The 56,420-nt window shown below is 69.7% G+C and carries 50 protein-coding genes and 2 pseudogenes; 31 read left to right on the plus strand and 21 right to left on the minus strand.

Annotation, left to right across the window (positions count from 1 at the left end; translation table 11 throughout):
• Positions 1 to 6: 6 nt before the first annotated feature.
• From BMZ92_RS20395 to BMZ92_RS20420, 6 genes are all read left to right on the plus strand, one after another.
• Entirely contained in the window at positions 7 to 789 is a 783-nt protein-coding gene (locus BMZ92_RS20395) for a DUF742 domain-containing protein (protein WP_091510026.1), read from the plus strand.
• Complete coding sequence (locus BMZ92_RS20400; RefSeq protein ID WP_177228788.1) at positions 770 to 1,381, plus strand: GTP-binding protein; 612 nt, start codon at positions 770 to 772, stop codon at positions 1,379 to 1,381. Before BMZ92_RS20395 ends, BMZ92_RS20400 begins: the two co-directional genes overlap by 20 nt.
• 122 nt (positions 1,382 to 1,503) lie before the next feature.
• Positions 1,504 to 4,737: a fused isobutyryl-CoA mutase/GTPase IcmF gene (gene icmF / locus BMZ92_RS20405; RefSeq protein WP_091510028.1), complete on the plus strand. Its 3,234-nt coding sequence runs from the start codon at positions 1,504 to 1,506 to the stop codon at positions 4,735 to 4,737.
• Between the two features lie 244 nt (positions 4,738 to 4,981).
• On the plus strand, positions 4,982 to 5,800 hold the full coding sequence (locus tag BMZ92_RS20410; RefSeq protein WP_091510030.1) for an LLM class F420-dependent oxidoreductase: 819 nt from the start codon (positions 4,982 to 4,984) through the stop codon (positions 5,798 to 5,800).
• Entirely contained in the window at positions 5,797 to 6,600 is an 804-nt protein-coding gene (locus tag BMZ92_RS20415; protein ID WP_091510033.1) for an LLM class F420-dependent oxidoreductase, read from the plus strand. Before BMZ92_RS20410 ends, BMZ92_RS20415 begins: the two co-directional genes overlap by 4 nt.
• Before the next feature lie 47 nt (positions 6,601 to 6,647).
• Complete coding sequence (locus BMZ92_RS20420; RefSeq protein WP_091510035.1) at positions 6,648 to 7,637, plus strand: TIGR03557 family F420-dependent LLM class oxidoreductase; 990 nt, start codon at positions 6,648 to 6,650, stop codon at positions 7,635 to 7,637.
• On the opposite strand, the gene BMZ92_RS20425 is transcribed toward BMZ92_RS20420, so the two are convergent.
• Both BMZ92_RS20425 and kstR read right to left on the minus strand, forming a co-directional pair.
• The gene (locus BMZ92_RS20425; protein ID WP_245783161.1) at positions 7,627 to 8,574 is read right to left on the minus strand and encodes a serine hydrolase; all 948 of its coding nucleotides are present in this window, start codon (positions 8,572 to 8,574) and stop codon (positions 7,627 to 7,629) included. The genes BMZ92_RS20420 and BMZ92_RS20425 overlap by 11 nt on opposite strands.
• A gap of 118 nt (positions 8,575 to 8,692) precedes the next feature.
• The gene (gene kstR, locus BMZ92_RS20430; RefSeq protein ID WP_091510037.1) at positions 8,693 to 9,322 is read right to left on the minus strand and encodes a cholesterol catabolism transcriptional regulator KstR; all 630 of its coding nucleotides are present in this window, start codon (positions 9,320 to 9,322) and stop codon (positions 8,693 to 8,695) included.
• Between the two features lie 93 nt (positions 9,323 to 9,415).
• Here kstR and BMZ92_RS20435 point away from each other — a divergent pair, with 93 nt between their 5' ends.
• From BMZ92_RS20435 to BMZ92_RS20445, 3 genes are read left to right on the plus strand one after another with little or no spacing between them, the layout of a single operon-like run.
• On the plus strand, positions 9,416 to 11,416 hold the full coding sequence (locus BMZ92_RS20435; protein WP_091510040.1) for an acyl-CoA dehydrogenase family protein: 2,001 nt from the start codon (positions 9,416 to 9,418) through the stop codon (positions 11,414 to 11,416).
• A gap of 30 nt (positions 11,417 to 11,446) precedes the next feature.
• Positions 11,447 to 14,185 carry a DEAD/DEAH box helicase gene (locus tag BMZ92_RS20440; protein WP_091510042.1) on the plus strand — a complete coding sequence of 913 codons (2,739 nt, stop codon included), beginning with the start codon at positions 11,447 to 11,449 and terminating at the stop codon, positions 14,183 to 14,185.
• Positions 14,182 to 15,336 (plus strand): SWIM zinc finger family protein, encoded by a 1,155-nt coding sequence (locus BMZ92_RS20445; RefSeq protein WP_091510045.1) that lies wholly within the window; start codon positions 14,182 to 14,184, stop codon positions 15,334 to 15,336. Before BMZ92_RS20440 ends, BMZ92_RS20445 begins: the two co-directional genes overlap by 4 nt.
• On the opposite strand, the gene BMZ92_RS20450 is transcribed toward BMZ92_RS20445, so the two are convergent.
• The gene (locus BMZ92_RS20450; RefSeq protein WP_091510048.1) at positions 15,312 to 16,547 is read right to left on the minus strand and encodes an alpha/beta hydrolase; all 1,236 of its coding nucleotides are present in this window, start codon (positions 16,545 to 16,547) and stop codon (positions 15,312 to 15,314) included. The two genes, BMZ92_RS20445 and BMZ92_RS20450, sit on opposite strands and share 25 nt — an antisense overlap.
• Positions 16,548 to 16,584: 37 nt before the next feature.
• On the opposite strand from BMZ92_RS20450, the gene BMZ92_RS20455 reads away from it, so the two are divergent.
• From BMZ92_RS20455 to BMZ92_RS20485, 7 genes are all read left to right on the plus strand, one after another.
• Positions 16,585 to 17,979: a WS/DGAT/MGAT family O-acyltransferase gene (locus tag BMZ92_RS20455; protein ID WP_091510050.1), complete on the plus strand. Its 1,395-nt coding sequence runs from the start codon at positions 16,585 to 16,587 to the stop codon at positions 17,977 to 17,979.
• Positions 17,980 to 18,035: 56 nt separating this feature from the next.
• Positions 18,036 to 19,040 carry an acyl-CoA dehydrogenase family protein gene (locus BMZ92_RS20460; protein WP_091510053.1) on the plus strand — a complete coding sequence of 335 codons (1,005 nt, stop codon included), beginning with the start codon at positions 18,036 to 18,038 and terminating at the stop codon, positions 19,038 to 19,040.
• Positions 19,025 to 20,179, plus strand: coding sequence for an acyl-CoA dehydrogenase family protein (locus tag BMZ92_RS20465; RefSeq protein ID WP_091510055.1), 1,155 nt, complete (start codon positions 19,025 to 19,027; stop codon positions 20,177 to 20,179). The genes BMZ92_RS20460 and BMZ92_RS20465 overlap by 16 nt, the downstream gene beginning before the upstream one ends.
• Positions 20,176 to 21,039 carry a bifunctional MaoC family dehydratase N-terminal/OB-fold nucleic acid binding domain-containing protein gene (locus BMZ92_RS20470; protein ID WP_091510058.1) on the plus strand — a complete coding sequence of 288 codons (864 nt, stop codon included), beginning with the start codon at positions 20,176 to 20,178 and terminating at the stop codon, positions 21,037 to 21,039. The genes BMZ92_RS20465 and BMZ92_RS20470 overlap by 4 nt, the downstream gene beginning before the upstream one ends.
• Complete coding sequence (locus BMZ92_RS20475) at positions 21,036 to 21,416, plus strand: MaoC family dehydratase (RefSeq protein ID WP_091510059.1); 381 nt, start codon at positions 21,036 to 21,038, stop codon at positions 21,414 to 21,416. The genes BMZ92_RS20470 and BMZ92_RS20475 overlap by 4 nt, the downstream gene beginning before the upstream one ends.
• Positions 21,413 to 22,588, plus strand: coding sequence for a lipid-transfer protein (locus BMZ92_RS20480; protein WP_091510062.1), 1,176 nt, complete (start codon positions 21,413 to 21,415; stop codon positions 22,586 to 22,588). Before BMZ92_RS20475 ends, BMZ92_RS20480 begins: the two co-directional genes overlap by 4 nt.
• Before the next feature lie 767 nt (positions 22,589 to 23,355).
• The gene (locus tag BMZ92_RS20485; RefSeq protein WP_091510349.1) at positions 23,356 to 23,925 is read left to right on the plus strand and encodes a DUF5134 domain-containing protein; all 570 of its coding nucleotides are present in this window, start codon (positions 23,356 to 23,358) and stop codon (positions 23,923 to 23,925) included.
• A gap of 3 nt (positions 23,926 to 23,928) precedes the next feature.
• Here BMZ92_RS20485 and BMZ92_RS20490 read toward each other — a convergent pair whose 3' ends face one another.
• The 6 genes and pseudogenes from BMZ92_RS20490 to kstD form a co-directional block, all read right to left on the minus strand.
• A complete protein-coding gene (locus BMZ92_RS20490; RefSeq protein WP_091510065.1) occupies positions 23,929 to 24,786 on the minus strand; it encodes a MaoC/PaaZ C-terminal domain-containing protein in 858 nt (285 codons plus the stop codon).
• Positions 24,787 to 24,795: 9 nt separating this feature from the next.
• Positions 24,796 to 25,071 (minus strand): annotated as a pseudogene (locus tag BMZ92_RS20495) (2Fe-2S iron-sulfur cluster-binding protein); the annotation flags it as partial.
• A gap of 570 nt (positions 25,072 to 25,641) precedes the next feature.
• Positions 25,642 to 26,385, minus strand: a pseudogene (locus BMZ92_RS20500) (FAD-binding oxidoreductase); the annotation flags it as partial.
• Complete coding sequence (locus tag BMZ92_RS20505; protein ID WP_091510067.1) at positions 26,378 to 26,644, minus strand: hypothetical protein; 267 nt, start codon at positions 26,642 to 26,644, stop codon at positions 26,378 to 26,380. The gene BMZ92_RS20505 and the pseudogene BMZ92_RS20500, both read right to left, overlap by 8 nt.
• A gap of 1 nt (position 26,645) precedes the next feature.
• The gene (locus BMZ92_RS20510) at positions 26,646 to 27,770 is read right to left on the minus strand and encodes a 3-ketosteroid-9-alpha-monooxygenase, oxygenase component (protein ID WP_091510070.1); all 1,125 of its coding nucleotides are present in this window, start codon (positions 27,768 to 27,770) and stop codon (positions 26,646 to 26,648) included.
• Positions 27,767 to 29,542, minus strand: coding sequence for a 3-oxosteroid 1-dehydrogenase (kstD, locus tag BMZ92_RS20515; RefSeq protein WP_091510072.1), 1,776 nt, complete (start codon positions 29,540 to 29,542; stop codon positions 27,767 to 27,769). Before kstD ends, BMZ92_RS20510 begins: the two co-directional genes overlap by 4 nt.
• 112 nt (positions 29,543 to 29,654) lie before the next feature.
• On the opposite strand from kstD, the gene BMZ92_RS20520 reads away from it, so the two are divergent.
• The 5 genes from BMZ92_RS20520 to hsaB are packed head-to-tail and all read left to right on the plus strand — an operon-like array spanning position 29,655 to position 34,755.
• A complete protein-coding gene (locus tag BMZ92_RS20520) occupies positions 29,655 to 31,247 on the plus strand; it encodes an FAD-binding protein (protein ID WP_425425836.1) in 1,593 nt (530 codons plus the stop codon).
• Between the two features lie 46 nt (positions 31,248 to 31,293).
• Positions 31,294 to 32,469: a 3-hydroxy-9,10-secoandrosta-1,3,5(10)-triene-9,17-dione monooxygenase oxygenase subunit gene (hsaA, locus tag BMZ92_RS20525; RefSeq protein ID WP_091510077.1), complete on the plus strand. Its 1,176-nt coding sequence runs from the start codon at positions 31,294 to 31,296 to the stop codon at positions 32,467 to 32,469.
• Between the two features lie 2 nt (positions 32,470 to 32,471).
• Complete coding sequence (gene hsaD, locus BMZ92_RS20530) at positions 32,472 to 33,320, plus strand: 4,5:9,10-diseco-3-hydroxy-5,9,17-trioxoandrosta-1(10),2-diene-4-oate hydrolase (RefSeq protein ID WP_091510350.1); 849 nt, start codon at positions 32,472 to 32,474, stop codon at positions 33,318 to 33,320.
• Positions 33,320 to 34,219, plus strand: a complete 900-nt coding sequence (gene hsaC / locus BMZ92_RS20535) for an iron-dependent extradiol dioxygenase HsaC (protein WP_091510079.1) — start codon at positions 33,320 to 33,322, stop codon at positions 34,217 to 34,219. Before hsaD ends, hsaC begins: the two co-directional genes overlap by 1 nt.
• On the plus strand, positions 34,216 to 34,755 hold the full coding sequence (gene hsaB, locus BMZ92_RS20540; protein ID WP_091510082.1) for a 3-hydroxy-9,10-secoandrosta-1,3,5(10)-triene-9,17-dione monooxygenase reductase subunit: 540 nt from the start codon (positions 34,216 to 34,218) through the stop codon (positions 34,753 to 34,755). The genes hsaC and hsaB overlap by 4 nt, the downstream gene beginning before the upstream one ends.
• A 507-nt stretch (positions 34,756 to 35,262) precedes the next feature.
• On the opposite strand, the gene BMZ92_RS20545 is transcribed toward hsaB, so the two are convergent.
• Genes BMZ92_RS20545 through BMZ92_RS20565 form a run of 5 tightly spaced genes read right to left on the minus strand, consistent with a single transcriptional unit; the run spans position 35,263 to position 40,865 of the window.
• Entirely contained in the window at positions 35,263 to 36,294 is a 1,032-nt protein-coding gene (locus BMZ92_RS20545; RefSeq protein ID WP_091510084.1) for an acyl-CoA dehydrogenase family protein, read from the minus strand.
• Complete coding sequence (locus BMZ92_RS20550) at positions 36,291 to 37,241, minus strand: acyl-CoA dehydrogenase family protein (RefSeq protein WP_091510086.1); 951 nt, start codon at positions 37,239 to 37,241, stop codon at positions 36,291 to 36,293. The genes BMZ92_RS20545 and BMZ92_RS20550 overlap by 4 nt, the downstream gene beginning before the upstream one ends.
• Positions 37,238 to 38,470: an acyl-CoA dehydrogenase family protein gene (locus BMZ92_RS20555; RefSeq protein WP_091510088.1), complete on the minus strand. Its 1,233-nt coding sequence runs from the start codon at positions 38,468 to 38,470 to the stop codon at positions 37,238 to 37,240. Before BMZ92_RS20555 ends, BMZ92_RS20550 begins: the two co-directional genes overlap by 4 nt.
• 59 nt (positions 38,471 to 38,529) lie before the next feature.
• Complete coding sequence (locus tag BMZ92_RS20560) at positions 38,530 to 39,381, minus strand: enoyl-CoA hydratase (RefSeq protein ID WP_091510090.1); 852 nt, start codon at positions 39,379 to 39,381, stop codon at positions 38,530 to 38,532.
• A complete protein-coding gene (locus tag BMZ92_RS20565) occupies positions 39,378 to 40,865 on the minus strand; it encodes a FadD3 family acyl-CoA ligase (protein WP_091510092.1) in 1,488 nt (495 codons plus the stop codon). The genes BMZ92_RS20560 and BMZ92_RS20565 overlap by 4 nt, the downstream gene beginning before the upstream one ends.
• A 188-nt stretch (positions 40,866 to 41,053) precedes the next feature.
• On the opposite strand from BMZ92_RS20565, the gene BMZ92_RS20570 reads away from it, so the two are divergent.
• The 7 genes from BMZ92_RS20570 to BMZ92_RS20600 all read left to right on the plus strand — a co-directional run bounded on the left by BMZ92_RS20570 (position 41,054) and on the right by BMZ92_RS20600 (position 48,280).
• Positions 41,054 to 42,181, plus strand: a complete 1,128-nt coding sequence (locus BMZ92_RS20570; protein WP_218153511.1) for an acyl-CoA dehydrogenase family protein — start codon at positions 41,054 to 41,056, stop codon at positions 42,179 to 42,181.
• On the plus strand, positions 42,178 to 42,945 hold the full coding sequence (locus BMZ92_RS20575; protein WP_091510097.1) for an SDR family oxidoreductase: 768 nt from the start codon (positions 42,178 to 42,180) through the stop codon (positions 42,943 to 42,945). Before BMZ92_RS20570 ends, BMZ92_RS20575 begins: the two co-directional genes overlap by 4 nt.
• On the plus strand, positions 42,938 to 43,555 hold the full coding sequence (locus BMZ92_RS20580) for a TetR/AcrR family transcriptional regulator (protein ID WP_091510100.1): 618 nt from the start codon (positions 42,938 to 42,940) through the stop codon (positions 43,553 to 43,555). Before BMZ92_RS20575 ends, BMZ92_RS20580 begins: the two co-directional genes overlap by 8 nt.
• On the plus strand, positions 43,548 to 44,699 hold the full coding sequence (locus tag BMZ92_RS20585; protein WP_091510102.1) for an acetyl-CoA C-acetyltransferase: 1,152 nt from the start codon (positions 43,548 to 43,550) through the stop codon (positions 44,697 to 44,699). The genes BMZ92_RS20580 and BMZ92_RS20585 overlap by 8 nt, the downstream gene beginning before the upstream one ends.
• Positions 44,700 to 45,079: 380 nt before the next feature.
• Entirely contained in the window at positions 45,080 to 46,273 is a 1,194-nt protein-coding gene (locus BMZ92_RS20590) for a M20 metallopeptidase family protein (RefSeq protein WP_091510105.1), read from the plus strand.
• Between the two features lie 31 nt (positions 46,274 to 46,304).
• Positions 46,305 to 47,519, plus strand: coding sequence for a metal-dependent hydrolase family protein (locus tag BMZ92_RS20595; RefSeq protein ID WP_091510108.1), 1,215 nt, complete (start codon positions 46,305 to 46,307; stop codon positions 47,517 to 47,519).
• Between the two features lie 212 nt (positions 47,520 to 47,731).
• A complete protein-coding gene (locus BMZ92_RS20600) occupies positions 47,732 to 48,280 on the plus strand; it encodes a sugar O-acetyltransferase (protein ID WP_091510110.1) in 549 nt (182 codons plus the stop codon).
• A gap of 4 nt (positions 48,281 to 48,284) precedes the next feature.
• On the opposite strand, the gene BMZ92_RS20605 is transcribed toward BMZ92_RS20600, so the two are convergent.
• From BMZ92_RS20605 to BMZ92_RS20625, 5 genes are read right to left on the minus strand one after another with little or no spacing between them, the layout of a single operon-like run.
• Entirely contained in the window at positions 48,285 to 49,088 is an 804-nt protein-coding gene (locus tag BMZ92_RS20605; RefSeq protein WP_091510352.1) for an alpha/beta fold hydrolase, read from the minus strand.
• Positions 49,089 to 49,119: 31 nt separating this feature from the next.
• The gene (locus tag BMZ92_RS20610) at positions 49,120 to 50,160 is read right to left on the minus strand and encodes an NAD(P)H-dependent flavin oxidoreductase (RefSeq protein ID WP_091510113.1); all 1,041 of its coding nucleotides are present in this window, start codon (positions 50,158 to 50,160) and stop codon (positions 49,120 to 49,122) included.
• Complete coding sequence (locus BMZ92_RS20615) at positions 50,157 to 50,873, minus strand: CoA-transferase subunit beta (RefSeq protein WP_091510116.1); 717 nt, start codon at positions 50,871 to 50,873, stop codon at positions 50,157 to 50,159. Before BMZ92_RS20615 ends, BMZ92_RS20610 begins: the two co-directional genes overlap by 4 nt.
• Positions 50,870 to 51,691 (minus strand): CoA transferase subunit A, encoded by an 822-nt coding sequence (locus BMZ92_RS20620; protein ID WP_177228789.1) that lies wholly within the window; start codon positions 51,689 to 51,691, stop codon positions 50,870 to 50,872. Before BMZ92_RS20620 ends, BMZ92_RS20615 begins: the two co-directional genes overlap by 4 nt.
• Entirely contained in the window at positions 51,688 to 52,449 is a 762-nt protein-coding gene (locus BMZ92_RS20625) for an enoyl-CoA hydratase family protein (protein WP_091510121.1), read from the minus strand. The genes BMZ92_RS20620 and BMZ92_RS20625 overlap by 4 nt, the downstream gene beginning before the upstream one ends.
• Positions 52,450 to 52,531: 82 nt before the next feature.
• Between BMZ92_RS20625 and BMZ92_RS20630 the strand changes: the two genes are divergently transcribed.
• A complete protein-coding gene (locus BMZ92_RS20630) occupies positions 52,532 to 53,254 on the plus strand; it encodes an SDR family oxidoreductase (protein ID WP_091510124.1) in 723 nt (240 codons plus the stop codon).
• Positions 53,251 to 54,147, plus strand: a complete 897-nt coding sequence (locus tag BMZ92_RS20635) for an SDR family oxidoreductase (RefSeq protein WP_091510126.1) — start codon at positions 53,251 to 53,253, stop codon at positions 54,145 to 54,147. Before BMZ92_RS20630 ends, BMZ92_RS20635 begins: the two co-directional genes overlap by 4 nt.
• Positions 54,148 to 54,613: 466 nt before the next feature.
• Here the strand turns inward: BMZ92_RS20635 and BMZ92_RS20640 are convergent, their stop codons facing one another.
• Positions 54,614 to 55,462, minus strand: a complete 849-nt coding sequence (locus BMZ92_RS20640) for an SDR family oxidoreductase (RefSeq protein WP_091510130.1) — start codon at positions 55,460 to 55,462, stop codon at positions 54,614 to 54,616.
• Between the two features lie 117 nt (positions 55,463 to 55,579).
• On the opposite strand from BMZ92_RS20640, the gene BMZ92_RS20645 reads away from it, so the two are divergent.
• Entirely contained in the window at positions 55,580 to 55,987 is a 408-nt protein-coding gene (locus tag BMZ92_RS20645; protein ID WP_091510354.1) for a winged helix-turn-helix transcriptional regulator, read from the plus strand.
• A gap of 20 nt (positions 55,988 to 56,007) precedes the next feature.
• Here the strand turns inward: BMZ92_RS20645 and BMZ92_RS20650 are convergent, their stop codons facing one another.
• On the minus strand, positions 56,008 to 56,379 hold the full coding sequence (locus BMZ92_RS20650) for a MerR family transcriptional regulator (RefSeq protein WP_091510132.1): 372 nt from the start codon (positions 56,377 to 56,379) through the stop codon (positions 56,008 to 56,010).
• Positions 56,380 to 56,420 lie beyond the last annotated feature (41 nt).

The raw sequence follows: 56,420 nt of genomic DNA on the forward strand, positions 1-56,420 counted from the left end.
GCCGCGATGACCCCTCCCGCGGAGGACGAAGACGCGACGTTCGCGGACGTCCTCAACGGCTTCACCTTGGATTCCGGCCGTGCCCGCCGGAAGCGGAAGAAGGCCAAGGAGACCGAGGAGGCCGAGGCGCCGGCCGCGTCGCAGGACGAGCCGGCGCCCGGTCCGGCTCCGGTGCCGTCGCCCGCGCCGGCACCGCCCGGCAGGCCACCGGGGTACGAACCCCCGGTGCTGCAGCCCCCGGCGGCGCCGCCCGCCCAGCAGGGCTCGGGCTACTTCGAGGCGCCGCAACAGGGGTCGGGGTACTTCGAACCGAACCAGGGGTCGGGGTACTTCGAACCGGCGCGGGGCACGAACTTCGGCACCGGCTTCTTCGAGCCCGCAGTGGCCAACAGCGGCCCGGCGCTGCCCGAGCGGCCCGAGCCGGCGCCCCTCGACGAGGAGACCGCGGCGGTGCGCCCGTACGCTCTCACCGGCGGACGGACGAAGGCCAGCTACGCGCTGGAACTGGAGACGCTGGTCTCGGTGAAGGACGGTGTCGCCGCCCGCCTCGACGCGGGGCTGGTGATGCAGTACGAGCACCGCCAGATAGTGGAAGAATGCCGGAAGCCACGTTCGGTCGCGGAAATCGCGGCACTGCTGCGGGTTCCGGTCGGCGTGGCCAGGGTGCTCATCAGCGACACGGCCGACGCCGGTCTGATCACCGTGCACAAGACCGTGTCCGGCAGTGACAACGCCGAGGCGCATCTCATGTTGATGGAAAGGGTGTTGAGTGGACTCCGTCGGCTTTAAAGCACCGCGGCCGGCCGCGCCGCAGACCATGACCTCGGCCAAGATCGTGGTGGCCGGTGGCTTCGGCGCCGGCAAGACCACCTTCGTCGGGTCGGTGTCGGAGATCGTGCCTCTCACCACCGAGGCGATGATGACCGACGCCAGCCGCGGCATCGACAACCTCGACAACACCCCGAACAAGGCCACCACCACCGTGGCGATGGACTTCGGCAGGGTGTCGCTGGACGAGGACCTGATCCTGTACCTGTTCGGTACCCCGGGTCAGCAGCGGTTCTGGTTCATGTGGGACGACCTCGTGCGCGGGGCGATCGGTGCCGTCGTGCTCGCGGACACGCGCCGGCTCGCGGACTCCTTCGCGCCGGTCGACTTCTTCGAGGACCGCAGGCTGCCGTACATCATCGGCGTCAACACGTTCGACGGCGTGCTGCACCACGACCTGAACGACGTGCGTGAGGCGCTGGCCATCGACCCGGGCATCCCGATCGTCCGCTGCGACGCGCGGGACCGGGAGTCGACCAAGCAGACGCTGATCACGCTGGTCGAGTACGCGATGCGGCAGTGGATCTCGCTGCGGGCGGCCAACGCCCGCTGACGCGGCAACGGGCACCGGGTGCGGAGCGCGCCCGGCCTGTCGCCTGCCCGGAAAATCCCAGTGGCCCACGTCACGCTGAAGCTCGGGTGTAAAACAGTAGGAAGTCCGAGTATTTTGGGGGCATGAGCGCGTCCCTGTACGAAGCTGTGCACCCGGTTCGGTTCGTGACGGCGTCGAGCCTGTTCGACGGGCACGACGCCTCGATCAACATCATGCGCCGCATCCTGCAGGCGCAGGGCGCCGAGGTCGTGCACCTCGGGCACAACCGGTCGGTCGACGAGGTCGTGACGGCCGCGATCGACGAGGACGCCCAGGGCGTGGCGATCAGCGCCTACCAGGGCGGTCACGTCGAGTACTTCTCCTACCTCGTGGAGCTGCTGCGTGAGCGCGGCGCCGGCCACGTCCGCGTGTACGGCGGCGGGGGCGGCGTGATCGTGCACGACGAGATCGAGCTGCTGCACTCGCGCGGGGTGGCCCGGATCTTCTCCCCGGACGACGGCCTGCAGCTGGGGCTGCCCGGGATGATCAACCTGATGATCCGCGAGTGCGACTTCGACCTCGCGGCACGGCAGGCCGGTTCGCCGGAGGACCTCCTCGCCGGTGACGTGCCCACGCTCGCGCGCGTGATCACGCGGCTGCAGGCGGGGGTGCTGGACGAGGACTGGCGGGCCCGGATCGCCGAGGCGGCCACGAACAGGAGCGTGCCGGTGCTGGGCATCACCGGCACCGGTGGCTCGGGCAAGTCCTCGCTGACCGACGAGCTGGTGCGGCGGTTCCGGCTGGACCAGCAGGACAAGCTGCGCATCGCGGTGCTGGCGATCGACCCGACGCGCCGCCGCGGTGGCGGGGCGCTGCTGGGCGACCGGATCCGGATGAACTCGCTCGGGTCGTCGGTGTACTTCCGGTCCCTGGCCACGCGCACCACGAGCGGTGAGATCCCGGAGGGTCTCGACGACGCGATCCTGGCGTGCAAGGCCGCCGGGTACGACCTGGTGATCGTGGAGACGCCGGGTATCGGCCAGGGCGACGCGGGGATCGTCGACCACGTCGACCACTCGCTGTACGTGATGACGCCGGAGTTCGGCGCGGCCTCGCAGCTGGAGAAGATCGACATGCTCGACTTCGCCGACGCGGTGGCGATCAACAAGTTCGAGCGCCGCGGTGCGGAGGACGCGCGGCGGGACGTGGCGCGCCAGCTGGTGCGCAACCGCGAGGAGTTCGGTGCCTCGCCCGAGGACATGCCGGTTTTCGGGACCAGTGCGGCGAAGTTCAACGACGACGGCGTGACATCGCTGTACCAGTTCCTGCGGGACCTGCTGGCGGACAAGGGGCTTCCGGTCGCCGCGGGCACGCTGCCGCGCGTCGAGGGCAAGGTGTCCACGGGTGCCAGCACGATCATCCCGACGTCGCGCACGCGGTACCTCGCGGAGATCGCGGACACCGTCCGGAGCTACCACCGGCACACGCAGGAGCAGGTCGAGGCGGTCCGCGAGCGCGACCAGCTGGCGGCGGCGAAGGCCGCGCTGGAGAAGGTGGACGCGGACACCACCGCGATCTCCGAGCTGCTCGCCGAGGCGGAGTCGCGTGTGGACGGTGAGACGCGGCGGCTGCTGGAGCACTGGCGGGAGCTGGCGGAGTCCTACCGCGGCGAGGAGCTGGTGTTCAAGGTGCGCGACAAGGAACTGCGCACCCAGCTGTGGCGGGAAACCTTGTCCGGCAACAAGATCCCGCGTGTCGCGTTGCCGCGCTACACCGAGAACGGCGAGCTGCTGTCGTTCCTGCGCCGTGAGCACCTGCCCGGCTACTTCCCCTACACGGCGGGCGTTTTCCCGTTCAAGCGCGAGGGCGAGGACCCGGCGCGCATGTTCGCGGGGGAGGGTGACGCGTTCCGCACCAACCGGCGGTTCAAGTACCTGTCCGCGGAGTCGCCCGCCAAGCGCCTGTCCACCGCCTTCGACTCGGTGACGCTGTACGGGCACGACCCGGACACCCGGCCGGACATCTACGGCAAGGTCGGCACTTCCGGCGTGTCGATCGCGTCGCTGGAGGACATGAAGGCCCTCTACGACGGGTTCGACCTGACCGCGCCGAACACGTCGGTGTCGATGACCATCAACGGTCCCGCGCCGACGATCCTCGCGTTCTTCCTCAACACCGCGATCGACCAGCGGGTGGACGCCTTCCGCGCCGAGCACGGCCGTGAGCCGACGCCGGAGGAGTTCGACGAGCTGCGGGAGTGGACGCTGCGGCAGGTACGCGGCACGGTGCAGGCCGACATCCTCAAGGAGGACCAGGGGCAGAACACCTGCATCTTCTCCACCGAGTTCTCGCTGCGGATGATGGCCGACATCCAGGAGTGGTTCATCGAGCACGGGGTGCGCAACTTCTACTCGGTGTCGATCTCCGGGTACCACATCGCGGAGGCCGGGGCGAACCCCATCTCGCAGCTGGCCTTCACGCTCGCCAACGGGTTCACCTACGTCGAGTCCTACCTCGCGCGCGGGATGCACATCGACGACTTCGCGCCGAACTTGTCGTTCTTCTTCTCCAACGGCATGGACGCGGAGTACTCGGTCCTGGGCCGCGTCGCGCGGCGGATCTGGGCGACGGCGATGAAGGAGCGCTACGGCGCGAACGAGCGCTCGCAGAAGCTGAAGTACCACGTGCAGACGTCCGGCCGCTCGCTGCACGCGCAGGAGATGAGCTTCAACGACATCCGCACGACGCTGCAGGCGCTGTGCGCGCTGTACGACAACGCGAACTCCTTGCACACCAACGCTTATGACGAGGCGATCACCACTCCGACGGAGAACTCGGTGCGCCGCGCGATGGCCATCCAGATGATCATCAACAAGGAGTGGGGCCTGTCGAAGAACGAGAACCCGCTGCAGGGCTCGTTCATCATCGACGAGCTGACCGACCTGGTCGAGGAGGCCGTGCTCACCGAGTTCGACCGGATCTCCGAGCGCGGCGGCGTGCTCGGGGCGATGGAGACGGGCTACCAGCGGGGCCGCATCCAGGACGAGTCGATGCTGTACGAGCGGCTCAAGCACGACGGCTCGCTGCCGATCGTCGGGGTGAACACGTTCCGCAACCCGCACCCCGAGGACGACGAGGTCGAGGTCGAGCTGGCGCGCGCGACGGAGGAGGAGAAGCAGTCCCAGCTGCGGCGCGTGCGGGACTTCCAGCAGCGGCACCGCGCGGAGGCCGAGCAGGCGCTGAAGGCGCTGCGTGAGGCGGCCACGAGCGGGGAGAACGTGTTCGCGGTCCTGATGGACGCGGCGCGGGTGTGCACGCTGGGCCAGATCACGGACGCGTTCTTCGAGGTCGGCGGTCAGTACCGCCGGAACGTGTAGCGGGTCGCACCGGCCCGCAAGCTGCTGAACCAGTTCCTGACGGCAGTGGTACAGCGCGCTGTCGACCACGGTGTCGAACCGGTCGTCGAAGCCGTCCAGCCCGGGTGAGGTCACCGACCTCGAACGTGACCCGCAGCCCCCGCGCTTCCGCGGCGGCCCTGGCCTGCTCGACGGCCGTCGGCCCATGGAGCGAGAGCAGTCCCCTCGGGGAATAGCCGGCGGCGGTGCCGGGTTGCGCGGACGTATGAAGTACGGAATCGCCACCTTCGTGACCGACGAGACGATCCAGCCCGCACCGCTCGCCCGCGCCCTGGAGGAACGTGGTTTCGACTCCGTGTTCCTGGCGGAGCACTCGCACATCCCGGCGAGCCGGGAGACCCCGTACGAGGGCGGTGGCGAGCTGCCGGACTACTACCGCCGCACGCTCGACCCGTTCGTGGCGCTGTCGGCGATGGCGGCGGTGACCGAGGACCTGCTGCTGGCGACCGGCGTCGCGCTGGTGATCCAGCGGGACGTGATCCACACGGCGAAAGAGGTCGCCAGCCTGGACCTGATCTCCGGCGGCCGCGTGCTCTTCGGCGTCGGCGTGGGCTGGAACCGCGAGGAGATGCGGAACCACGGCACCGAGCCGCGCACCCGCGGCGCCCTGCTGAACGAGCAGATCGAGGCGCTCAAGGCGATCTGGACGCAGGAGCAGGCCGAGTACCACGGGAAGTTCGTCGACTTCGACCCGATCTTCGCGTGGCCCAAGCCGGTGCAGGCGCCGCACCCGCCCGTCTACGTCGGCGGGGAGAGCCCGAAGGCGCTGGACCGCCTGCTCAAGCACGGCGACGCCTGGCTGCCGCGCCCGCACACCGAGATCGCGGAGATCAAGCGGGTGCGCTCGTGGCTGGCCGACAACGGCCGTCCGGACGTGCCGTTCACCGTGTTCGGCGCCCCGGCCGACAAGGGCAAGCTGGAGCAGTACGCCGAAGCCGGCGTCGAGCGCGTCACGTTCTTCCTGACGCCGGGGCCCGAGGCCGAGGCGCTGAAGAAGCTCGACGAGTTCGCGGCGCTGCGGTGAAGGTCGGCATCAGCACCTTCGTCACCGACGAGAGCATGCCGCCCGCCGCGCTGGCCAAGGCGGTGGAGGAGCGCGGTTTCGACGCGTTGTTCCTCGCGGAGCACTCGCACATCCCGGTCTCCCGCGAGACGCCGTACCCGGCGGGCGGGGAGCTGCCGCGGCCGTACTTCCGCGCGCTCGACCCGTTCGTGGCACTGGCCGCGGCCGCGGCGGTGACGACGTCGCTGCGCCTGGGCACCGGGGTCAGCCTGCTGGTCCAGCGTGACGTGATCCACACCGCGAAATCCGTCGCCAGCCTGCACCTGGTGTCGGGTGGGCGTGTGCTCTTCGGCGTCGGCGTGGGCTGGAACCGCGAGGAGATGCGCAACCACGGCACCGACCCGCGCACGCGGGGCAGGCTGCTCGACGAGCGGATCCAGGCCCTGCGGGTCCTCTGGAAGGACGACGAGGCGAGCTACTCCGGTGAGCACGTCCGGTTCGACCGGGTCTTGCAGTGGCCGAAGCCCGCGCAGCCACCGATGATCTACATCGGGGGCAACAGCGAGGCCGCCGCCGACCGGGCTCGGCGGCTCGGGGACGGCTGGTTGCCCAACGCGGTGCGCGATCCCGCGCAGGTACCGGCGCAGCTCGCCATGGTGCGGGACACCGGCCTGCCGGTGACGGCCACGTCGGCCCCGCCCGACGAGCGGCTGTTCGCCGCGTACGCCGAGGCCGGCGCGGAACGCGTCACGCTGTCGCTGCCACCCGGGCCGGAGGCGGACACGCTCCGCAGGCTCGACGAGTTCGCCGCGCTGCGCTGAAGCTCGGTACGGTTGCCCTATCGCACGTCAGAAAGGTTGATGAGGTCGTGAGTGACGTTCAGATCGGCATCGCCGCGGCGCTGGAGCAGTTCTCGCCGCGCGAATCCATCGAGCTTGCCGCGCTGTCCGAGCAGCACGGGTTCTCCGGGCAGATGGCCGCGGACCACTTCCAGCCGTGGGTGCCGCAGCAGGGGCAGGCGTCCTTCGTGTGGAGCGTGCTGGCCTCGCTCGCCGAGAACACGACCGGTGACCTCGGTCCCGGCGTGACGTGCCCGTCGTTCCGGCTGCACCCGGCGATGGTGGCGCAGGCCGCCGCGACGCTGGAGGCCACGTACCCGGGCCGCACCTGGCTCGGCATCGGTTCCGGTGAGGCGCTCAACGAGCACATCATCGGCGGCTACTGGCCCGAGGCCCCCGAGCGCGTGCGCCGCATGTTCGAGGCGCTGGAGATCATCCGCAAGCTGTTCAGCGGCAAGGACGTCAAGCACTCCGGCGAGTTCTTCAAGCTGCACACCACGCGCCTGTGGACGCTGCCGGACACCCCGCCGCCGGTCTACATCGCCTCCGCGGGCCCGTACACCTCGCGCAAGACCGGTGAGCTGGCCGACGGGCTGATCACGCCCGGTGCCTCGCTGGACAAGCTGGCCGGCATCCTCGACAACTTCGCGCAGGGCGCCCGCAAGGCCGGCAAGGACCCCGACACGATGCCGAAGCTGCTGCAGGTGCACCTGTCCTGGGCGGAGACCGACGAGCAGGCGCTGGCCAACGCGATGGACCAGTGGCCCAACGGCGGGATGAAGTTCCCGAAGGCCGACGTCCGCTCGCCGTTCGACTTCGCGCAGATGGCGAAGCTGGTGCGCGAGGAGGACTTCGAGGGCCGCATGGTCATCTCGTCCGATCCCGACGTGCACCGCCAGTCGCTCCAGCGCTACATCGACGCCGGGTTCAACCGGATCTACGTGCACAACGTGGGCCGGAACCAGAAGGAGTGGATCGAGGTCTTCGGCCGCGAGGTGCTGCCCAAGCTCAAGGCTTGAGCAGCGCGGCGAGCTGGCCGGTGCCGTCCGTGAGCGCCTTGGCCATCGAGCGGTAGTAGGCCAGCGGCGCCGAGGTCAGCACGATCACGACGTACCGGGAGTCCTGCCCGAGCAGGCCCGTGGTGTGGAAGTAGGCGGTGTTGCCGGTGCTGCCCCAGCCCTGCTTGATCGCCCAGGTCGTGCCGGGCAGGCCGTCCGGGATGCCGAAGAACTGGTCCGTGCCGTCCGCGGCCGTTCGCGACGCGTGGTACATGGCGTCGTAGATCAGGTCGCGGGCGGTGCCGGGCACGTTGTCCTCGAGGTACCGGTACACCGCGACCAGGTCCTCGGGGGTGACCTTGGTGGCTCCCCACTGGCCTGCCGCGCTGGGCGGCTCGGTGCTGGTCAGGCCCATCAGCTTCACGTCCCGGGTGATGATGGACGTGCCGCCTTCGCTCACCCAGAACGCGCTGGCGACGCTGTCGTCGCTGGTCGAGAGCATCTTGGTGAGGCGGTTCTGAATGGCGGGGCCGGGCACGTGCCAGTCGTTGCGCGCGAGCACGTCGATGGCGATGAGCAGCTTCACCACCGACATGCTGGAGAACCTCGTGTCGGCGTTGAGGCTGGTGACCGCCCGGCCCGCGGTGCGGTCGTAGACCTCCAGCCCGACCTTCGCGTCGGGCACGGTCCGGCGCACGGAATCCTGCACGCGGTTGGCGAGCTGCCGGGCGTCCGCCGCGGACAGCGCCGGTGGCGGCGCCGGCGCGGAGTCCGTGGCCAGCGCCGGAGTGGTGGTCTCCGTCGGCTGGGGCTGCGACTGGGGTTGCGGTGCGGCGGAGACCCTCGTGCTGGCGGCCGAGATCGAGGCCTCGTCGTGCGTCACCGAGACCACGATCATGACTGCGGCGCCCGTCGCGACCGCTGCGAGCACGGCCCGTGCGACCGTTCCACGTTTCACATGCCAAGAAACGCGGTCACCCGATCGGGTTGTTGCGTCTCACCGCGAACTCAAACGTGACGCTCAGCGGATTGACAGCCCGCGCACAGCCAAGATCACCGATCGCGCCGGCGCGTGTTCAGTCCGCAGCGGGCCGGTCCAGCAGCAGGTGCACCGACAGCTCCAGCCGGTTCGCGACGTCGGCGGCCGAAGCGCGCCGGGTGACCCACGCGACCAGGTTCGCCATCCACACGTCGGCGATGAGGTGGAAGACCGCGCGGTCGTGCTCGGTCGGCTCCTCGATGCGCATGGCCTTGGCGAACATGTCCTCCATCAGCCGTCCGACCTGCTCGACCTCGGCGGCCGCGGTCGTGTCGGCGAACATGAACGCCCGCACCATGGCCTCGGTCAGGTGCGGGTCGCGCTGCATCATCCGCGTGTTGCGGTTGAGCACGAAGATCAGCCGCTCGCCGGGCGTGTCACCCGGGATGGCGCTGCGCTCCAGCTTGTCCTTGGCGCGCTCGAACTCCCTGGCCAGGCCCGACACCAGCAGGTGGATCTTGGACGGGAAGTAGCGGTACAGGGTGCCCAGCGCGACGTCGGCCTTGTCGGCGACCGCGCGCATCTGGACCGCGTCGTAGCCGCCCTTGGACGCCAGCGCCAGCGTGGCGTCGATGATGCGCCGGCGGCGGTCCCGCTGCGCGGCGGAACCGAGCTCGTCGCCCAGCCCGTTCCTGGTCTGGGCGGTTGCCCTCGTCTTACCGGCCATCGACCTCTGCTCCGAAACTTGTTCCACTGTCGGTGCACAGCTTACCTAACGGTCTTCCTTCGGAAAAACTGAAACACGTTCTATAGTTGATCCATGGTCATCGGGGTGACGGCGGAGCAGCGGGCCTGGGCGGAGTCGGTCCGGCGCGGAGCGGTGGCGGAGCTGCGTTCGGTCGCGCTGCCGGAGGAGCTGGGCGGCGTGGGCGGCACGGTGACCGACCTCGCGGTCGGTCTCGCGGAGGCGGCCGCCGCACTGACGCCGGGGCCGCTGTTCGGCACCGCGCTGGCGGGTCTCGTGCTGGCCCGCCGTCCTGATTCGGCGCCGGCGAAGGAACTGGTCCCCCGGCTGGCCGACGGCAGCGCGCGGGCGGCGGTCGCGTTCGGACCCGGCGGCCTGGTGATGACCCCTGAACTGCGGGTGCGCGGCCGGACGGAGCCGGTGCTCGACGCGGATCCCAGGGCGTATTCGCTGCTGGCGGCCGATCGCGCCGGGGAGACGGTGTGGTTCGTGCTGCCGCCGCGTCCGGTCGAGCACGCCGATGGTCTGGACCTGTCCCGTGAAGTCGGGTTCCTCGTGCTGGACGAGGAGATCCCGCAGAGCGCCTTGCTGGACGAACCGGTCGCCGAACTCGCCGCGACGCTGGCCGCCGCCGAGGCGGCCGGTGTGGCCGACTGGTGCGTGCGCACCGCGAGCGAGTACGCGAAGGTCCGCGAGCAGTTCGGCAGGCCCATCGGTTCGTTCCAGGCCGTCAAGCACCTGTGTGCGGAGATGCTGTGCCGCGCCGAGGTCGCCGCCGCTCTGGCCTGGGACGCGGCGGAAGCGGGCGGGGCGCACCCGCTGGCGTCGGCGGTCGCGGCGGCGGGTGCGCTGGACGCGGCCGTGGACAACGCGAAGGACTGCATCCAGGTGCTGGGTGGCATCGGGTTCACGTGGGAGCACGACGCGCACCGCTACCTGCGGCGGGCGGTGACCCTGCGGCAGCTGCTCGGCGGTTCCGGGCGGTGGCGGCGGCGCGCGGCGGAGCTCGCGTTGTCCGGGCAGCGGCGGCAGCTCGGGGTGGCGGTCGGGGAGGATCCCGTGGTGCGCAAGGAAATCGCCGCGATCGCCGCGTTGCCCGAGGGTCAGCGGCGGGTACGGCTGGCCGAGACGGGGTACCTCGTGCCGCACTGGCCACGACCCTACGGGCTCGACGCCGGTCCCGAGCAGCAGCTGGTGATCGACGCGGAGCTGCGCCGGGCGGGAGTCCGGCGGCCGGACCTGGTGATCGGCGCGTGGGCGGTGCCGACGATCCTCGAACACGGCACGGCCGAACAGCAGGAGCGGTTCGCCGGTCCCACGCTGCGGGGCGAAATCACGTGGTGCCAGCTGTTCTCCGAGCCGGAAGCGGGTTCGGACCTCGCCTCGCTCCGGACGAAAGCGACCAAAGTGGACGGTGGCTGGCGGCTGTCGGGCCAGAAGATCTGGACCTCGCTTGCGCGCGAGGCGGACTGGGCGATCTGCCTGGCCCGCACCGATCCCGACGCCCCCAAGCACCGCGGTATCACGTACTTCCTCGTCGACATGACGTCTCCCGGCATCGACATCCGGCCGCTGCGGGAGATCACCGGGGACGCCGTGTTCAACGAGGTGTTCCTCGACGACGTGTTCGTGCCCGACCGCGACGTCGTCGGCGAGGTGCACGGCGGCTGGCGCCTGGCGCGCACGACGCTGGCGAACGAGCGGGTCGCGATGGGCGGCGGGTCGTCGGTCGGCGAGGCCGTCGAGGAGCTGCTGGCGGCCGCGGCCGGCCCCAGCGAGCGGCTGGGAGCGCTGGTGACCGAGGGGACGGCGTGCTCGCTGCTCGACCTCAGGGCGACCTTGCGGCGGCTGGCGGGCCAGGACCCCGGCGCGGAGTCGAGCGTGCGGAAGCTGATCGGCGTGCGGCACCGGCAGGCGGTGGCCGAAGCGGCGCTGGACCTGCGGGGGCCCGCCGGGGTGGTGGACGGGGCCGCCCAGCACGAGTTCCTGCTCACCCGGTGCCTCAGCATCGCGGGCGGGACGGAGCAGGTGCTGCTGACGCTGGCGGCGGAACGGCTGCTCGGTCTGCCGCGCTGAGCTGTCGGTGGTCCCGCCTATCGTGGGACCGTGGAGCTCACCCCGGACACGCACGCGATCTTCGTGCCCTCGGACCCGCCGCGTGACGGCGTGCTCGCGCTGTGGGGCGACGGCGCGGGTCCCACGCCGGTGGAGCTCGTGCTGCCGCAGGGCAAGGCGTTCCGGCGGACCACAGTGGACGCGCACGTGCTGCCGCTCGCCGAAGCGCTGCCGCTGCTGCTGTCCGTGCGCGAGCCCGCCTCCCCGGCGGTGGCCGCCTGGTCGGCCGCCGTGCACGCCGCGCTCACCCTCGTCGCGCGCGGTCGGCTGCTGCCCGCGGTCACGTCCGGCGGCGTCGACACGTGGCGCGTCGGGCCGCTCGACGGCGCCGACGAGGCGTTGCTACGTGACCTCGCGGCGGCGTTGCCGCCCGAGGCGCACGCGTTGCCGTTGTCGGGGCTCAAGCGCGTCCGCCTGCACTCGCCCGAGACGCTGGTGCGCGCGCTGTGGGACGCGACGGCCGACGTGCTGGTCCGGTCACCCGCCGCGAGCGTCGTCGCGGGCGGCCCGGCCTTCGCCTCGCCGCAGCCGACGTTGCTCGACGCGGCGGACGCGGAGTGGCTCGCCGCGCAGCAGCCCACCGGCGCCCAGCTCCAGCTGCGCGTCGAGATCCGGGAGGAGGAGCCCGGGCAGTACACCTTCGCGGCGGTGCTCGCGTTGCGCAGCGCACTCGACCCGAGTCTGGTGGTCGACGCCGCCACGCTGTGGGACGCGCCGGACGCGGTGCTCGCCCGCCTCGGCGACCAGGTCGAGGCCCAGCTGCTCCTGGCGTTGCGGCGCGGGGCGCGGGTGTGGCCCCCGCTGGGGCGTGCGCTTGAAGCCGCCACGCCTGCCGAGGTCCTGCTCACCGACGACGAGCTGGTGGAGCTGCTCGACACGGGCAGTTCCGCGCTCGGCGCGGCGGGTGTGGAAGTGCTGTGGCCACGCGGGATGTTCAGTGAGGGCGTGCGGGTGCAGGCGAGCGCCACTCCCGCCCCGGGGAGCGAGGCGAACGCCGCGTTCCGCATGACCGACCTGCTGAAGTTCCGGTGGCAGCTCAGCCTCGGCGGCGAGACGCTGACCGAGGCCGAGATCACCGCGCTCGCCGAGGCGAAGCGGCCGATGATCCGGCTGCGTGGCCAGTGGGTGCGGGTCGACAGGGGCATGCTCGCGAAGTTGCGCCGCGGGGGCCGCGAGCTGACCGCCGCCGAGGCACTGGCCGCAGCGCTGACCGGGGCGCTGGAGGTCGACGGCGAGGAGCTGGATTTCGCGCCGCCACCCGCGTTGTCCGGCCTGCTCGACCGCATCCGCGAGGTGCCGTCCGCGCAGGTGGAAGTGCCGTCCGACCTTCAGGCGACGTTGCGGCCCTACCAGCGCGCCGGGCTCGCGTGGCTCGCGCGCATGACGGAGCTGGGGCTGGGCGGCGTGCTCGCCGACGACATGGGGCTCGGCAAGACGATCCAGCTCATCGCGCTGCACCTGCACCGGCGTGCGCTCGGCGCGGGGCCGACGCTCGTGCTGTGCCCGACGTCGTTGCTGGGCAACTGGGAGCGCGAGTTCGCGAAGTTCGCGCCTTCGGTGCCGGTGCGGCGGTTCCACGGCGGCAGACGACACCTCGACGAGGTCGCGCCCGACGAGGTGGTGCTCGCGACGTACGGGGTGCTGCGCCGCGACCGCGAGGCGCTGGCGGAGGTGGGCTGGGGGCTGCTGGCCGCCGACGAGGCGCAGCACGTGAAGAACCCGTTGTCCCGCACGGCCAAGGAGCTGCGCCGCGTGCCCGCCGCCGCGCGCGTCGCGCTCACCGGCACCCCGATGGAGAACCGGCTCACCGAGCTGTGGTCCATTTTGGACTGGACGACACCGGGGCTGCTCGGCTCGCTGGACCACTTCCGCCGCACCGTCGCACGGCCGGTGGAGCGCGACCGGGACCGCGAGCGCACCGAGCGGCTGGCGGCCACCGTGCGCCCGTTCCTGTTGCGGCGCCGCAAGAGCGACCCCGAGATCGCCCCGGAGCTGCCGCGCAAGACGGAGACCGACCGGTTCGTGCCGCTGACCACCGAGCAGGCCACGCTGTACGAGGCGGTCGTGCGGGAGAACCTGGCGATCATCCGGGAGTCGCAGGGAGTGCAGCGGCGCGGGCAGGTGCTCAAGCTGCTCACCGAGCTGAAGCAGATCTGCAACCACCCCGCGCAGTACCTCAAGCAGAGCGGGCCGCTCGCGGGCCGGTCGGGCAAGCTGACGGCGTTCGAGGAACTGCTCGACGTGATACTCGACGAGGGCGAGAGCGTGCTGGTGTTCAGCCAGTACGTGCAGCTGGGCAAGCTGCTCGTGGCGCGGCTGGCCGAACGCGGGCTGCCCGCGGAGATGCTGTCGGGCGCGACGTCGGCGAACCGGCGTGAGGAGCTGGTGGCGCGGTTCCAGGGCGGTGACATCCCGGTGTTCGTGTTGTCGCTCAAGGCGGGCGGCGTCGGGCTCAACCTGACCCGCGCGACCCACGTGATCCACTACGACCGCTGGTGGAACCCGGCGGTCGAGGACCAGGCGACCGACCGCGCGTACCGCATCGGGCAGGACCGGCCCGTGCAGGTGCACCGGCTGATCGCGGAGGGCACGCTGGAGGACCGCATCGCGGCGGTGCTGGAGTCCAAGCGCGGGCTGACCGAGGCCGTCGTCGGCGCGGGGGAGGACTGGCTCACGGAGCTGTCGGACGAGCAGCTGGCGGAGCTCGTGCGGCTGGGTGAGCAGCCGTGACCCCGCGCCGCACCTTCGGCGGCACCTGGTGGGGCCGGGCGTGGGTGGAGGCGCTGGAGGGGCGCGCGGAGCTGGACCCGAACCGGCTGCCGCGCGGGCGCACGTACGCGAGGAAGGGCCGGGTCAGCGCGCTGGACGTGACGTCGGGCGAGGTGCGGGCGTTCGTGCAGGGCAGCCGTTCCGTGCCGTACCGCGTGAAGATCCGCACGGCGGTCTTCGGTGACGAGCAGTGGTCCGCGCTGCTGGACATCATCGGGCGCCGCGCTGGCCATGCCGCCGCGCTGCTCGACGGCGAACTTCCGCCGGAGCTGGCCGAGGACGCGCGGGAGGCCGGGGTGGACCTGCTGCCGGGGCCGGGCGATCTGAAGCCGCGGTGCTCGTGCCCTGACACCGCCGATCCGTGCAAGCACTCGGCGGCGGTGTGTTACCTGGTGGCCGACGAGGTCGACGCGGATCCGTTCGTGTTGTTCCTGTTGCGGGGCAGGGGTCGTGAGGCGGTGCTCTCGGAGCTGCGGGCCCGGCGGGCGCGCACCACGGTGGTCGAGGAACGGGTCGAGCCGGGGTTGTCGCCCGAGGACGCCTTCGCGCGTGCGGTCGCGCCGTTGCCCCGGCTCCCGGCGCCGCCGGCGGAGCCCGGCCAGCCGGTGACGCTGGACCTCCCGCCGCCCGGCGTCTCGCTGCGGCCTGACGTCCTGGCCGGGCTGGCGGCGGATGCGGCGGCGCGGGCGGGCGACCTGCTGCGGGGTGGGCCGCTGGAGCTGACGGCGGAGGAGGACCTGGCCCGCCGGGCCGTGCACGGCGACGTGACCCGCCTGGCCAAGGTCGCGGGGCTGCCGGTCGGCGAACTCCGCCGCTGGGCGGCCGCTTGGCAGGCGGCGGGCCGGGGCGGGCTGGCCGTCCTGCGCGAATCCTGGCAGCCGCCACGCGGTGCGCTGCTGGCGGCCAAGGCCGAACTCGACGACGCCGACCTCCCGGGTGAGACCAAGGTCTGGCGCAACCGCCTCACCCGCGCCGAGGTCCAGCTCCGGCTGGGCCAGGACGGTCTGTGGTACCTGTTCCGCCGCGGTCCTCAGGGCTGGCTGCCCGTCGCCCCCGGCACCCGTGACCCGCTGGACGCGATGACGGACTACCCGGCGAGCGAGCGCAGGTAGGCCCACTCCAGGAAGCGCTCCACCCCGCGGACGACGTGCGCGCTGCGGATGGACGGGAAGATGTCGAAAGCGTGCTGTGCGCCCGAAATCTCGGCGTACGCCACCGGGTTCGGCGAAACAGCCCGCAACCGCCGCACGAACTCGCGGGCTTCGGCCACCGGGACCATCGTGTCGCGCTCGCCGTGGATGACGAAGAACGGCGGCGCCTTGTCGTTGATCCGGTCCAGCGGAGAGGCGGCGACGTAGTCCTCGTGGAACCGGACCGGGTCCTTGCCGACGACGAACCGGGCCAGCAGCGTCTTGAGCCGGTACTCGCTGGCCTTCGCACCGCTCGTCGCGGCGAAGTCGTAGACGCCGTAGTGCGGGACGCACGCCTGGATCGTCGTGTCCTCGTCCTCGAACCCCGGCTGCAGCTTCGGGTCGTTCGGGGTCAGCGCCAGCAACGCCGCGAGGTGGCCGCCCGCGGACCCGCCGGTGGCGGCGAGGAACGCCGGGTCGCCGCCGTAGCCGTCGATGTGCTCGTGGATCCACGCCACCGCCCGCTTGATCGCGACGATGTGGTCCGGCCAGTGCGCCTTGGGCGAGAGCGGGTAGTTGACCGCGACGCCGATCCAGCCGCGCTGGGCCATGTGCTGCATCAGCGGGATGCCCTGGTGGTCCTTGCTGTCGACCATCCACGCGCCGCCGTGGATCTGCAGCAGCACCGGCCTGCCCTCGACGGTCTCGCGCGGCCGGTAGATGTCGAGCAGGAACCGCTTGCCGCCGGGCGCGTACGCCACGTCCCGATCTCGCCGGACTTCCGGGTTGCGCATCCGGAACGGCATCACGAGCTGCCCCCACGGCGTCGCCAGGTCCTTCGGGTCCGGCGGGCGGCGCAGGTCCTCCAGGTACTGCTCGCCCAGCGCCTCGGCGAGCGCGTGCTCCACCTCGCCACGGGCTCGCTGAGCGTCGGCGATCAACGCACCGAGCCCGGCCATCGACGCCATCGACAGCGCCAGCCCGGCGCGGTCGGAACGCGAGCGCAGCCCGTGCCGCGCGAGGTGGGCCGCGGTGTCGGCGGCGGTGAGCGCGAGCAGGTGCGGGGCCAGTTCGTTCGTGAGCCAGCCGGCGAAGAACGCGGGGATCGCGGCCCGTTCACCCGGCAGGGGGCGCAGTGCGTTCGCGGTGAGGGCGAGCTGTATCGCCCGCCGGGTGAGGAAACGCGGTCGCATAAAGCTGATCTTAGGCTTTCCGCCTAGGATGAGCAGGGTGCAACCGCTCAGTGGCCTGGACGCCAGTTTTCTGTACCTGGAAACACCTTCGCAGGTCCTGCACATCTGCGGCCTGCTCACGCTCGACGGTTCGACGATGCCCGGCGGATATCGCTTCTCCGCGTTCCGCGAGAAGCTGGCCGAACGGGTCGCCGCCATTCCGGAATTCCGCCGGAAACTGCACAATTCGCCGCTGAACTTCCTGCACCCGGTGTGGGTGGAGGACGAGGGGTTCGACGTCGACTCCCACCTCCACCGGGTCGCCGTGCCCTCCCCGGGCGACCGGGAGACGCTGGCGGAACTGTGCGCGCACTTCGCCTCGCAGCCGCTGGACCGCGATCGCCCGCTGTGGGAGATGTACGTCATCGAGGGGCTCCCCGGCGACGGCGTCGCGGTGCTGCTGAAGATGCACCACGCCACCGTCGACGGCGTCAGCGGGGCGAACCTGATCGCGTACCTGTGCGGGCTGGAGCCCGATTCGCTGCTGCCGCTGCCCGAGCGGGAGGACAACCCGGAGCCGCCGGGCCACCTCGACCTGCTGCGCTCGAGCCTGGTGTCGCTGGCCCGCCGTCCCGTCGAGGTCGCGAAACTGCTGCCCGACCTGCTGGAGATGGCGCCGCGCTGGATCGGCCGCGCGCTCAAGCGCACCGGGATGCCGGTGCCGTTCACCGCGCCCCGCACGTCCTTCAACCGCACGATCACGGGCCTGCGCACGGTCGCGTACACGAGCCTGGAGCTCGACGAGATCAAGTCCGTGAAGAACGCCTTCGGGGTGACGGTGAACGACGTCGTGCTGGCGCTGTGCGCCGGGGCGCTGCGCCGGTACCTGGAGGTGCGTGGCGAGCTGCCGGACGAGCCGCTGGTCGCGACGGTGCCGGTGTCGGTGCAGGACCGCGTGGAGGAGAGCACGGGCAGCAACCAGGTCTCGGCGTTCTTCGCGCAGCTGCCCACGCAGCTGGCCGACCCCGCCGCGCGGATCTACGCGATCGCGGAGAGCAACCGGGTCGCGAAGGAGCACCACTTCAGCATCAAGCCGGAGATGCTGCAGGACTGGGCGCAGTTCGCCGCGCCGCGGTTGTTCGGGGTGGCGGTGCGGGCCTATTCGGCGCTGCGGCTCGCGGAGAAGCACCCCGTGGTGCACAACCTGGTCGTCTCGAACGTGCCGGGCCCGCCCACCCCGCTGTACCTGCTCGGCGCCAAGATCACCGGTTTCTACCCGCTGGGGCCGGTGTTCCACGGCGCCGGGCTGAACGTCACCGTGTTGTCCAACGCGGGCAGGGTGGACGTGGGCCTGCTGGGCGCACGAGAACTCGTTCCAGAGTTGTGGTCGCTGGCCGACGCGCTGCCGGAGGAGATGAAAGATCTGCTGGAGGCCGCTCGCGGTCTTGCCTGAGCCGCACTCCTCGGCTAAGACTAGAACAGGTTTCAGTCTCAGCCTGAGGAGCCGGCGTGGACTTCACCCTCGACGAGGCCCAGCGGGAGATCGCCGGCCTGGCCGCCGACGTCCTCGCGCGTGAGATCGACTTCGGCCGCCCGCCGGGGCCCGGTGGCTACGACGAGCAGGTGTGGCGCGCGCTGGCCAAGGCCGGGCTGCTGAACCTCGCCGTGCCCGCCGAACTCGGCGGGGACGGACTGGGCCTGGCCGAGGTCGCGGTACTGCTCACCGAGCTCGGCCGCGCCGCCGCGCCGGTGCCGTCGCTGACACTGGCGTTCGGCCTGCTGCCGCTGGCGGCGCTCGGCACCCCTGAACAGCGGGCGTGGCTGCTGCCGGAGATCGCGAGCGGGGATGCGCTGGTCACGGCGGCCCCACACGAGCCGTCCGCCCCGCTGGCGACCCGGCCGGAGACTCGCGCTGTTGCCGAGAGCGGCCGGTGGCGGCTCACCGGGGTCAAGACGAACGTGCCGTTCGCGGCCGCTGCCACGCGGGTTCTCGTGCCCGCCGGGACCGGGGTGTTCCTCGTCGACCCGCGCGCCGAAGGCGTCACGGTCGCCGGGACGACCCTGCGGCTGGACGGCGTCGTGGTGGACGAGGCCGACCAGCTCGGCGGCGCCGACGCGCTCGAAGTCCTCCGCCGGTACGCGATGGCGGGCATGCTCGCGCTCGGCGACGGCGCGCTCGCCGGGGCACTCGACCTCACCACGCGGCACGTCGCGCAGCGGCACCAGTTCGGCCGTCCGCTGGCCACCTTCCAGGCGGTCGCCCAGCAGATCGCCGACGTCTACGTCGCCTCGCGCACCGTGCACCTCGCCGCGCTGTCCGCCGTGTGGCGATTGCACACGGGCCGGGACCCGCAGCCCGATCTCGACGTCGCCGCGTACTGGCTCGCCGAGGAGGCGCCACCGGCACTGGCGACGTGTCATCACCTGCATGGCGGACTCGGCGTCGACATCAGCTACCCGCTGCACCGGTACTACGCGCAGATCAAGGAGCTGAGCGCATGTTTGTCGAGCTGACACCCGCTCAGCGACGGCTCCGGGCCGAGCTGCGCACGTACTTCGCCGGGCTCGTCACCCCCGGGGAACGCCGCGCGCTGCTGCGTGAGCGGCACGGCGAGACGTACCGGCGCATCGTGCGGCGGATGGGGCAGGACGGCTGGCTCGGCGTCGGCTGGCCGGAGGAGTACGGCGGGCGCGGTTTCGGTGACCTCGAGCAGCACCTGTTCGCCGACGAGGCCGCCCGCGCCGACGTGCAACTGCCCTCGGTGACGTTGCAGACCGTCGGGCCGACCCTCCAGCGTTACGGCACGGAGGCGCAGAAGAAGGCGTTCCTGCCGCGCATCCTCGCCGGGGAGGTCCACTTCGCCATCGGGTACACCGAGCCGGACGCGGGCACGGACCTGGCGTCGCTGCGCACGAGCGCGGTCCGCGACGGGGATTCCTACGTCGTCAACGGGCAGAAGATCTTCACCACCGGCGGGCACGACGCGGACTACATCTGGCTCGCCGTCCGCACGGATCCCGCCGCTCCCAAGCACAAGGGCATCTCGATCCTCATCGTCGACACCCGCGACCCCGGCTACTCGTGGACGCCGATCATCACGTGCGACGGCGCGCACCACGTCAACGCCACGTACTACAGCGACGTGCGCGTGCCCGACGACATGCTGGTGGGGGAGGAGAACCAGGGCTGGCGCCTGATCACCACCCAGCTCAACCACGAACGCGTCATGCTCGGCCCCGCCGGCCGCATCGGCGCGCTGTACGACCGGGTGCACGCTTGGGCTGACGCGCGTGGCCTCCTCGACCTCCCCGACGTGCGCCGCGCGCTGCGCGAAACCGCGGCCACCACGAGGATCAACGAGCTGCTGAACTGGCAGGTCGCCGCGTCCCCACCGGAAACACCGGTCGACGTGGCCGACGCGTCGGCCACGAAGGTCTTCGGGTCCGAGCGCCTCCAGCGGATCGGGCGGCTGCTGGAGGGGCTCGTCGCGCGGCACGGCGACCTCGGCGACCCGGAGACGGCCGAGCTCGCGGAGTGGCTCGACGTGCAGGCGCGCCGCAACCTCGTGCTGACGTTCGGCGGAGGGGTCAACGAAATCCAGCGGGAGCTGATCGCGACCGCCGGGCTGGGACTGCCGAGGGTGCCGCGATGACGATCGAAGAGGCAGCGGCACGCATTGCCGCACAAGGAGAATCCCGTCCCCGGCTCGCGCGGGACCCGGTCAACCCGGCCATGGTGAACAACTGGCTGGAGGCGCTGGGCGACACCAACCCGCGCTACGCCGCCGAAGGCATCGCCCCGCCGGCGATGGCGCAGGTGTGGACGATGAACGGGCTGCACGGACAGCGCGCCGCCGACGATCCCCTGGGTGCGATGATGGCCGTACTCGACGACGCCGGGTACACCTCCGTCGTCGCGACGAACTCGGAGCAGAACTACCGGCGGCACCTGCGGCACGGCGAGCACGTCGCGGCGACCACCCGCCTGGACGGCGTTGTCGGTCCTAAAAGGACAGCACTCGGCGAGGGCTACTTCGTGACCACCACGACCACCTGGTACGTGGGCGACGAGGTGGTCGCGGACATGATGTTCCGGGTGCTCAAGTTCAAGCCGAAGCCCGCGCAGCCCGGCGTGCTGCGGCCGGTGATCTCCCGGGACACGGAGTTCTTCTGGGAGGGTACGAAGGCGGGGGAGCTGCGGATCCAGCGTTGGGGAGACGTGCTGCGCCACCCGCCCGGGCCGATGCCGCCGGACGGCAACCTCGACGCGAAGCCGGACTGGGTCGTCGCGAGCGGGCGCGGCACGGTGTACAGCTACGTCGTGCACCACCGTCCCGCTGTGCCGGGAAAGCGCTTGCCGTTCGTGATCGCGCTGGTGGAGCTGGAGGAGGGCGTGCGGATGGTGGGCGAGGTGCTCGACGTGGAAACGGTCTACATCGGACAACGGGTGGTGGCCGAGTTCGTGCGCGTCGACGACGAGCTGACGCTGCCGGCCTGGCGGGTGGTCCCGTGATCGGCACGCAGCTGCCCCCGCTGAGGATCGAGGTCACGCCGACGTTCGTGATCTCCACCGCGCTGGCCACCCGCGACTTCCAGGACGTGCACCACGACCGGGACGCCGCGATCGCCCGTGGCTCGAAGGACATCTTCGTCAACATCCTCACCGACACCGGCCTGGTGCACCGGTTCGTGACGGACTGGGCGGGGCCGAGCTCGTTCGTGCGCTCGATCAAGATCCGGCTGGGTGTGCCCTGTTACGCCTACGACACGCTGACGCTGTCGGGCGAGGTCGTCGAGCAGGACGGCGACGAAGTGACGATCCGGGTGTCCGGTCGGGGCGATCTCGGGGAGCACTTGGCCGGCACCGTGACGGTGGGAGGTGTGTCGTGACGCTGTCCGGAGCGGCCGCGATCGTCGGTGTGGGGGCGACGGAGTTTTCCAAGGACTCCGGCCGCAGCGAGCTGCGCCTGGCCGCGGAGGCGGTGCAGGCGGCACTGGCCGACGCGGGTCTTCGTCCGTCCGATGTGGACGGTCTGGTGTCGTTCACGATGGACTCCAACGCGGAGGTCGCTGTCGCTCGCGAGCTGGGGATCCCGGAGCTGACGTTCTTCAGCCGCATCCACTACGGCGGCGGTGCGGCGGCTGCGACGGTGCAGCAGGCGGCGATGGCGGTGGCGACCGGGGTGGCGGACGTGGTGGTGGCGTACCGGGCGTTCAACGAGCGCTCCGGGATGCGCTTCGGGCAGGTGTCGGCCGCGGCGGCGGGGCAGGTGAACTCCTCGGGCGTGGACAACAGCTTCCATTACCCGATGGGGTTGGGCACGCCGGCCGCCACGGTGGCGATGGTGGCGCAGCGTTACCTGCACGAGTACGGCGCGACGAGCGAGGACTTCGGCCGGGTGGCGGTGGTGGACCGCAAGCACGCGGCGACGAACCCGCGGGCGTGGTTCCACGGCAAGCCCATCACGCTGGCGGAGCACCAGGCGTCGCGGTGGATCGTGGAACCGTTGCACCTGCTGGACTGTTGCCAGGAGACCGACGGGGCGGTGGCCCTGGTGGTGACGAGCGCCGCCCGGGCGAGGGACCTGCCGCACCCGCCCGCGGTCGTGACGGCGGCGGCGCAGGGCAGCGGGCCGGACCAGTACACGATGACCAGCTACTACCGGGACGAGCTGGCGGCGCTGCCGGAGATGGGCGTGGTGGGGCGGCAGCTGTGGGCGCAGTCGGGCCTGCGGCCGGAGGACGTCGACGTGGCGGTGCTGTACGACCACTTCACCCCGTATGTGTTGCTGCAGCTGGAGGAGCTGGGTTTCTGCGGCCGCGGGGAGGCGAAGGACTTCATCGGGGGCGGGACGCTAGAACTGGACGGTGCGCTACCGCTGAACCCCCACGGCGGCCAGCTGGGGGAGGCGTACGTGCACGGCATGAACGGCATCGCGGAGGCGGTGCGGCAGGTGCGGGGCACGGCGGTGAACCAGGTGGCCGGTGTGGAGCACGTGCTGGTGACAGCAGGCACAGGCGTACCGACAAGCGGCCTGGTGTTAGCCCGCGACGCGGGTTGACGCCAGGCGGCGTTCCGGCGCCGCGAGGTCGGTCGGCGGCGGGTGGGTGGGTTTGCCGACTGGCGGGGGATCACGCCGCCCCCGAGCCGTCAGCCGCCACCGCCGAGTCACCACTCGCCACCCGCGAGCCGTCCCCCGCCAGCCGCGAGCCGTCGGCCGCCACCCCCGAGCCGCGAGCCGTCCCCGCCAGCCGCCACCGCCGAGCCGCCAGCCGTCGGCCACCAGCCGGCGGTCGCCAAGCCGCCAGCCGTCGGTCGCCACCCCCCGAGCCGCCACCCGCCAGCCGTCAACCGCGAGCCGTCACCCGCGCCCCCCAGCCGCCGCCAACCGGGCATCCAGAGCCAGGGCGCGCGGTCGCAGCCAACCGGCATTGCAGGCTATGGCGCGCGCGGTCGCCAACCGGCATCACAAGCTGGCGGCCTGACGTGAGCTCGCGACCCGATTGACCACCGCCGACGGGTGCGCCCTGCCCCGCGACGCCACTTGGCGACCGGCGGCCAGGCTCCACCCCGCGGCGCCGCTTGACGACCGGCCAGGGCCGCCCACTCCCCGCTGATCCACGAGGCGCGCCCCGCCTCTCCGGCCATTGACGGGCGCGGTCACCCGGCCGAAGGAGACCGCTCACTCGCATGGCGCAACTACCGTCACCAACCGAGAAGGCGCGGTATCCCACAAGGGATCCCGCCACGCCACGACGGCGGGTGATGGTGCATTTCACCTGCTTGACGGCTAGCTCGGGGACTACCGCGTCGGCGACGGTGGGAGGTATGCACATCCCGGACTTCCTCGCGTGGAGCCTCACGGTGCTTTTCGCGTTGCTGGCTGTGCCTAGTGTGTACCGGTTGACGCGGCTGCACGGCGGGGTCGATGCCGATGTGCGGCAGCGTGATCTGGCCGAGCTCCTGATGGTCGTGGTGATGATCGCGATGGTGTCCCCGCTGGGCGGGCCCATCCCGGCGGCGGGCTGGCAGGCTGTGCTGGCCTTGACGGCGGGCTGGTTCGCGGTCGCGGCGTTCCGGGGGCGGCAGTGTTCCCCGGTGCACCACACGGTTTGTGCCGCGGCGATGTTGTACATGATCACGGCGATGCCCCGGCACGGCATGGAACACGGCCCGTGGCTCACGATGTCGGAGATGCCGGGCCGGCTGGCGTGGCCCGTGCTCGCGGTGCTGGCCGTCGCGTACTTCGCCGTGGACACAACGAGATCCGGCTTGGCGGCATGGCGCGAGGTGCGCGGTGCCCCGGTCCGGGAGGTGCTGCTGACCCGCCCGGTCCACCGTGCGGCGATGGGCGCGGGCATGGCGTACATGCTGATCGCCGGCGTGGTCCCGGCCTGAACGTCACGTCGTGATCAGCACCGCGTCCGCGAGCGCGGGGGCATCCCGCTCGACGGTGTTGGTGGCGAGCAGTAGTCGTTTCCCGTCCTGCCACACCCGTGTCCGCAAGGTTTCGCCCGGGAACACGACGCCCGCGAAGCGCGCCGAGAACGACTGCGCACGCGTGACGTCGCCGTCCAGCACCGCGTCGGTCACGGCCTTCGCGACCATCCCGTAGGTGCACAGGCCGTGCAGGATCGGCGCGTCGAACCCGGCGCCGCGGGCGAACTCCGGGTCGGCGTGCAAGGGATTCCGGTCACCGCACAACCGGTACAGCAGCGCCTGCTGTGGCAACGTCGGCGTGTCGATCGTGGCGTCCGGCTCCCGATCGGGCCGCTCCACCTTTTCGGAGTCACCCCGTCGTCCCCCGAAGCCGCCCTCACCTCGCGCAAAAATTCTCGACTGCGCGGTCCACAGTGGAGTACCATCGGAACCGGCAACGCTCGTCTCGCTCACCACGACCGCGGCCTTGCCCTTGTCCAGCACATCGACAACCCGAGTGTGCCCGACGGCTTTCCCCTCGACCGGGATCGGCCTGTGCACGGTGACGGCCTGCGCGCCGTGCACGACTTTCGCCAGGTCTATCTCGATGCCCGGCATCCGTACGGCGGGCGCGTCGACGCTGCGCAGGTTCGCCGCGACCGTCGCGAAAGTGGGCAGCACATGGAGGTCGCGCTCGTAGGCGTAGCGCAATTCCGCCGGGTTCGTGGGATCCGAGCCGGCGCCGAGTGCGAGGTGGTACAGCAAAACATCGGACGCCGTCCAGGAAAAGCTGACCTCACCGAGGTCGGCACCGATGGCGAGCGCGGGGTCGATGGGCACGCGGCACTCCTACTCGTAGGTGACCGACACCTCGTCGGTCAGCGGCACCGACTGGCAGGCGAGGACGATGCCGTCGGCGATGTCGTCGGAGTCGAGGACCTCGTTGTTGAGCATCTTGACCTCCCCGGCGACGAGGCGGCAGGCGCAGGCACTGCACTGCCCCTCGCGGCACGAGTAGGGCGCGTCGAGCCCTTGGTCCAGCAGGAAGTCGAGCAACTTTCGCTGCCGCGGCCAGGCGTACTCGTGCCGCACCCCGTCGAGGTCCACCCGCAGCCTGGTCGCCCCGTCGCTGGGAGACGCCGGTTCGGCGCCGCTCTGTCCGGCAACGGGCGCACCCGCCCCGGCCGGCGGCGCTTCGCCGGCGAGAGCGGCCGTGTCGGGTTGCTCCCCGTCCTTCGCCGGGATCGCCGCGGGCCGCTGCGTGTCCTTGGCCAGGGTGGTTTGGAATTGCTCGGTCTGGCCAGCCCCAGTGGTCGCTCCGGGCCGCCTGGTTTGGTTGGCTTCGCTGATTACTCCGAGCTGCTCAGCGGTCTCGGCTACGGTCGTCGTCCCGGACTCCGTGCTCTCGGCTACGGCGGCCGTCCCGGGCTGCTCAGTGCCGGCGGCTGCGCTGGCTGCTCCGGGCTGCTCGGTGCTCTCGGCTACGGCCGCCGTCCCGAACTGCTCCGTGCCCTCGGCTATGGTGGCCGCTTCGGGCTGCTTCGTGCTCCCGGCTACGGGGGCAGCCCCGGGCTGTTCGGTGTTGTCGGCTGTGGTGGCCGCTCGGAGCTGTTCCGTGTTTTCGGCCGCGGTTGCCGCACCCAGCTGCTCCCTGTCTTCGGCCGCGGTAGCTGCTCCGGCCTCTCTCGCCGTACCGGGCTCCTTTGCCCGGCCGGCGGGAGCACCTCGCTCAACCGCGAACGGATTGCCACCCAGCGACACGAACCTTTCCAGGTGAATGCGCTTCCTGGGCACGCCGAGATCCGTCAACGCCTGTTTGGCCGCGGCCATGAACGGCGCCGGGCCACACAGGAACGCTTCGAACTCGGCGAACGGCCTCGCCAGAGCGCGCAGCTGCTCGACGTTCGGCAAGCCCTGCACCGACTCGAGCCAGTGCAGCACCACGAACCGGTCCGGAAACTCCCGTGCCAGTGCGGCGAGCTCCCCGGCGAAGATCACCGACTGCTCGTCACGATTGGCGTAGACCAGGGTGACGCGGCCCGTGCCCTGCCGCAACGCCGTCTTCAGGATCGACATCACCGGCGTGATCCCGCTGCCACCGGCGAACAGCAGCAGGTTCTCGTCGAAATCCTTCGGCGTGAACACACCCGCAGGGGCGAGCACGTCGACAGCCGCGCCAGGCCGCACGTTGGCGCAGATCCAGTTGGAGCCGTAGCCGCCCTCGGTGCGCTTCACCGTGACCTTGAGCCGCGTCCCCTCGTGCGGCGCGCTCGACAGCGAGTAGCACCGCGCCGCCTCGCCCACGCGCAACGTGAGGAACTGGCCGGGCCGATACCGGAAAGCCTCAGCTTGTTCAGGCGTCAGCTCGAAGACCACCGACCGCGCGTCCGGGGTTTCGACGATCACCTCGGCCACAGTGAGCGTGTGGACCTCAGGCATCCAGAACCCCGAATTCCCCCTGGCGCACCGATTCCGCGACGCTCACGGTGAGCTTCTCGCACGTGTCCAGCAGAGCCGTGCTCTCGCCCGCCGCCACGTGCTCGGCGAACACGGGGCAACTTCCGGCCGCGTCGGTCGTCCACTGGATGCTCGTGTGCTTCCAGCTGTTCTTCTTCACCAGCACGCAGGTGCCGCAGTGTGAGCAGGTGTGCGGCCGCAGTCCGGCGGTGAGGAACTCGGTGCGCTCGGCGGTGGTCACGTCAGACTCCCGCCTGCTGCCGGGCCAGGTTCTCGGCGACCTCCCGTGCCCAGACCTCGTTCGCTTTCGTCGTGTCCACTTCGAACTCGAAGCGGCGCGTCATGTCCTCGGTGACCTCCTCGATGTCCACATAGAACTGTTCGTACCAGCGGCGCAACTGGTACACGGGCCCGTCCTCCTCGCAGAGCAACGGGTTGTCGATCCGTGTCTTATTCTTCCATATCTCGACGTCCTGCAGGAAGCCCACGCCTATGCTCTTGGCGAACTTCCCGGCGATTTTGTCCGCCTGTTCGTCTGAAACGCCGGGCAGCTTCTTCACGCTGACACCCCATTGGAGGACAAAGGAGTTCGGCGTCACCGGATAGTGGCAATTGATGAGCACGTTCTCGATCTCGAACCCCTTGAACGTGTTGACCAGTTTGTTGATCATGTAGGACGGTCCGAAGTACGAGGCCTCCGAGCGGAGCAGGTTCTCCTCCCCGCCGTAGTTGGACGCCATGCCGACGTCCGGGCGCCCCTTGGTGTTCAGGTACTGCGTCGCGATGTGGCCTTCGAAGACGTTCTTGAAGTAGGTCGGGAAGGCGTAGTGGATGTAGAAGAAGTGCGCCATGTCGACCATGTTGTCCACGATCTCGCGGCAGTTGGAGCCTTCGATGAGCACGGAGTCCCACGTCCAGTTGCTCCACTCGCCACTGAAGATCCCGTCGATCCGGGGGATGACGACGTTCTCCGGCGGCGGGTTGCCCTGTGGGTCGTGCCAGACGAACAGCTGCTTGTTCTCCTCGAGTGTGAGCCAGGAACGCGTGCGAGCGCGCAGCGGAACCCTTTTGGCGTAAGGGATGGAGACGCACTTGCCGTTGCCGGCCCAGCGCCAGTCGTGGAACGGGCAGGCGATCTCGTTGCCCTTGACGGTGCCTTGCGTGAGATCACCCCCCATGTGGCGGCAGTACCCGTCCAGGACGTTGAGCTTGCCGTCCTCGCTCTGGAACACGACTAGCTTGGTGCCGAAGGCGGAGATGGCGTGCGGCTTCCCGTCCTTGAACGAGTCGGCGAGGCCCAGGCAGTGCCAGCCCCGGGCGAAGCGCTCCGGCGGAGCCCCGGCGTCGATGGTGCGGACTTCAGTCATCGTCGACCTCCAGTGCGATTCTGGGCGGCCAGGTGCGCGGCCGCAAGGTAGCCGAAGACCATCGCGGGCCCGATCGTCGCGCCGGGGCCCGCGTACGTGTGGCCCATGACCGCCGCGCTGGTGTTGCCCGCCGCGTACAGCCCCTCGATCACGGACCCGTCTTCCCGCAGCACGCGGGCGTGGGGGTCGATGCGGAGCCCGCCCTTGGTGCCCAGGTCACCGGGCACGATCCTGACCGCGTAGAACGGCGGCTTGTCCAGCGGGCCGAGGCTGGGGTTGGGCTTGTTGCGGGGATCTCCGTAGTAGTGGTCGTAGGCGCTGTTCCCGCGCCCGAAGTCCTCGTCGATGCCGGTGCGGGCGAAACCGTTGAACCGTGCGACGGTGTGTTCGAGTGCATCCGTCGGCACCCCGATGCGTTCCGCGAGCGCGTGGAGTGTTCTCGCCTTCGCGGCGACACCGGCCTTGAACCACCGGCCGGGCAGCGGTTGCCGCGGGCCGAGCCCGGTGAACATGTAGCGGTTGCGGTAGCGCTGGTCGAACACGAGCCAGGTCGGGATGTGCTCACCAGGACCGTCGCCCGGGCCGTACATGGCGTGCACCGCCTCGACGTACGGCGCCGACTCGTTGACGAACCGTTCCCCGCGGGCGTCGACCATCAGGCAGCCGGGCCGGGACCGCTCGGCAAGGGCGAACCACGGCCCGCCGGTGAGCGGGATCGTCGGTCCCCACCACGCGTCGTCCATCAGGTCCACGGCGGCACCGAGCTTCAGCCCGGCCACGATGGCGTCCCCGGTGTTGGCGCGTGCGCCGACGGTCCATTCGGTGCCGATCGGCTGGCGCTGGTACTTGGTGCGCATTTCCTCGTTGCGCTCGAACCCGCCGGCCGCGAGGACGACGCCCAGCCTGGCGTGGAGGACTTCGCCGCCCGTCGTCACCACTCCCGTGACCCGGCCGTCCTCGGTAACCAGGTCGACAAGCGGGGAATTGAGGCGGACCGGGACTCCGGCGTCGCGCAACCCGGTGCGCAATCCCGCCGCAAGCGCTTGCCCCATGCTGAGCAGGCGGCGCCCGGTCAAGCGGCCGGTCAGCCAGCGGCCGGCGAGGGTGAGCAGCCGGAGCGCGCCACGGGGGTGCCGCGCGAGGAGGCTCAGCCACCGGTAGTCGGCCTGGGTGATCGGGACCCCGAGGGGCGCCGCGCTGTACGGGGGTTCGAGGGCGGCGAGGTCGTCGCCGAGGAGGCGGCCGTCGAAGGGCACGGGCTCGACGGACCGGCCCGCAGCGCGCCCGCCCGGTGCTTCCGGGTGGTAGTCGGAGTAGTGGGGCACCCACTGGAACCGCAGGGGTGTCCGCCGCTGCACGAACGCGACCACCTCCGGCCCCCGGTCCAGGAAGGTTTCGCGTAGCTCCGCGGGGACGACGTCCCCGACGATGGCTTCGAGGTAGGTCCGCGCCTGGTCAGGGGTGTCGGGCTCGTCGAGTCCGTGCCGGTGCTGCTGGAGGCGTGCGCGGGGGAGCCGGCTGGAACCGCCGTCGTTCGCCTGTGTGTCCTCGCCCGCAGCCTGTCCGGCAGCGCACAGCACCTCGTTGTTCGGAATCCACACCCCACCGCCGGACCGCGCGGTGGAGCCGCCGAACTTGCCTGCCTTCTCCAGCACCACGACCTGGAGTCCCTGGTGAGCGGCGGCGAGTGCGGCGGTCATGCCGGCTGCCCCGCTGCCGACCACGACGACGTCGTACTCCGCGTGGTCGCCGTTGCCGTGCTCGACGGCCATGTCACCTCCGAAGTGAAACGCGTTCCAGTCGAGAACCCGCCTGTTCGCCGCTCCCGTCGTCACGATAGACGAGAACGTGTTTCAGTTCTAGGGTGGCGGGGTGAGTGCTTCTGTGGACGTGATCGTGATCGGCTTCGGTGCGGCCGGGGCGTGCGCGGCGATCGAGGCTGCCGACAGCGGGGCCTCGGTGCTGGTCCTGGACCGTTTCGCGGGAGGCGGTGCCACGGCGTTGAGCGGTGGTGTCGTCTACGCCGGCGGCGGCACCGAGCATCAGCGGGCAGCGGGCGTGGACGACTCCGTCGACGCCATGTACGACTACCTCCGGCTCGAGGTCGGTGACGCCGTTTCCGACGAAACGCTCCGGCGGTTCTGTCAGGGGAGCGCCGACATGATCGCCTGGCTGGAGAGCAACGGCGTGCCCTTCGAGGGCAGCCTGTGCCCGTACAAGACCTCGTACCCGAACGACGACTACTACCTGTACTACTCGGGAAGTGAGACAGCCGGCGGCTTCCGCGAGGCCGCCAAGCCCGCTGCCCGTGGCCACCGGGTCAAGGGGCGTGGCACCTCGGGAAAACTCCTGTTCGCACGCCTCGCCGCAGCCGCACGCCGACGCGGTGTGCGTGTGCTGGACGGGACGACGGCGACCGAACTGCTCACGGACGCGGCCGGGGCGGTGTCGGGCGTGCGCGTGCGGACCCTGCGCAACGCGCCGTACTGGATACGCCGGGCGCACCGTGCACTGGGGCGTTACTCCGCCAAGCCGGGGATCTACATCCCGGCCTTGCGCAAGGTGTTGCATCGGCGAGTCGAGCGCCTCGAACGCCGCTATGCCCGCGAGGAAACCCTTTACGCCGCCCGTGGAGTCGTGCTCGCCGCGGGTGGCTTCATTGCCAATCGGGCCCTGGTGCGGGAGCACGCGCCGGCCTATCGCGGCGGTTTGGCCTTGGGCACGTCCGCGGATGACGGGACCGCGATCCGTCTCGGTGCGGGCGTGGGGGCCGAGACCGCGCTGCTTGACCGGGTGACGGCATGGCGGTTCGTCACGCCGCCCAGTGTGTTCGTACGTGGCGTCATCGTGGACGAGGCGGGGCGCCGGGTGATCGACGAATCCCGGTACGGCGCCGCTGTGGGTGAAGCGTTGATCTCGCGACACGGTGGGAAGGGCTGGCTGCTGGTCGACGACGAAATCGTCGCCGAGGCGAAGCGGGCGGCGCGGCGAGAAGCGCAGTGGTTCCAATGGCTCCAGGTGCTGTACATGCTCAGGTTGGGGCGCGTGACAGGCGCATCGTTGGCGGAGGTCGCGGAGCGCGCCGGGATCGATGTGGCGGGCCTTGAGGCCACGGTCGAGGCGTACAACGCGGCGGCTTCGTCAGGGGCCGCGGACCCGGCAGGCAAGCCTGCTGAGTACGTCCAGTCGTTGCGCACGCCTCCGTTCTCGTTGCTGGACATCTCCATCAAACCCAGCCTGGGTTTTCCGTGTCCGATGCTCACGCTCGGTGGGCTGGTAGTGGACGAGGGGACCGGCCAGGTGTGGAACGAGGCGGGGGCGCCCATCGCCGGTCTCTACGCCGCCGGACGGTCGGCGGTGGGAATCTGTTCCAGGTCTTATGTCAGCGGCCTTTCGTTGGCGGATTGCGTGTTCTCGGGACGGCGTGCGGGTGCCGCGGCGGGCGGCCGTGATGACAAAAACGAGAACGTGTTCTAGTCTTGGTCATGGAAGCGCAGGTCTGACGAGGACGGGGCAAACGCCGATGAGCGAGCAGGACACGCATCGAGTGATCGCCGGAGTCGCCGAGCTCCTGCCGGTCCTGCGCGAGCGGGCCCAGGAGACCGAGGACGCCCGCCGCGTTCCCGACGAGTCGATCAAGTCCCTGCAGGAGACGGGCTTCTTCAAACTCCTGCAGCCGAAGACGTACGGCGGTTACGAGGCCGACCCGGTGACCTTCTACACGGCGGTCAAGATGATCGCGAGCGCCTGCGGCTCGACGGGGTGGGTCGCGTCGATCCTCGGTGTGCACCCGTGGCACGTCGCCCTGTTCGACGCGCAGGCGCAGGAAGACGTGTGGCGCGAGGACGTCGACACCCGCATCTCGTCCTCATACGCCCCCATGGGCAAGGCGACCGTCGTCGACGGTGGCTACCGGCTGTCGGGACGGTGGAGTTTCTCGTCCGGTTGCGACCACGCGACCTGGGTGCTGTTGGGTGCCCCCGCGTTCTCCGGCGGCAAGCCTGTCGATTTCTGTACGTATCTCCTTCCGATCTCGGACTACACGATCATCGATGTCTGGGACACCGTGGGACTGCGGGGAACCGGCAGCAACGACATCCTCGTCGAGGACGTGTTCGTGCCGCAGCACCGCGTGCTGAGTTTCCGGCTGACCTCGCAGTGCAAGACCCCGGGCCAGGAGGTCAATCCCGGTCCGCTGTACCGCCTGCCGTACGGGTCCGTCCACCCGTCGACCATCACCGCGCCCATCATCGGCATGGCGCAGGGCGCTTACGACGCCCACGTCGAGCACCAACGGCAACGCGTCCGGGCATCCTACGTGGGCGAGCAGTCCAAGGAGGACCCGTTCGCGAAGGTGCGCATTGCCGAAGCAGCCAGCGAGATCGACGCTGCCTGGCTCCAGCTGACCCGGAACATCGACGAGCTGTACCAGCACGCGTGTCGTGGCGAGAAGCTGCCCTTCGCCACCCGCCTGCGGGTACGGCGCGACCAGGTTCGTGGCACCGAGCGCGCCATCGCGGCCGTCGACCGGCTTTTCGAGAACTCCGGCGGGCGCGCGCTGAAGATGGGCACCCCGATTCAGCGCTTCTGGCGTGACGCCCACGCCGGCCGCGTGCACGCCGCGAACGATCCGGAACGCGCTTACACGATGTTCGGCACCGGTGAGTTCGGCCTCCCCGTCGAGAACGCGATGGTGTGATCATGAGCGAGGGTAAGTACGCCGAAGTCCGCGACGGCCTGCGCCTGCACTACCACGAAGCCGGCGCGGAACACGCCGAAACGGTGGTGCTGCTCCACGGCGGAGGCCCGGGCGCTTCCGCCTGGAGCAACTTCGGCCGCAACATCCCGGTGTTCGCCAAGGCCTACCGCACGATCGCCGTGGACCAACCCGGATTCGGCCGGTCCGACAAGCCGACCGAGCACCCTCAGTACTTCACGCACAGCGCCGAAGCCGTGATCGGACTGCTGGATCGCCTCGGCATCCAGAAGGCCCACCTCGTCGGGAACTCGCTCGGTGGCGGTACCGCGGTCCGCCTCGCCCTCGATCACCCGGACCGGGCCGGCAGGCTCGTCCTGATGGGGCCTGGCGGGCTGAGCGTCAACGTCTTCGCGCCCGACCCGACCGAGGGGGTCAAGAACCTCGGCCGGTTCGCCGCGCCGCCGGGCCCGAGCAAGGAGAAGCTCGAAGCCTTCCTGCGCGTGATGGTCCACGATCAATCACTGATCACCGAAGAGCTCATCGACGAACGGTTCACCGCCGCCAGCACACCGGAGTCACTGGCCGCCATGCGCGCCATGGGTGCGTCCTTCGTTCGCCCCGACAGCTACGAGCAGGGCATGCTCTGGCGCGACGCACATCGCCTCCGCCAGCGGGTGCTGCTCATCTGGGGCCGCGAAGACCGGGTGAACCCGCTCGACGGTGCCCTGGTCGCCCTGAAGATGATCCCGCGTGCGCAGTTGCACGTGTTCGGTCAGTGCGGCCACTGGGCGCAGCTGGAGAAGTTCGACGAGTTCAACCGGCTCACCCTCGACTTTCTCGGGAGCGCGTAATGGGTATCAGGTCGTTGGGGTACCTCCGGATCGAAGCCACGGACATGGACAAGTGGCGGGAGTACGGGCTCAAGGTGCTCGGCATGGTCGAAGGGAAAGGGACGAACCCCGAGGCGTTGTACCTCCGCATGGACGACTTCCCCGCCCGCCTGGTGATCGTGCCGGGCGAGACAGACCGCCTGGCACAGGCTGGATGGGAGGTCGCCAACGCTCCCGAGCTCGACGAGGTCCGTGCCGCCCTCGAGTCGCACGGCGTGCCCTACAAGGAAGGCAGCGCGGAGCAGCTGGCCGACCGGAGGGTCACCGAACTGATCACCTTCGACGACCCCTCAGGCAACACCCTGGAGGTGTTCCACGGCGTCGCGCTCGAACACCGGCGTGTCGTGAGCCCGTACGGCCACCGGTTCGTCACAGAAGAACAGGGCCTGGGCCACGTCGTCCTGTCCACTCACGACGATGACGCCTCGCTGCGGTTCTACCGTGATGTGCTCGGCTTCCGGCTGCGCGACTCCATGCGGCTGCCACCGCAGATGGTCGGCCGTCCCGCCGACGGACCGCCCGCCTGGCTGCGGTTCTTCGGCTGCAACCCTCGGCACCACAGTCTGGCGTTCCTCCCGATGCCGACGCCGAGTGGCATCGTGCATCTGATGGTCGAGGTGGAGAACACCGACGACGTGGGGCTGTGCCTGGATCGCGCGAAGCGCCGCAACGTACCGATGTCGGCAACTCTCGGTCGGCACGTCAATGATCTGATGCTGTCGTTCTACATGAAGACTCCCGGTGGTTTCGATGTGGAATTCGGTTGTGAGGGACGACAGGTCGACGACTCCCGCTGGGTCGCCCGCGAGAGCACCGCGGTGAGCCTGTGGGGCCACGACTTCAGCGTGGGCATGAGGTGACCGTCGAGACAGTCGGCCCTGCCCGGTTCCGCACCGTGCTGGGGCACTTCTGCACGGGCGTCACCGTGATCACCACCCACGACGGAACCGCTCCCGCCGGCTTCGCCTGCCAGTCGTTCTCTGCGTTATCGCTCGAACCACCCCTGGTGCTTTTCTGCCCTGCCAAGCAGTCACGTACCTGGCCCGCCATACGACGAGCCGGGTGGTTCGCCGTGAACGTCCTCGCCGAGGAGCAGAGCGAGGTGAGCGCGGCGTTCGGTGCGCGCGGAGCCGACAAGTTCTCGTCCGTCGAGTGGACGCCTGCCCCGTCGGGATCGCCAGTTCTGGCCGGAGCGCTGACCTGGATCGACTGCAGAGTGGAAGTAGTGCACGAGGCGGGGGACCACTACGTTGTGGTCGGTGCGGTCACCGCGACCGGCGAGCCTTCCGGTGGGCGCCCGTTGCTCTTCTACCGTGGCCGGTACACCACCGCGGAACCGGAGCGAGCAGATCTCGGCGGACTGCTCGCGTGGGCCGGCCCCGACGACTGGCTGTGACCAACTCTAGCCGAAGAAACCGCACTGGGAAATCCCACTTTAGGTAGATGTGCGGGAACGTGTGTTCGATTAAACTGGCGCCTGCCTGGGGGAGGCCGCAGCTGCCGTGACAGCCTGGATCCTCTGGTGCAGAACAGTTTCCGCGCAAATGTCTGGAGGATCTCGTGGTGATGGACTATGACCTGCTCGCGATGTGGCCGCGATCTGCCGGGCGGCGACCGGTCAACCGTGTCCGGCGTGGCCGGCTGCACGGAGCAGCTGCCGGCGGAACCCCTGTCGAACGATCTGGATCAGGCTGAGGTCTGCTGGCCGGGTGTGTTCTCGTAGCACCTCGTGCACAAGGTGAGGCTGTGTAACGCTTCCCGGTTGCGTGCGCGGGGAAGGGTCTTCGGCCTGGCCGAGTGCGGTGCCGCGTGTGTACCCGTCGCTCCCGTTGCCGGCCGGGTTCGTTGTCCGGTCTGCTGGCCCTGGCAGGAATGAACAAGCTGGCGTCGCCTGACTCCCGCCTCAACCGGCGGTGGCGGGTGTTCGAGGAAGTAATCGTGAAAGGTGGTGGTGTGGTTGACCGAAGAGCTGGGCCGTGCCGTGTGCCCGCTTGAAAAAGCGGTGGGCGTCATGTTCCCAGGTGATGGCGATGCCGCCGTGGAGCTGGATCATCTCCGCGGCGACGGTTGAGAGTGACTCGGAGCAGTGTGCTTTCGCGACCGCGGCCAGACGTGAGACGTCGGCGTCCGGTTCGGACACCGCGAAGGCCGCTGAACGGGCGGTCTCGACCAACACGTGAAGATCGGCCATGCGGTGCTTCAGCGCCTGGAAACTTCCGATGGGCCGGCCGAACTGTTCACGCTGCTTGCTGTAGGCAACGGTGAGCTCCAACGCTCGAGCGGCGCTGCCCGCTTGCTCGGCGGCGAGAACAGCGCAGGCGACGTCCCGGACCCGGTGGAGGCCGGTGCTGAAGTCACCGTGACCGATCCTCACGGCGGGCGTGTTGCCGAAGTGGATCTCGGTGAGCCGGCGGGTCTCGTCCATCGGTGTCGAGGGGATGCGGCGAACCTGCCGGAGGTCCGCTTCGAAGAGACCCAGCCCGTCGGGAGCCTCAGCGATCACGAGGAGAATGTCCGCCAGATCTCCGTCGAGGACGTAACAGGCGCGCCCGTCGACGACGGATCCCGAGGCGGTGCAGGCGGCCTTGCTGGGGTTCCATTCGCCATCACCCGACGTCCAGGCCAGTGCTGCTGTCGAGCCTTCGGCGAGGCTCGACAGCAGCCAGGCTGCCACCTCGCCATCGCCTGCTTCGAGGAGGGCGGAGGTGGCGAGCACGGCCGAACCGAGGAACGGGGACGGAACGAGCCTTCGTCCCAGTTCCTCGGCCACGATCTGCAGCTCGCGCAGGCCGGCGCCGAGACCGCCGTACTCTTCCGGGATCAGCAAGCCGGCGACGCCCACCTGGTCACGCAAGGGCGGCCACGGATCCGGGTGCCGTTCGACCGCAGCTCGTACGGTTCGTTGCAGGCTGACCTGCTCGTCGGTGAGGGTCACGGGAGTGCCTTCAACAGGCGAGTGCGGTGGAACTGGGAGGTGCCCCAGGCGCTGGCGAGTGCTCGAACTTTCGTCAGGCGCAGGCTCAAGGGATGCTCGGCGGTGTAGCCAATCGCGCCATGGACTTGGAGTCCGGTGCGTGCGGCCAGAAGTGCGGCCTCTCCCGCAGCGACCTTCGCTGCGGAAACATCGCGTTGTCTGTCTGGCGTGGCAGCGGTGACAGCGGCGCCGTACACGAGGGGACGAGTCAGCTCCAACTGCGTCACCACATCAGCGAGGAGGTGTTTGATGGCTTGATAACGGCCGATTTCACGGCCGTACTGTTGCCGCTGCAGGGCATAGGTAACGCTGCTGTCCAGCAGCCACTGACCTGCTCCGAGCAATTGCGCCGCGGTGGCCAGCGAGCCGAAGTCGAAGGCACGTTCGGCGTCGTCAGCGGTCCCGATCCGGTCGCCCGGTTCGGCGCAGAACAGGCGACGGGTGGGATCAACCGATGAAAGCGGGGTTGTCGGTGCGAACACGTGCACGGTGTTGGCCTGTACGAAGACGCGAAGGTTCGCTACGTCGGCGTCGAGGGCGTAGGGGACTTCAGGAGGTGCGGCTACGGAAGCGAGCGTTTTACCGGCGGCGATGCCTTCGAGAACTTCGTCGTCGAGGAGGGCGGGCAGGACGGCGATCGTGTCGACCCACGGTCCCGGGACTGCGTGGTAACCGAGTCGCTCGAACGCGATCACCAGGTCGACGGCCGTGGCGTCGAGACCCCCGTAGCGCTCGGGGACGGACAGGGCGGTGACGCCCAGCTCAGTCAGCCTTTGCCAGATCTTGAGGCCGGGGCCGTGTTCACCAGTGGCCCAGGCCCGAGCGGCAGCCGAGGTGTCCATACCCGTCAGGAGGTGATCCATACTCGCTGCGAACTGTCGCTGTTCGGGGGACAGGACGAACTTCATCGGTCACCTCTGGGCAGGCCGAGCAGGCGTTCGGCGATGGTGTTGCGCTGGATCTGGTCGGTCCCGCCGTAAATCGTGCCCGCGAGCGAGAACAGCCAGCCGTCAGGCCAACGACCGTCGAGAGGTTCTTCCCGGATGGCGGCGGGACCGGATTCGCTGGCGACATGACTGGCCGAGAACGCAGGTTCCGTCAAGGAAGGAGGTACGAACCTGGCACGCACTTCAGCGGCGGTGCCGAGCACATCGAGTGCCGTCTCGTGCAGGTTCACGTCGAGATGGGACCAGAACAGCTTGTTCACGCTCGACTCCGGGCCGAGCTCGCCACCTTCGGCGAGCCGCGTCACGGTGGCGAACGTGTAGAGCTGGTAGGCGCGAGCACCGATCCAGGCGTCCGCCACACGGTCGGCGGTGGCCTCTGGTTCGCCGTGCCGACGCCACAACCTCACCAGCCGATCGGCCGCCGCGAGAAACCGGCCGGGGCTCCGCAGTGACAGGCCGCGCTCGTTGTTCGCCGTCGTCATCGCGACTCGCCAGCCTTGGCCCGGGGCGCCGATCACGTCGCGGTCGGGGACGAACACCTCGTCGAGGAAGATCTCGGCGAACCCCGGTTCGCCGTCGAGCTGGGCGATGGGGCGGACTTCGACGCCGTCAGTGCGGAGGTCGAACATGAAGTACGTGAGACCTCGATGCCTTTCGCTGCCGGGCTCGCTGCGGAAGAGACCGAAAGCCCGGTCGGCGAAGGCCGCTCGTGAACTCCAGGTTTTCTGCCCTGACAGCAGCCAGCCGCCGTCCGTCCTCACCGCGGTGCTGCGCAGGGCAGCGATGTCGCTGCCGGCTTCCGGTTCCGACCACGCCTGCGCCCAGATCTCCTCGCCGCGTGCCATGGGCGGGAGGATCCGGGCCTGCTGCTCAGGGGTTCCGTGCGAGAAGAGGGTGGGAGCGAGCATGAAGATGCCATTCTGGCTGACCCTGCTCGGGGCCCCGGCGGCGTAGTACTCCTCCTCGAACAGCACCCACTCCAGAAGGCTTGCCTCCCGCCCACCGAACTCACGGGGCCACGAGACAACAGACCACCGGGCTTCGGCGAGCTTGGCTTCCCACTGCCGGTGTTGCTCAAAACCCTCGCGGGTGTCGAAGGAGGCCAGTTGTTGTCGTGGCACGTTGTCCGCGAGCCAGGTGCGGGCTTCTTCCCGGAAGGCGAGGGTGCGCTCGTCGAGGTCGAGGTCCATGGTGGGTGTTCCTCACTCTCGTCGTCGGTCGGGGTGGGGAGCGGGAGGCATGACCGCAGTTACCCGCCTTGCCCTGCCCGGTTCGCGTCCCGCATCGATTGAGGTGTCTGGCCGCCGAGCGAATCGCCCCCGACTTCGGCGTTGTGCGCGTGTGCCAGGTGGTGCAGGCCGAATACCGAGTCCATACCGGGCCGGAGGCCCATCAGGTCCTCGGCCTGGTTCACCGCCTTCTTCGCCAGCGCGAGACCGAACGAAGGCATTACCGCGATCTTCTCGGCCAGGGTCATCGTGGCTGCCTCGAGTTCGGCTCGAGGGACTACGCGGTTCAGCATGCCCCACTCCAGTGCCTGCTGCGCCGAGAACCGTTCCCCGGTGAACAAGACCTCCTTCGCGGCACGCGGCCCGAGGACCCAGGGGTGCGCGAAGTACTCCACTCCCGGGATTCCCATGCGCACCACGGGATCGGCGAAAAACGCGTCGTCGGAGGCGACGATGAGATCGCAGACCCAGGCGAGCATGAGCGCTCCGGCGATGCACGCGCCCTGCACGCTCGCGATCATGGGCTTCGGTATCTCCCGCCAGCGGCGGCACATGCCCAGGTACACCTCGGACTCGCGGGCGAACCGCTGGTCCGCACCCGGCCTGCCGACGTGGTCCCACCACAGGACGGCCTTGCGATCGAACGACAAGTCGACATCTCGCTCCGGGGTGCCGATGTCGTGTCCCGCAGAGAAGTGTTTTCCCGCGCCGGCCAGCACGATGACCTTGACGTCGGCATCGTCGACGGCGCGGGCGAAAGCCGAGTCCAGTGCGTAGGTCATCGCGGAGTTCTGGGCGTTCCGGTACTCAGGCCGGTTCATGGTCACCACCGCGACCGGACCTCGCCGCTCGTAGTGCACAACTTCGCTCACGCCTGCTCCCTCAGCACTCGTTTCAGCACCTTGCCCGAGGCGTTCCGCGGCAGCTCGTCGCAGAACTCGACCTGGCGCGGCACCTTGTAGTTCGCTAGGTTTCTCCTGCAGTGGGTTAGAACGTCCTCATTGGACAGATCGGCGTCCCCCTGCCGCACCAGGTACGCCTTGCCGACTTCTCCCAACCGTGGATCGGTCACGCCGATGACCGCCGATTCTGCGACGCCCGGCAGGCGGGCCAGCACCTGCTCGACTTCGGCCGGGTAGACGTTGAACCCGCCGCAGATGTACATGTCCTTGATGCGGTCCGTGATCGTGAGGTAGCCGCGTTGGTCGACCTCGCCCACGTCTCCGGTGTGCAGCCACCCGTCGCCGTCGATCGCGGCCTCGGTCGCCGCGGGGTCGTCCAGATAACCGAGCATAACGTTGGGGCCGCGCAACAGAACCTCCCCGGTGTGGGGCTCCGTGCGGAGTTCGAAGCCCGCGGTCGCGCGACCGCAGGTCCGGGCGACGGTAACGGGATCGTCGTCCGGGCGGCACATCGTGGCGACGACCGCTTCGGTCAAACCGTAGGCGGTCAGCACGGTCTCGAACGTCAACTCGGACTGCATGCGTTCCACGAGTGCCACGGGCACTGTCGCGGCTCCGGTCACCGCCAGCCGGAGGCTGGACAGATCGTGCTCAGATCTGTCAGGGGCGTCAAGCAGCGTCTGGTAGATCGTCGGCGCCCCGGGGAGGACGGTGATCCGCTCGGCGGCGATGAGTCGGAGTGTGCGCTCGACGTCGAAGGTGCTTTCCGGGACGAGCGTGGCCCCGGTCGAAAGAGCCGCCAGAATGCCTGCTTTGTAGCCGAAGTTGTGGAAGAATGGGTTCACCACCAGGTAGCGATCCTCGGCCGTCAGTCCGCCGCACTCGGCCCATGCGTGTGCGACTGACAGGGCCTGGCGGTGGGCGTTCATGGCGCCCTTGCTCCGGCCTGTCGTGCCGGAGGTGAACAGGATGTCGCTGATGTCCTCGGGTTGCACCGCTTGTGCGAGCTCGTCGACACCTGTGGTGTTCCCGTCCCACTGCGCCGGCTGGGACAGGTCCAGCCGCACCACCGTGTCGGGTAGCTTCGCGCCTGCTTCTTCCAGCAGTGCCAAGCGGTCCACGCCGAGGAAGGACGACGCCACAACCAGGGCGCGCGCTTGCGTGCGCTCCAGGAGGTCCCGCATCTCCGGCCCGGTGAACCGGGTGTTGATCGGGACGAGTGTCGCGCCGAGGTGCAGCGTGCCGAGTGCCGCCACAACCCAGTGGTGGGTGTTCGGGGAGCAGACTGCGACTCGGTCGCCCGGGCGGATTCCTTCGCCGATGAGGAAACCCGCGAAACGGCGGACGTGCTCGTGGAGCTGTGCGTAAGTCAGGCGCACCTGGCCGTCGACGATTGCTTCGCGATCGCCGAACCGTTCCGCTGCCCGGACTACGGCGGCCGGGATGGTTTCCATGAGGCGCTCCCTAGCAAGTGCTTGGTAGGGTAGCCTACGCAGGAGGCCTCGTTTTGAACAGAGGCTCCGGACGGGTGACACTGCCCCAGCATTGAGATGGGCTCGATCGGGGCCAGCCCTCGAGCGAGGAATGCCTCTATACGGAAATGAGCCGACGGCGGACAGGGCACGGGGACGGAGGAGTCGCGATGGCCGAGTTTCGGGAACGCCTCCGGGCCTGGCTGGAGGAGAACCTCGCCGGACCCTTCGCGCACGTTCGCGGCCTCGGCGGCCCTGGCCGCGAGCACGAAGCGTTCAACGAGCGGGTCGAGTGGGAACGCCACTTGGCCAAGGCAGGGTGGAACTGCGTGGGCTGGCCCGTGGAACACGGCGGAGCCGGAGCAAGCCTGGCGGAGCAGGTCGTGTTCCACGAGGAATACGCGCGTGCGAACGCACCCGCACGTGTCAGCCATCTCGGGCAGGAACTGCTGGGCCCGACGTTGATCGCGTTCGGTACACCCGAGCAGCAACGCCGGTTCCTGCCCGCCATCCGGAATGTCGAGGAACTGTGGTGCCAGGGCTATTCCGAACCCGGCGCGGGGTCGGACTTGGCCGCGGTTTCGACGTCGGCGCGCCTCGACGGTGACGAGTGGGTGGTGCAGGGGCAGAAGATCTGGACCTCCCTCGCCCACGTCGCCGACTGGTGCTTCGTCCTCGCACGCACCGAGCCGGGATCGAAACGGCACCACGGTCTTTCCTACTTGCTCGTGCCCATGCGGCAGCCCGGCGTCGAGGTCCGGCCGATCCGCCAGCTCACGGGCACGAGCGAGTTCAACGAGGTGTTCTTCGACGGTGCCCGCACGGCGAAGGACCTCGTGGTCGGCGCCCCTGGCGACGGCTGGCGGGTCGCCATGGGCACGCTCGCGTTCGAACGTGGCGTCGCCACGCTCGGCCAGCAGGTCGGGTTCCGGCGTGAGCTCACAGCGCTCACCGACCTCGCGCGGAGCAACGGTGCGCTGGACGACCCGGTGATCGCCGAGCGGCTCGCGCGCGCCTGGATGGGGCTGGAGGTCATGCGGGCACACGCCGTCCGCACGCTCGGTTCGGCGGAGCCCGGCGTGGCGGAAGTGTCCAAACTGGTCTGGGCGAACTGGCACCGCGGTCTCGGCGAGCTGGCGATGATGGTGCGCGGTGCGGCGTCGATGGTCGAGGAGGACGCCTGGCAACGACTGTACCTGTTCAGCAGGGCCGACACCATCTACGGCGGCTCCAACGAGATCCAGCGGAACATCATCGCCGAGCGCGTGCTCGGCCTGCCCAGGGAGGCCCGTCCGTGATCCCCGTCCCCGATTACCCGAAGGGCGCGAACCTGTTGCGGGACAAGGTGGTCGTCGTGACCGCGGCAGCGGGAACCGGGATCGGGTCCGCCGTCGCGAAGCGCAGCCTCGACGAGGGTGCCCACGTCGTGCTGAGCGACTGGCACGAGCGGCGTCTCCGGGAGAAGGCCGAAGAACTGGGCGACGTGCACGCGATCCCCTGCGACGTGACGGACGAGGACCAGGTGCAGGCCCTGATTGACGGTGCGCGCGCGGAATTCGGGCGGATCGACGTGCTGGTGAACAACGCAGGCCTCGGTGGCAGCAGATCCATTGTGGACATGAGCGACGACGAGTGGAACCGGGTGCTCGACGTGACGCTCAACGGGACCTTCCGGGCGATACGCGCTGCCGTGCGTGCGTTCATCGCGCAGGGCAGCGGTGGGGCGATCGTCAACAACGCGTCGGTGGTCGGCTGGCGCGCCCAAGCCGAGCAAGCGCACTACGCCGCTGCCAAGGCCGGGGTCATGGCACTCACCCGGTGTGCTGCCGTCGACGTGGCGCAGTACGGCATCCGGGTGAACGCGGTCGCGCCGAGCCTCGCCATGCACCCCTTCCTGGCCAAGGTCACCACCGAGGAGCTGCTCGCCGAGCTCACGGCTCGCGAGGTCTCGGGGAGGGCCGCGGAGCCGTGGGAGGTCGCGAATGTGATGGTATTCCTCGCCAGTGACTACGCGTCGTACCTGACCGGTGAGGTGATCTCTGTGAGCAGCCAGCATGCCTGACCAGAACTCCGGCCGCCGTGCCGAACTGCTGACCCTGGCCGCGCGCCTGTTCGCCGAGCGCGGCTACAAGGCGACCACTGTCCGCGACATCGCCGACGCCGCCGGCATCCTTTCGGGCAGTCTGTACCACCATTTCGACTCGAAGGAGTCAATGGCGGACGAGATCCTCGGCGGCTTCCTCGACGAGCTGTTCGGCCGTTACGAGGAGATCGTCGCCGCCGGGCTCGGGCCGCGCAAGACGCTGGAGGCCGTGGTCGTGGCCTCCTTCGAAGCCATCGACGCCCACCCGGACGAAGTGGCGATCTACCAGAGCGAAGCCAAGCAGCTCGCGAAGCTTCCCCGGTTCTCCTACCTCGACCGGCGTAACACGCAGTTCCGCGAACTGTGGACGGGGCTGCTGACGGAGGGCGTCCGCGAGGGTGCCTTCCGGGCCGACCTGAACGTCGAACTGACCTACCGGTTCATCCGCGACACGGTGTGGGTCGCGGTGCACTGGTACGACCCGAAGGGGTCGCTGTCCGCTGAAGAAGTCGCCCAGCAGTACCTGGCGATCGTCCTCGACGGGATCGCCGCCCGACGCCGGCCGGTGAAGAGGAGGCCCGATGGCTGAGGCCTATCTGCTCGACGTGGTCCGCACGCCCGTCGGCAGGCGGGGTGGCGCGTTGAGCACCGTGCATCCCGCGGATCTGGGAGCACACGTCATCAGTGCCGTCGTCGAGCGGGCGGGCGTGGACCCGGCACTCGTCGACGACGTGATCCTCGGCTGTACGGACACACTCGGTCCGCAGGCGGGCAACATCGCGCGCACGTCGTGGCTGGTGGCCGGTTATCCGGATCACGTGCCGGGCGTGACCGTCGACCGGCAGTGCGGTTCGAGTCAGCAGGCGGTGCATTTCGCCGCGCAGGCGGTCATGACCGGCACCATGGACCTCGTGCTCGCCGGGGGCGTGCAGAACATGAGCCGGATCCCGATCAGTGCCGCGATGCTCGCCGGGCGCGAGTACGGCTTCGACGACCCGTTCTCCGGTTCGAAGGGCTGGCAGGAGCGGTACGGCAGCGTCGAGGTTTCGCAGTTCCGCAGTGCGGAGATGATCGCCGAGCACTGGGGTTTTTCCCGTGAGGCGATGGAGGAGTACGCCTACCGCAGCCACCGGCGTGCGATCGCGGCGATGGACGAGGGGCGGTTCGATGCGGAAGTCGTGCCGCTGGACGGTTTCCGCCACGACGAGGGGCCGCGGCGGGATACGAGCCTCGAGCGGATGGCGGGCCTGAAGCCGCTCAGCGAGGGTTCTCGGCTCACGGCCGCGGTCGCCAGCCAGATCTCCGACGGCGCGAGTGCCGCGTTGCTCGCGTCGGAGGCGTTCGTGCGCGAGCACGGGCTGACCCCGCGAGCGCGGGTGCACCACCTGTCGGTGCGCGCGGCGGATCCGGTGTGGATGCTGACCGGTCCGATCCCCGCGACAGCACAGGCGTTGCGCAAGACGGGCCTGAGCGTGGACGACATCGACCTGTTCGAGGTGAACGAGGCGTTCGCGAGCGTCGTGCTGGCGTGGCTGGAGGAGACCGGGGCGGATCCGGACCGGGTCAACGTCAACGGCGGCGGGATCGCGCTCGGGCACCCGATCGGCGCCACGGGGACGAAACTGCTGGCGACGCTTCTGCACGAGCTGGAACGGCGAGGCGGCCGCTACGGCCTGCAGACCATGTGCGAGGGCGGCGGCACGGCCAACGTGACCATCATCGAACGGCTGTGAGCCCGCATCACCGCGGTACGACCGGCGCCCAGACATGCGGTGCCCGGTTTCGTCGGGCACGGCACCCATCAGCCTGATCGTCCGGTTTCGTGACCAGCGCGGCTGCCACTCCGACCGCGTCGAGGGGGCGGCGCCCGCAGCCACGACATCGCCGTGCTCGGCGCCGGCGACAGCGAACGCGCCAGTTCGCAGCGCAAGCGGTCGACAACCACGCTGAGGGGCGCGCCCACCACGGACCACGGGGTGGGGGATCGATCGGTGTCACTCGGCATGACCGATCCCCGTCTCCCTGACATCCTGTGTGACGGAATCTTCGCAGTCGGCACCGAGCACTGCCTGCTTGCCGCATCATCGAAGATCAGAACCACGGAAGGAGCGCGATGGACCTGCGGACCGACGCGGCGACGCTGAACGACGACCTGGTGCGGCTGAGGCGGGACCTGCACCGCATTCCCGAACTCGGCCTGCAGTTGCCCCGTACGCAGGAGAAGGTCCTCGAAGCGCTGGACGGGCTCCCGCTCGAGATCAGCACGGGCAAGGACCTCACGTCGGTCACCGCGGTCCTGCGTGGCCAGGGCGGCGACGGCGAGGTCGTCCTGCTGCGGGGCGACATGGACGCCCTGCCCGTCACCGAGCAGACCGGCGCGGAGTACACCTCGCAGCACGAGGGCCGGATGCACGCGTGCGGCCACGACCTGCACACCGCCGGGCTCGTCGGGGCTGCACGGCTGCTGTCGCAGCACCGCGACCGGCTCGCCGGGGACGTCGCGTTCATGTTCCAGCCCGGCGAGGAGGGCTGGAACGGGGCGGGCCACATGATCGAGGAGGGTGTGCTGGAGGCTGCGGGCCGCCCCGCTGACGCCGCCTTCGGTATCCACGTCATGTCCTCGGGCATCCCCAACGGCGTGTTCACCTGCCGGCCCGGACCGATGATGGCCGCCTCGGACGGGTTGTTCGTCCGGGTCGTCGGTGCCGGTGGCCACGGTTCGCGCCCCTATCGCGCGCTCGATCCCGTGCAGGTCGCCTGCGAGATGGTGACCGCACTGCAGACCATGGTCACGCGCCGGTTCGACGTGTTCGACCCGGTCGTCGTCACCGTGGGCACGTTCCACGCGGGGACACAGCGCAACATCATCCCCGACGACGCGAGGTTCGAGGCCACGATCCGCAGCTTCTCCAAGGAAGCGAGGAAGAAGATCGCGCAGTACGCGGTGCAGCTGTGCCAGGAGACAGCCGCCGCGCACGGCCTCGAAGCGGAGATCGACTACGTCGAGGAGTACCCGGTGACCGTGAACTCCGGGCAGGGCCACGAATTCGCGGCCGAAACGGTGCGCGAGGTCTTCGGTGAAGAACGCTTCCAGGCCATGCCCAATCCCGTCACCGGCTCGGAGGACTTCTCGCGCGTGCTCGACCGGGTGCCGGGCGCGTTCGTGTTTCTGGGGGCCACGTTCGCCGAAGATCCTGACAACGCCCCCTACAACCACTCTCCCCGCGCCGCGTTCGACGACGGCGTCGTGGCCGACGCCGCCACTCTGCTGGCGGAACTGGCGGCCCGGCGGCTCGCGCCCCGGTGAGCGGACAGCACGGAACGGAGGTAGCGCGCGTATGGGGCGGATTCTCTTTCAGGGAGGACGGGTTTTCGATGGCACGGGAAGCGACCGGGCCGCCGGTGACGTCGTGGTCGAGGACGGGCTGATCGTCGACGTCGGTACCGGTCTCGACGGGGACGAGGTGGTCGACTGCACGGGCATGACCGTGCTGCCCGGACTGTTCGACTGCCACGTGCACGTCGTCATGTCCGGTGTCGACCTGCTCCGCGCCGTGCAGCAGCCGTTCTCGTACCAGTTCTACGAGGCCGCGCGGAACCTCCGGCGGACGTTGCAGGCCGGGATCACGACGGTGCGCGATGCCGGCGGAGCCGATCTGGGGATTCAACGGGCGGTGGAGGACGGGTTGATCCCCGGACCGCGGATGCAGATCTCGGTGAACATCATCAGCCAGACCGGCGGCCACGGTGACGACTGGATGCCGTCGGGGCAGTGCGCGGGGCCGTGGATCCCGCATCCGGGGCGTCCGGCGTCGATCGCCGACGGGCCGGACGAGATGCGCCGTGTGGCGCGGACGTTGCTGCGAGCCGGTGCGGAGGTGCTGAAGGTCTGTACCACCGGTGGTGTGCTGTCGCCGGGCGACGATCCGCGGCACTCCCAGTTCACCCCGGAGGAACTGGACGTGCTCGTCACCGAGGCGAGCATGCAGGGCAAGTACGTGATGGCGCACGCGCAGGGTGCGGAGGGTGTCAAGAACGCGGTGCGTGCGGGCATCCGTTCGGTGGAGCACGGCATTTTCCTCGACGACGAGGCGATCGAGCTGATGCTGGAGCACCGGACGTGGCTGGTGCCGACGCTCGTCGCGCCGCTGGCGGTGCTCCGCTCGGTGCAGGCGGGTGCGGCGTTGCCCGAGGAGATGGTGCGCAAGGCCGAAGAGGTGGTGCAGGTGCACGCCGACTCGGTACGCCGTGCCGTCGAGGCCGGGGTGCGGATCGCGATGGGCACGGACGCCGGAGTCGGCCCGCACGGGGAAAACCTCGAAGAGCTGGCGCTGATGCGAGCATGCGGTATGACGCCCGCGCAGGTGCTCGCGGCGAGCACTTCGTCGTCGGCGGAGCTGCTCGGCTGGGGCGACCGGCTGGGCAGGCTGGCGCCTGGTTACCGTGCCGACCTGGTCCTCGTCGAAGGGGACGCCTACGAGTTCGAGCGCCTTCCGGGTGCGATCCGCGAAGTGTGGCGGGACGGCGTGCGTGTCGTGCCTATGACGCGGTAAGTGCGAAGGGTTTCCCGCGCGAACGACAAGGACCCCCGGGCGGCGTCGAGCTGGGGGAGAATGACGCCGCCCGGGGGCATGTTGGCTCCGGCGCCCGAGGGGGAGTGTGCGCCGGAGCCGCCGCGGCCGCCGCGAAACTGGGGAGGAAGGCGTCGGCCGCCTCTTCCCAGCGTACAGCGGTTTCGCCAGGATGGACGCGCTACTTTGGGCCGATGGGCGAGCACAAGGAGCGCATGCTGCGCGGGGAGCTGTATCGGGACAACGACCCGGAACTGGTCGAAGAACGACGAAGGGCGCAGCGGCTGTGCGAGGAGTTCAACGCCTGCCCCGACGACCAGCGCGAGCCGGTTCTCCGCGAGTTGCTTGGGGCGCTCGGCGAAGGATCGTGGATCATGCCGCGGTTCCGGTGTGATTACGGCTACCTGATTGAAATCGGCACGAACAGTTTTCTGAACTACGACGCGATCCTGCTCGACTGCGCCCCGATCCGGATCGGGAACGACGTCTCGATCGGTCCGCGGGCGCAACTGCTCACGGCTCTGCACCCGATGGAAAACCACGAGTTGCGCCGCCGGCGGTGGGAGACCGCGGCACCCATCACCATCGGCGACAACGTGTGGTTCGGCGGCGGCGTCATCGTGTGCCCCGGCGTGACCGTCGGAAGCGACACCGTCGTGGGCGCGGGCAGTGTGGTCACCCGGGACCTGCCTTCCCGTGTCTTCGCTGCCGGGAACCCCTGCCGCGTCATCCGGGAGCTGTAGCCGCTCAGACGACGAGATCGGTGAGCAGCCCGGAAAGCGCTTCCCCGAACCCGGCTGCGCCGCGCTGCGGCGCGAGGTGCGCACCGGGCAGTTCGACGAACGGCAGGCCGAGTTCCAGAGCCAGCACACGGGCGGGCCGGTAGTGGTAGTACCCGCGGCTACCTTCGCCCGCGGCGAGCACGATCGGCACCTGGCCCTGGCGCAGACCTTCCACGTCCGGCAGGTACTCGTAGAAGTTCAGCAGCTCACGCGTGAACAGCAACCGCCACTCGTCCTCGTTCGGCAGCCGGATGGTGCCGATCGTCGGCAGCCCGGCCCCGGCGATGGACTCGATGAAGCTCTTGAACGCTGTGAACAGGTCCCCGGTTTCGGCCTGCGCGACCTGTTCCGCCGCGAACTCCCGCCACTCCTCGGCGTCCGGCAGGAGCCGCACCGCAGGAGGTTCGTGGGCGACAAGGCCTTCCACCGTCTCCGGGTACCGCGCGGCGAGCGCCAGTCCGATCTGCGCACCCGCGCTGCTGCCGAACACCAGCGCCTTGCCGAACCCGCAGGCACGGATCACCGCTCGGGCGTCCTCCGCGTGGCGCTCCACGGAAATCGGTCCGTCCGTTCTGTCCGTGCTGCGGAAATGTCCACGCCGGTCGTACAGCAGCACCGTGTACTCCTCGGCCAGCCGCGCGGCCAGGAGCCGGTAACTGTCCGCGGAACCGATGCCCCCCGCGATCATCAGCAGAGGCGGCCCGTCCCCGAGCCGCCGCACGTGCAGCTCGGCGTCCTCGACCTGGGCGATCCCGTCCTCGGAGTCCATGACCGAAGTCAAGCACAGCGTGTCCGGAGGATCACCCACCGCCCAGGCGACGGAGAATGGCCTCCGCGTCCGCGACGACCTCGGTCACCACGTCCGCGACGGCCGGGAGATCGTCCAGCAGCCCGACGACCTGCCCCGAAGCGAGCACCCCCGCTCCGAGGTCGCCCTCGACGAGGCCGGCACGCAGCAGCATCGGCGTGTTCGCCGCCATGATCACCTGTGCCCAGCTCCGCTCTCCGTGCATCGCCATGCCCTCACGCAGCATCCCCCGCCACGAAAGCCCGGTACGGCGCCGGAACCTCCGCGCGTTGCCCACGGCGCGCACCAGCCCTGCGAGCCGCCCCGACCGTTCCAGCGCGTCGACCAGGTCCGTGCGCAGAACGCGGTGCGGCAGCCCGTCGACCTTCGTCGTGACCACGGTGTCGCCCAGGCCCCGCTTCAGGTAGGCCTGCTTGACCGCATCCGGCACGGTGCTTTCCCGGGTGAGCAGGAAGCGCGTGCCCATCGCGACACCTGCCGCTCCGTATGCGAGCGCCGCCGCGAGGCCGCGACCGTCGAAGAACCCGCCCGCTGCCACGACGGGGATGTCGACCGCGTCCAGCACTGACGGCAGCAACAGTGTCGTCGCCACGCCGCCGGTGTGCCCGCCGCCCTCACCGCCTTGCACGATCACGGCGTCCGCCCCCCAGGCCGCGACCTTCTCGGCATGCCGTGCCGCGCCGACGGAAGGGATCACGACGATCCCGGCGTCTTTCAGTCGTGCGATCAACTCCTTTCTCGGTGCCAGTGCGAAGGACGCGACACGCACGCCCTCACGGATCAACAGGTCCACTCGTCGTTCGGCGTCCTCCGCGTCGGCGCGCAGATTGACTCCGAACGGATTTCCCGTGCGGGCCCGCGTTTCCTTGATCGCCGCTTCGAGCTCGTCGTAAGTCATCGTGGCCGAAGCGAGAATCCCCAGTGCGCCCGCCTCGGCGGTGGCGGACACGAGGCGGGGTCCGGCGACCCAGCCCATGCCAGTTTGTACCACGGGGTGTGCGACGCCGGTCAAGTCCGTGATCGCCGTCCTCATCGGACTTCCTTGTCCCGCAACGATTCCGGATCGAGAACTTCACGCAGTAGGTGTAATTCGTCCGGCGTCGGTAGCCGGGTGACGGTCACGTCGCTAGTATCGATCTCGAACGTCGTGTTCTCGACCACGTCGTCCACCGAAACTCCAGGATGCACCGAAAGCAGCCGGATCCCGTCCGGCCGGAGGGCCAGCACGCCGAGGTTGGTCACCACGCGGTGCAGGTCATGGAAACGCTCACCCCCGGCTTTCCGCGCGCGTTCGAAGCCCACTCCGCACACGGTGTCCACCTCGTCGACGAAGACGCGGCGGCTGTGGCGGGGCACCCAGTAGCTCGTGCGGTGGTTGACGGTATTGCCTGGCGCGCCACGCATACCGAGCAGCTGCTTCGCCGGCCGGGAGTGGGCGCCGATCGCCGAGATGTTCTGGTTGCCGTGCCGGTCGATCTGGTTGGCACCCATGACGACGTGCCGTTTTCCATGCGGTACGACGGTGTCCAGGACCTTGCGGAACGGCTGCCAGCCCTCGACACGCCCGTCGGCGACGAGGAACGCTTCACCGTCCGACAACAGAAGATCAGGTTCGAACGTCATGCGCGCCAGGCGCGCACCGAGAGAAGGGATCAGACCCATGGGACTGGCCAGGATTTCACCATCACCGCGGAAGAGTTCCGCGCAGGCCACCACGGCCATCTCGGCCCTCGTCACGTCGCTCATGCGAAAGCCGCCACTGCCGCCTGGTAGCTCGCCTCGTCTCCGGACAGGAACCGGTCGACGAAGGCGGGCCAGAGATCCGGGTCCTTGGCGGATGCGACGTAATGCCGCTGAAAGGCTTCGTCGCGCCCATAGTCCGGGGACGCGGTGGTGAAATGCGCCCCGTGCGGTGTCTCCACCACGCCGTGCACGCTCGCTCGGTTCAGCAACAACGTCTGCACCGGTCCTTCGAACTCCTCGACGATCTTCTCGGTGGAGACGTAGCACCGGTCGGCAGCCAAGGCGAACAGTTCGTCGAAGTAGGGGTCCGGACCGAGGTATTGGGCGTTGCCATGGGCGTCGGCGCGGTTGAGGTGCACGATCGCCGCGTCGAGCTTGAGCGCGGGCACGGCGAGCAGCTCTTCGTTCCCGTACGGCGAGCGGACCGTGCGCAGCTCCGGGTTGTACCGCAGCACGTCTGACCCCAGTCCCGCACGGGTCGGCAGGAAGGGGAGCCGTTGCGCCGCTGCGGAAAGCCCAGTGCCGAACACACCTTCGTCATACTCGGTGACCTCGATCTCGCCCGACTCCCGCACGCGGTTGAACCAGGGGTCGAACGGAATCGAGTCGAGCGTGACGAAACCGAAGACCAACCGCCGGATCTTGCCGGCGGAAGCCAGTAACCCCACATCCGGACCGCCGTATGTGACGACGGTCAGGTTCTTGAGAGGAGAGCGCAGAATTGCCCGCACGAGTGCCATCGGCTTGCGGCGTGAGCCCCAGCCGCCGATGCCGAGCGTCATCCCGTCCCACAACTGCGAGACCACCTCCTCGGCGGTCATCCGTTTGTCCATTCCGCCCCCTTTTCGAGGAATGCCTGCCGGGCGCCGTCGGCGACTCCAGCGAGGTTGAGCTCGAAGGTAAAGCCTTGTTCGAACCGGTAATCGCGGTGCACTGATTGCGGGTCGATCCCGTTGATGGCGCGCTTCGCGGCCCGGATGACGCGAGTGTCCTTTGCTGCGATCCGGCGAGCGAGGTCGAGCGCTGCGTTGTCGAGTTCTTCGCGTGGCACGACGGCGTGGACGGAGCCGTGGTGGTGCAACTGGTGGGCGTCGATCGTGCTCGCCGTGTAGTACATCGCGCGCATCAGGTGCTGGGGGACGAGCCGGGCGAGGTGCGTTGCCGCGCCGAGCGCGCCCCGGTCCACTTCGGGCAGTCCGAACGTTGCGTCATCGGCGGCCACGATCACGTCCGCGTTGCCGACGAGACCGATGCCACCGCCGAGGCAGAACCCCTGCACGGCGGCGATGACGGGTACGGCGCAGTCGTAGACCGCGGAGAAGGCGGCGGCGCAACCGTGGTTCGCACCGATCAGCGTGTCGAAGGATTCGTCGCGCTGGATCTCTTTGATGTCCACGCCGGCGTTGAAACCCCGGCCCTCGGCTCGGAGGACGACGATGTGTGTGGCGGGGTCACGTCCCGCTACGGTGAGTTCGTCGGCGAGGTCGAACCAGCCGCGGACTGGCAGGGCGTTGACCGGGGGGACGTCGACCGTGACCACGGCGATGCCGGGCTCCGGGTGCTGCGTGGTGATGGGCATCGGCGCCTTCTTCCAAACCTAGCACTTGCTTGGTAGGTTAACAGGACGCTCGGGAAGCGCATAGCGGTTCGGAGGTTCGCCGATGCTGGACCTGGGGCTCGACGGTGCGGTCGTGCTCGTCACCGGCGGCATGCGCGGGGTCGGAGCCGGGATCACGCGGACGTTGCTGAGAGCCGGAGCCCGGGTTGTCACGTGCGGCCGAACCGAGCCCGAGAACCCGGTAGAGGGGGCGGAGTTCGTACGGTGTGACGTTCGCGAGCCCGGCGAGGTCGAGCGGCTCATTGGCGGGTTCAGTCGGCTGGACGTGCTGGTGAACAATGCCGGCGGTGCGCCGCCGGCCGACGCGAGCGCTTCGGCCCGGTTCCACGCGAAGGTGGTGGAGCTGAACCTCCTGGCGCCGCTGTTCGTCGCCCGGCAGGCGAATTTTGTGATGCAGCAGCAGGATTCTGGGGGTGCGATCGTGAACATCAGCAGTGTGTCGGCGACGCGAGCCTCACCGGGAACGGCCTCGTATGGGGCGGCGAAGGCGGGGCTGGACAACCTGACGGCGAGCCTCGCCGTGGAATGGGCGCCGAAAGTGCGGGTCAACGCTCTCGACGTGGGCATGGTGCGGACGGAACAGGCGCACCTGCACTACGGCGAGCGAACGGGCGAGACCGTCCCCTTAGGACGCTTAGCGGAGCCGGAAGAGATCGGTGCCTGCGTGGCGTTCCTCGCGTCGCCGTTGGCTTCGTACGTTAGTGGGGCGACGCTTAAGGTCCACGGCGGCGGTGAGGTCCCGGCGTTTCTCGGGGAGGGCACATGATCGTGGAGGGTCGGGTCGTCATCATCACCGGTGCCGGGCGCGGTATCGGGCGCGCGCACGCTTTGGCGTTCGCGCGGGAGGGCGCCCATGTCGTGGTGAACGACGTCGGCGCGGCTCTCGACGGGAGTGGCTCGTCCGCGGGGCCGGCGCAGCAGGTGGTCGACGAGATCGAAGCGCTGGGCGGGAAGGCGGTGGCGAACACCGACGACGTGGCGGACTGGGCGGGAGCGGAACGGCTCGTCACGACCGCGCTGGAACGCTTCGGACGGCTCGACGTGCTGGTGAACAACGCGGGTTTCCTCCGGGACCGGATGCTCGTGAACATGGCCGAGGACGAGTGGGACGCAGTTGTGCGGGTGCACCTCAAGGGGCACTTCGCGCCGCTGCGGCACGCCGCCGCGTACTGGCGTGGGGAGGCCAAGGCAGGCCGTGTGCCGGACGCCCGCGTGATCAACACCAGCTCGGGCGCGGGTTTGCTGGGCAGCGTCGGCCAGGGCAACTACTCGGCCGCGAAAGCGGGGATCGCAGGGCTGACCCTGGTAGCGGCCGCGGAGTTCGCCCGCTACGGCGTGACCGTCAACGCTATCGCGCCCGCGGCGCGGACTCGCATGACCGAGCCGACGTTCGACATGGCGGCGCCGGACGCGGGATTCGACGCGATGGCGCCGGAGAACGTGCCGCCGCTGGTGGTGTGGCTGGGCAGCAGGGAGTCGGCTGCGGTGACAGGTCGAGTGTTCGAAGTGGACGGTGGACGGGTGTCGCTCGCGCAGGGCTGGCGCCACGGGCCCGTGGTGGACAAGGGTGCGCGGTGGGAACCGGCCGAGCTGGGGCCGGTGGTGGGGAGGTTGCTGGCGGAGGCAGCCGAACCCGAACCCGTCTACGGCTCCGGTTGAGCGCTCGACGTCGGGGCGACGCAGCAGACACGCACGGGCCGGTCGGGGTGCGTGCGAGGAAGCGGAGCGGATACATGAGGCGGCCGAGCGACGGTGGCGCGCGGGAGCCGATGAGCTGCCGCCGCGTCCAGATAACCGCGCGACAGGGGGTAGATGAGGGACGTCGGCAGAGCGGAACGGCGTGTGAGGCGCCGGTGAGTTGGAGCCAGGCTGCGGTGAGGCAGCAGGCCAGGGGCGCGAGAGCAAAGCGGGGAGTTGGTGAGTTCCGGCCAGGCCGGGACGCCCGCTGGGCATTGAAGCGGACCGGTACGCAGGGATAAGACGGCCGGATGAAGCTGGGTGCCAGCCCGCGCGGGAACGTCGGACCGCGGGCACGCCCGGGGCACCGTGGCCGCTTCCACGGCACCAGGGTGGTGAAACCCGCCTCGGCCCGGGCCGTGAACGGGGCCCGGGCCGAGGAGAGGGCTCAAAGTGACTTGACGATCTCGGCAACCGTGTCCGCGATCGGCGTGGTGGGGCGTCCGATCAGGTCGTGCAGGTCGCTGGTGACCTCGCCGAGCAGCCCGTCCTTCGTGTTGCCGTCGAGGGCCACGACGAAGCCCGCGGTCCCCTCTGGCAGGCCTGCTTCGAGGAGGGCTGCCTTGTGCTGCTCCGGCGTCAGGTCCGTGTAGGTCACCGGCTTGCCGGCCACCTGGGCGATCGTCTCCGCGAGCTCCGCGCGCGTCCACGCCACGTCGCCGGACAGCTCGTAGATCTTGTTCTCGTGCCCCTCACCGGTGAGCACGGCGACGGCCGCGGCGGCGTAGTCGGCTCGTGCGGCGCTCGCCGTCCGGCCCTCGCCCGCGCTGCCGATGAAGCCGCCGGTCTGCACAGCCTGCTGCACGGTCTGCTCGTAGTTCTCGTTGTACCAGCCGTTGCGCAGGATCGTGTAAGGCAGACCGGCGGCACGGATGGCCTCTTCCGTGGCCTTGTGCTCGGGCGCGAGGATGAGCGGGCTGGTGTCGGCCTTCGGGGCGCTCGTGTAGACGAGCAGGGAGACGCCTGCCTGCTTCGCGGCCTCGACGACGGCGGTGTGCTGCGGCACGCGCTTGCCGACTTCGCTACCCGAGATCAGCAGGACCTTGTCGGCCCCCTCGAGCGCGGCGGCCAGCGACGACGGGTCGTTGTAGTCCGCCTTCCGGACGGTTACGCCCAGGTCAGCGGCCTTCTCGGGGGAGCGCACGGCGGCGACGATCTGGTCCGCGGGCACCTTCTCCTTCAGCCCGGCGACGACGAGGCGGCCCAGGTGCCCGGTGGCACCGGTAACGACGATCATGCGAGTTCTCCTTCTCTGGGGTGCTGTCATGGAGTTTGTACTAACTTTGCGAAAGTACCAACCATACGTAAGTGCAATCACATTGATCCCGATCCGGCGCCGGGTACCGTGATGTACATGAGTGCAGATGTGCGCGACCTCGAGCAGGACCAGCTGGTCGCGGACGTGTTCGCGCGCGCCTGCTCGTCGCGTAGCATCCTCGAGCACATCACCGGCCGCTGGGGCACGCTGGCACTTGCCGCGCTGGCCGAAGGACCGTTCCGGTTCAACGCGCTGCGGCGCAGGGTGGACGGGGTCAGCGAGAAGATGCTCGCTCAGACGTTGCAGACCCTGGAGCGCGACGGTTTCGTGCACCGGGAAGCGCAGCCGACGATCCCGCCGCGCGTGGAGTACAGCCTCACGCCGAGCGGTCGCGAGGCGGCGGAGAAGCTGCTCGAGTTGATCGACTTCGTCGAGGGCAAAGTGCCCGAGGTCGCTCGCGCCCGTGCCCGTTATGACGAGGCCAAGGCGCAGCGTCAGCAGTAGCGGCGGCCGGCCCCGGGAACTCAGGCGCTCGCCCGCACCGTGGCGCGATGAGCGCGGTTCACCGCGACGATCTGGTCCAGCGAGTCCCGCGTGCGGATGAGGTCCTCGATATGCCGGGAGAGGCGGTCACGCTCCCGGAGCAGCAGCTCGAACGCGGCGTCCGACGTCTCCTCGCTCGGCAGGTCCACACACGGGAGCAGGGCGGCGATGGTGCGGCTCGACAGCCCCGCGTCGTACAACCGCTGCAGGAGCAGCACGCGGTCGACGTGCTCCTCCGAGTACTGTCGCTGCCCGCTCGCGCTGCGGGTGCTCGACAGCAATCCCTGCTCCTCGTAGTAGCGCAGGGACCGGACGCTGACTTCCGTCCGCGCCGCCAGGTCGCCGATCCGCATGTCGTTCTCCCGCTTGTGAGCTACCGCACTCAGGCCTACCT

Origin of the sequence: Amycolatopsis sacchari (assembly GCF_900114035.1) — a bacterium.
Taxonomy (GTDB): domain Bacteria; phylum Actinomycetota; class Actinomycetes; order Mycobacteriales; family Pseudonocardiaceae; genus Amycolatopsis_E; species Amycolatopsis_E sacchari.

Excerpts from the sequence above, each read along its gene's own strand:
- BMZ92_RS20620 (WP_177228789.1), bottom strand. The coding sequence starts at position 51,691 with ATGACCGCCGAGGAGGTGGTCTCGCAGTTGTGGGACGGGATGACGCTC.
- hsaC (WP_091510079.1), top strand. The coding sequence starts at position 33,320 with ATGGGTATCAGGTCGTTGGGGTACCTCCGGATCGAAGCCACGGACATG.
- BMZ92_RS20470 (WP_091510058.1), top strand. The coding sequence starts at position 20,176 with ATGACGATCGAAGAGGCAGCGGCACGCATTGCCGCACAAGGAGAATCC.
- BMZ92_RS20650 (WP_091510132.1), bottom strand. The coding sequence starts at position 56,379 with ATGCGGATCGGCGACCTGGCGGCGCGGACGGAAGTCAGCGTCCGGTCC.
- BMZ92_RS20590 (WP_091510105.1), top strand. The coding sequence starts at position 45,080 with ATGGACCTGCGGACCGACGCGGCGACGCTGAACGACGACCTGGTGCGG.
- BMZ92_RS20635 (WP_091510126.1), top strand. The coding sequence starts at position 53,251 with ATGATCGTGGAGGGTCGGGTCGTCATCATCACCGGTGCCGGGCGCGGT.
- BMZ92_RS20605 (WP_091510352.1), bottom strand. The coding sequence starts at position 49,088 with ATGGACTCCGAGGACGGGATCGCCCAGGTCGAGGACGCCGAGCTGCAC.
- BMZ92_RS20570 (WP_218153511.1), top strand. The coding sequence starts at position 41,054 with ATGGCCGAGTTTCGGGAACGCCTCCGGGCCTGGCTGGAGGAGAACCTC.
- BMZ92_RS20550 (WP_091510086.1), bottom strand. The coding sequence starts at position 37,241 with ATGAAGTTCGTCCTGTCCCCCGAACAGCGACAGTTCGCAGCGAGTATG.
- BMZ92_RS20595 (WP_091510108.1), top strand. The coding sequence starts at position 46,305 with ATGGGGCGGATTCTCTTTCAGGGAGGACGGGTTTTCGATGGCACGGGA.
- BMZ92_RS20640 (WP_091510130.1), bottom strand. The coding sequence starts at position 55,462 with ATGATCGTCGTTACCGGTGCCACCGGGCACCTGGGCCGCCTCGTCGTC.
- BMZ92_RS20645 (WP_091510354.1), top strand. The coding sequence starts at position 55,580 with ATGAGTGCAGATGTGCGCGACCTCGAGCAGGACCAGCTGGTCGCGGAC.
- kstR (WP_091510037.1), bottom strand. The coding sequence starts at position 9,322 with ATGGCCGGTAAGACGAGGGCAACCGCCCAGACCAGGAACGGGCTGGGC.
- kstD (WP_091510072.1), bottom strand. The coding sequence starts at position 29,542 with ATGGCCGTCGAGCACGGCAACGGCGACCACGCGGAGTACGACGTCGTC.
- BMZ92_RS20585 (WP_091510102.1), top strand. The coding sequence starts at position 43,548 with ATGGCTGAGGCCTATCTGCTCGACGTGGTCCGCACGCCCGTCGGCAGG.
- BMZ92_RS20485 (WP_091510349.1), top strand. The coding sequence starts at position 23,356 with ATGCACATCCCGGACTTCCTCGCGTGGAGCCTCACGGTGCTTTTCGCG.
- BMZ92_RS20465 (WP_091510055.1), top strand. The coding sequence starts at position 19,025 with ATGTTTGTCGAGCTGACACCCGCTCAGCGACGGCTCCGGGCCGAGCTG.
- icmF (WP_091510028.1), top strand. The coding sequence starts at position 1,504 with ATGAGCGCGTCCCTGTACGAAGCTGTGCACCCGGTTCGGTTCGTGACG.
- BMZ92_RS20410 (WP_091510030.1), top strand. The coding sequence starts at position 4,982 with ATGAAGTACGGAATCGCCACCTTCGTGACCGACGAGACGATCCAGCCC.
- hsaD (WP_091510350.1), top strand. The coding sequence starts at position 32,472 with ATGAGCGAGGGTAAGTACGCCGAAGTCCGCGACGGCCTGCGCCTGCAC.
- BMZ92_RS20615 (WP_091510116.1), bottom strand. The coding sequence starts at position 50,873 with ATGAGCGACGTGACGAGGGCCGAGATGGCCGTGGTGGCCTGCGCGGAA.
- BMZ92_RS20395 (WP_091510026.1), top strand. The coding sequence starts at position 7 with ATGACCCCTCCCGCGGAGGACGAAGACGCGACGTTCGCGGACGTCCTC.
- BMZ92_RS20600 (WP_091510110.1), top strand. The coding sequence starts at position 47,732 with ATGGGCGAGCACAAGGAGCGCATGCTGCGCGGGGAGCTGTATCGGGAC.
- BMZ92_RS20510 (WP_091510070.1), bottom strand. The coding sequence starts at position 27,770 with ATGACTGAAGTCCGCACCATCGACGCCGGGGCTCCGCCGGAGCGCTTC.
- BMZ92_RS20435 (WP_091510040.1), top strand. The coding sequence starts at position 9,416 with ATGGTCATCGGGGTGACGGCGGAGCAGCGGGCCTGGGCGGAGTCGGTC.
- BMZ92_RS20565 (WP_091510092.1), bottom strand. The coding sequence starts at position 40,865 with ATGGAAACCATCCCGGCCGCCGTAGTCCGGGCAGCGGAACGGTTCGGC.
- BMZ92_RS20630 (WP_091510124.1), top strand. The coding sequence starts at position 52,532 with ATGCTGGACCTGGGGCTCGACGGTGCGGTCGTGCTCGTCACCGGCGGC.
- BMZ92_RS20580 (WP_091510100.1), top strand. The coding sequence starts at position 42,938 with ATGCCTGACCAGAACTCCGGCCGCCGTGCCGAACTGCTGACCCTGGCC.
- BMZ92_RS20555 (WP_091510088.1), bottom strand. The coding sequence starts at position 38,470 with ATGGACCTCGACCTCGACGAGCGCACCCTCGCCTTCCGGGAAGAAGCC.
- hsaA (WP_091510077.1), top strand. The coding sequence starts at position 31,294 with ATGAGCGAGCAGGACACGCATCGAGTGATCGCCGGAGTCGCCGAGCTC.
- BMZ92_RS20450 (WP_091510048.1), bottom strand. The coding sequence starts at position 16,547 with ATGCGACCGCGTTTCCTCACCCGGCGGGCGATACAGCTCGCCCTCACC.
- BMZ92_RS20625 (WP_091510121.1), bottom strand. The coding sequence starts at position 52,449 with ATGCCCATCACCACGCAGCACCCGGAGCCCGGCATCGCCGTGGTCACG.
- BMZ92_RS20610 (WP_091510113.1), bottom strand. The coding sequence starts at position 50,160 with ATGAGGACGGCGATCACGGACTTGACCGGCGTCGCACACCCCGTGGTA.